This is a genomic window from Thalassotalea sp. G20_0 (assembly GCF_017744175.1).
Taxonomy (GTDB): domain Bacteria; phylum Pseudomonadota; class Gammaproteobacteria; order Pseudomonadales; family Endozoicomonadaceae; genus Endozoicomonas.
The window spans coordinates 57,672-105,366 of the sequence record NZ_JAGHQV010000020.1 but is presented as its reverse complement, the minus strand read 5'-3'; the positions used below and the strand labels follow the sequence as shown (position 1 = coordinate 105,366).

The 47,695-nt window shown below is 49.9% G+C and carries 46 protein-coding genes and 3 pseudogenes; 32 read left to right on the top strand and 17 right to left on the bottom strand.

The window, feature by feature from the left end; translation table 11 throughout:
• Window positions 1-17 precede the first annotated feature (17 nt).
• Complete coding sequence (locus J7438_RS13595) at window positions 18-1,376, bottom strand: hypothetical protein (protein ID WP_209276971.1); 1,359 nt, start codon at window positions 1,374-1,376, stop codon at window positions 18-20.
• A gap of 458 nt (window positions 1,377-1,834) precedes the next feature.
• On the opposite strand from J7438_RS13595, the gene waaF reads away from it, so the two are divergent.
• The 3 genes from waaF to J7438_RS13580 all read left to right on the top strand — a co-directional run bounded on the left by waaF (window position 1,835) and on the right by J7438_RS13580 (window position 4,281).
• On the top strand, window positions 1,835-2,920 hold the full coding sequence (waaF, locus tag J7438_RS13590; RefSeq protein WP_209276970.1) for a lipopolysaccharide heptosyltransferase II: 1,086 nt from the start codon (window positions 1,835-1,837) through the stop codon (window positions 2,918-2,920).
• Entirely contained in the window at window positions 2,917-3,927 is a 1,011-nt protein-coding gene (gene waaC, locus J7438_RS13585) for a lipopolysaccharide heptosyltransferase I (RefSeq protein ID WP_209276969.1), read from the top strand. Before waaF ends, waaC begins: the two co-directional genes overlap by 4 nt.
• 105 nt (window positions 3,928-4,032) lie before the next feature.
• Complete coding sequence (locus tag J7438_RS13580; protein WP_209201698.1) at window positions 4,033-4,281, top strand: acyl carrier protein; 249 nt, start codon at window positions 4,033-4,035, stop codon at window positions 4,279-4,281.
• Between the two features lie 40 nt (window positions 4,282-4,321).
• Here the strand turns inward: J7438_RS13580 and J7438_RS13575 are convergent, their stop codons facing one another.
• From J7438_RS13575 to argH, 3 genes are all read right to left on the bottom strand, one after another.
• A complete protein-coding gene (locus J7438_RS13575) occupies window positions 4,322-5,584 on the bottom strand; it encodes a pyridoxal-dependent decarboxylase, exosortase A system-associated (protein WP_209201699.1) in 1,263 nt (420 codons plus the stop codon).
• Window positions 5,581-7,212 carry an acyl-CoA ligase (AMP-forming), exosortase A system-associated gene (locus tag J7438_RS13570; protein ID WP_209276968.1) on the bottom strand — a complete coding sequence of 544 codons (1,632 nt, stop codon included), beginning with the start codon at window positions 7,210-7,212 and terminating at the stop codon, window positions 5,581-5,583. The genes J7438_RS13575 and J7438_RS13570 overlap by 4 nt, the downstream gene beginning before the upstream one ends.
• 89 nt (window positions 7,213-7,301) lie before the next feature.
• Window positions 7,302-8,723, bottom strand: a complete 1,422-nt coding sequence (argH, locus tag J7438_RS13565; RefSeq protein ID WP_209276967.1) for an argininosuccinate lyase — start codon at window positions 8,721-8,723, stop codon at window positions 7,302-7,304.
• Between the two features lie 330 nt (window positions 8,724-9,053).
• Here argH and J7438_RS13560 point away from each other — a divergent pair, with 330 nt between their 5' ends.
• From J7438_RS13560 to hemC, 3 genes are all read left to right on the top strand, one after another.
• Window positions 9,054-10,058: a sensor histidine kinase gene (locus tag J7438_RS13560; protein WP_209276966.1), complete on the top strand. Its 1,005-nt coding sequence runs from the start codon at window positions 9,054-9,056 to the stop codon at window positions 10,056-10,058.
• A complete protein-coding gene (locus J7438_RS13555; protein WP_286196574.1) occupies window positions 10,042-10,839 on the top strand; it encodes a LytR/AlgR family response regulator transcription factor in 798 nt (265 codons plus the stop codon). Before J7438_RS13560 ends, J7438_RS13555 begins: the two co-directional genes overlap by 17 nt.
• Before the next feature lie 153 nt (window positions 10,840-10,992).
• A complete protein-coding gene (hemC, locus tag J7438_RS13550; RefSeq protein WP_353620135.1) occupies window positions 10,993-11,925 on the top strand; it encodes a hydroxymethylbilane synthase in 933 nt (310 codons plus the stop codon).
• 61 nt (window positions 11,926-11,986) lie between these two features.
• Here the strand turns inward: hemC and J7438_RS13545 are convergent, their stop codons facing one another.
• Window positions 11,987-14,233 carry a hypothetical protein gene (locus J7438_RS13545; RefSeq protein ID WP_209276965.1) on the bottom strand — a complete coding sequence of 749 codons (2,247 nt, stop codon included), beginning with the start codon at window positions 14,231-14,233 and terminating at the stop codon, window positions 11,987-11,989.
• 410 nt (window positions 14,234-14,643) lie between these two features.
• Here J7438_RS13545 and J7438_RS13540 point away from each other — a divergent pair, with 410 nt between their 5' ends.
• The 9 genes and pseudogenes from J7438_RS13540 to J7438_RS13505 all read left to right on the top strand — a co-directional run bounded on the left by J7438_RS13540 (window position 14,644) and on the right by J7438_RS13505 (window position 26,009).
• Window positions 14,644-15,399 carry a uroporphyrinogen-III synthase gene (locus J7438_RS13540; protein ID WP_209276964.1) on the top strand — a complete coding sequence of 252 codons (756 nt, stop codon included), beginning with the start codon at window positions 14,644-14,646 and terminating at the stop codon, window positions 15,397-15,399.
• Window positions 15,400-15,488: 89 nt separating this feature from the next.
• On the top strand, window positions 15,489-16,805 hold the full coding sequence (locus J7438_RS13535) for a uroporphyrinogen-III C-methyltransferase (protein ID WP_209276963.1): 1,317 nt from the start codon (window positions 15,489-15,491) through the stop codon (window positions 16,803-16,805).
• Entirely contained in the window at window positions 16,802-18,040 is a 1,239-nt protein-coding gene (locus J7438_RS13530; protein WP_209276962.1) for a heme biosynthesis HemY N-terminal domain-containing protein, read from the top strand. The genes J7438_RS13535 and J7438_RS13530 overlap by 4 nt, the downstream gene beginning before the upstream one ends.
• On the top strand, window positions 18,037-18,414 hold the full coding sequence (locus tag J7438_RS13525) for a DUF423 domain-containing protein (RefSeq protein WP_209276961.1): 378 nt from the start codon (window positions 18,037-18,039) through the stop codon (window positions 18,412-18,414). Before J7438_RS13530 ends, J7438_RS13525 begins: the two co-directional genes overlap by 4 nt.
• Before the next feature lie 313 nt (window positions 18,415-18,727).
• A pseudogene (locus J7438_RS28315) lies at window positions 18,728-18,880 on the top strand (RING finger domain-containing protein); the annotation flags it as partial.
• 117 nt (window positions 18,881-18,997) lie between these two features.
• Window positions 18,998-19,402 carry a hypothetical protein gene (locus J7438_RS27730; RefSeq protein WP_286196573.1) on the top strand — a complete coding sequence of 135 codons (405 nt, stop codon included), beginning with the start codon at window positions 18,998-19,000 and terminating at the stop codon, window positions 19,400-19,402.
• Window positions 19,403-19,685: 283 nt separating this feature from the next.
• Window positions 19,686-23,498 carry a DUF4116 domain-containing protein gene (locus J7438_RS13515; protein WP_209276959.1) on the top strand — a complete coding sequence of 1,271 codons (3,813 nt, stop codon included), beginning with the start codon at window positions 19,686-19,688 and terminating at the stop codon, window positions 23,496-23,498.
• 350 nt (window positions 23,499-23,848) lie between these two features.
• On the top strand, window positions 23,849-24,580 hold the full coding sequence (trmB, locus tag J7438_RS13510; protein WP_209276958.1) for a tRNA (guanosine(46)-N7)-methyltransferase TrmB: 732 nt from the start codon (window positions 23,849-23,851) through the stop codon (window positions 24,578-24,580).
• Window positions 24,581-25,373: 793 nt separating this feature from the next.
• Window positions 25,374-26,009, top strand: a complete 636-nt coding sequence (locus J7438_RS13505; protein ID WP_209276957.1) for a hypothetical protein — start codon at window positions 25,374-25,376, stop codon at window positions 26,007-26,009.
• Window positions 26,010-26,036: 27 nt separating this feature from the next.
• Here J7438_RS13505 and hemW read toward each other — a convergent pair whose 3' ends face one another.
• The 3 genes from hemW to J7438_RS13490 form a co-directional block, all read right to left on the bottom strand.
• Window positions 26,037-27,188, bottom strand: a complete 1,152-nt coding sequence (gene hemW, locus J7438_RS13500) for a radical SAM family heme chaperone HemW (protein ID WP_209276956.1) — start codon at window positions 27,186-27,188, stop codon at window positions 26,037-26,039.
• A gap of 22 nt (window positions 27,189-27,210) precedes the next feature.
• Complete coding sequence (gene rdgB / locus J7438_RS13495) at window positions 27,211-27,834, bottom strand: RdgB/HAM1 family non-canonical purine NTP pyrophosphatase (RefSeq protein ID WP_209276974.1); 624 nt, start codon at window positions 27,832-27,834, stop codon at window positions 27,211-27,213.
• Window positions 27,835-27,913: 79 nt separating this feature from the next.
• Window positions 27,914-28,396, bottom strand: a complete 483-nt coding sequence (locus J7438_RS13490) for a DUF4426 domain-containing protein (protein ID WP_209276955.1) — start codon at window positions 28,394-28,396, stop codon at window positions 27,914-27,916.
• A gap of 418 nt (window positions 28,397-28,814) precedes the next feature.
• On the opposite strand from J7438_RS13490, the gene J7438_RS13485 reads away from it, so the two are divergent.
• The 15 genes and pseudogenes from J7438_RS13485 to J7438_RS13425 all read left to right on the top strand — a co-directional run bounded on the left by J7438_RS13485 (window position 28,815) and on the right by J7438_RS13425 (window position 35,714).
• Window positions 28,815-30,200, top strand: coding sequence for a tyrosine-type recombinase/integrase (locus tag J7438_RS13485; RefSeq protein ID WP_209276954.1), 1,386 nt, complete (start codon window positions 28,815-28,817; stop codon window positions 30,198-30,200).
• Window positions 30,201-30,314: 114 nt separating this feature from the next.
• A complete protein-coding gene (locus J7438_RS13480) occupies window positions 30,315-31,031 on the top strand; it encodes a hypothetical protein (RefSeq protein ID WP_209276953.1) in 717 nt (238 codons plus the stop codon).
• 85 nt (window positions 31,032-31,116) lie between these two features.
• Window positions 31,117-31,323, top strand: coding sequence for a helix-turn-helix transcriptional regulator (locus J7438_RS13475; RefSeq protein ID WP_209276952.1), 207 nt, complete (start codon window positions 31,117-31,119; stop codon window positions 31,321-31,323).
• An 81-nt stretch (window positions 31,324-31,404) separates the two neighbouring features.
• Entirely contained in the window at window positions 31,405-31,800 is a 396-nt protein-coding gene (locus tag J7438_RS13470; RefSeq protein WP_209276951.1) for a hypothetical protein, read from the top strand.
• A 191-nt stretch (window positions 31,801-31,991) separates the two neighbouring features.
• Window positions 31,992-32,294 (top strand): hypothetical protein, encoded by a 303-nt coding sequence (locus tag J7438_RS13465; RefSeq protein WP_209276950.1) that lies wholly within the window; start codon window positions 31,992-31,994, stop codon window positions 32,292-32,294.
• A 57-nt stretch (window positions 32,295-32,351) separates the two neighbouring features.
• Window positions 32,352-32,618, top strand: a pseudogene (locus tag J7438_RS28310) (ash family protein); the annotation flags it as partial.
• Window positions 32,619-32,646: 28 nt separating this feature from the next.
• Window positions 32,647-32,820 (top strand): hypothetical protein, encoded by a 174-nt coding sequence (locus J7438_RS27725; RefSeq protein WP_286196571.1) that lies wholly within the window; start codon window positions 32,647-32,649, stop codon window positions 32,818-32,820.
• Window positions 32,820-33,116: a hypothetical protein gene (locus J7438_RS27720; RefSeq protein ID WP_286196570.1), complete on the top strand. Its 297-nt coding sequence runs from the start codon at window positions 32,820-32,822 to the stop codon at window positions 33,114-33,116. The genes J7438_RS27725 and J7438_RS27720 overlap by 1 nt, the downstream gene beginning before the upstream one ends.
• Window positions 33,117-33,125: 9 nt before the next feature.
• Window positions 33,126-33,356: a hypothetical protein gene (locus tag J7438_RS13455; protein ID WP_209276948.1), complete on the top strand. Its 231-nt coding sequence runs from the start codon at window positions 33,126-33,128 to the stop codon at window positions 33,354-33,356.
• Window positions 33,347-33,577 (top strand): hypothetical protein, encoded by a 231-nt coding sequence (locus tag J7438_RS13450; RefSeq protein WP_209276947.1) that lies wholly within the window; start codon window positions 33,347-33,349, stop codon window positions 33,575-33,577. The genes J7438_RS13455 and J7438_RS13450 overlap by 10 nt, the downstream gene beginning before the upstream one ends.
• The gene (locus J7438_RS13445) at window positions 33,574-34,401 is read left to right on the top strand and encodes a hypothetical protein (protein ID WP_209276946.1); all 828 of its coding nucleotides are present in this window, start codon (window positions 33,574-33,576) and stop codon (window positions 34,399-34,401) included. The genes J7438_RS13450 and J7438_RS13445 overlap by 4 nt, the downstream gene beginning before the upstream one ends.
• The gene (locus J7438_RS13440) at window positions 34,398-34,649 is read left to right on the top strand and encodes a hypothetical protein (RefSeq protein WP_209276945.1); all 252 of its coding nucleotides are present in this window, start codon (window positions 34,398-34,400) and stop codon (window positions 34,647-34,649) included. Before J7438_RS13445 ends, J7438_RS13440 begins: the two co-directional genes overlap by 4 nt.
• Before the next feature lie 38 nt (window positions 34,650-34,687).
• Window positions 34,688-34,900: a hypothetical protein gene (locus J7438_RS13435; RefSeq protein ID WP_209276944.1), complete on the top strand. Its 213-nt coding sequence runs from the start codon at window positions 34,688-34,690 to the stop codon at window positions 34,898-34,900.
• Window positions 34,893-35,117, top strand: a complete 225-nt coding sequence (locus J7438_RS13430) for a hypothetical protein (protein ID WP_209276943.1) — start codon at window positions 34,893-34,895, stop codon at window positions 35,115-35,117. The genes J7438_RS13435 and J7438_RS13430 overlap by 8 nt, the downstream gene beginning before the upstream one ends.
• A gap of 48 nt (window positions 35,118-35,165) precedes the next feature.
• Window positions 35,166-35,714 carry a hypothetical protein gene (locus J7438_RS13425; RefSeq protein WP_209276942.1) on the top strand — a complete coding sequence of 183 codons (549 nt, stop codon included), beginning with the start codon at window positions 35,166-35,168 and terminating at the stop codon, window positions 35,712-35,714.
• A gap of 1,286 nt (window positions 35,715-37,000) precedes the next feature.
• Here J7438_RS13425 and metW read toward each other — a convergent pair.
• The 3 genes from metW to J7438_RS13410 all read right to left on the bottom strand — a co-directional run bounded on the left by metW (window position 37,001) and on the right by J7438_RS13410 (window position 39,195).
• Complete coding sequence (gene metW / locus J7438_RS13420; RefSeq protein ID WP_209276941.1) at window positions 37,001-37,609, bottom strand: methionine biosynthesis protein MetW; 609 nt, start codon at window positions 37,607-37,609, stop codon at window positions 37,001-37,003.
• Window positions 37,606-38,751, bottom strand: coding sequence for a homoserine O-succinyltransferase MetX (gene metX / locus J7438_RS13415; protein ID WP_209276940.1), 1,146 nt, complete (start codon window positions 38,749-38,751; stop codon window positions 37,606-37,608). Before metX ends, metW begins: the two co-directional genes overlap by 4 nt.
• A 219-nt stretch (window positions 38,752-38,970) precedes the next feature.
• On the bottom strand, window positions 38,971-39,195 hold the full coding sequence (locus J7438_RS13410) for a hypothetical protein (protein ID WP_101745280.1): 225 nt from the start codon (window positions 39,193-39,195) through the stop codon (window positions 38,971-38,973).
• Between the two features lie 321 nt (window positions 39,196-39,516).
• Between J7438_RS13410 and J7438_RS13405 the strand changes: the two genes are divergently transcribed.
• Window positions 39,517-39,750, top strand: a complete 234-nt coding sequence (locus tag J7438_RS13405; protein ID WP_101745279.1) for a cell division protein ZapB — start codon at window positions 39,517-39,519, stop codon at window positions 39,748-39,750.
• A gap of 28 nt (window positions 39,751-39,778) precedes the next feature.
• On the opposite strand, the gene J7438_RS13400 is transcribed toward J7438_RS13405, so the two are convergent.
• From J7438_RS13400 to J7438_RS13390, 4 genes and pseudogenes are all read right to left on the bottom strand, one after another.
• Complete coding sequence (locus J7438_RS13400; protein WP_209201716.1) at window positions 39,779-41,710, bottom strand: ATP-binding cassette domain-containing protein; 1,932 nt, start codon at window positions 41,708-41,710, stop codon at window positions 39,779-39,781.
• A gap of 240 nt (window positions 41,711-41,950) precedes the next feature.
• Window positions 41,951-42,556, bottom strand: coding sequence for a hypothetical protein (locus tag J7438_RS13395; RefSeq protein ID WP_286196569.1), 606 nt, complete (start codon window positions 42,554-42,556; stop codon window positions 41,951-41,953).
• A gap of 27 nt (window positions 42,557-42,583) precedes the next feature.
• A pseudogene (locus J7438_RS28305) lies at window positions 42,584-42,775 on the bottom strand (RING finger domain-containing protein); the annotation flags it as partial.
• Window positions 42,776-43,160: 385 nt separating this feature from the next.
• Window positions 43,161-43,709: a hypothetical protein gene (locus J7438_RS13390; RefSeq protein ID WP_209276938.1), complete on the bottom strand. Its 549-nt coding sequence runs from the start codon at window positions 43,707-43,709 to the stop codon at window positions 43,161-43,163.
• A 372-nt stretch (window positions 43,710-44,081) separates the two neighbouring features.
• Between J7438_RS13390 and bamJ the strand changes: the two genes are divergently transcribed.
• Window positions 44,082-44,765: a BamJ family beta-barrel-assembly machinery protein gene (gene bamJ / locus J7438_RS13385; RefSeq protein ID WP_209276937.1), complete on the top strand. Its 684-nt coding sequence runs from the start codon at window positions 44,082-44,084 to the stop codon at window positions 44,763-44,765.
• Between the two features lie 64 nt (window positions 44,766-44,829).
• Here bamJ and rsd read toward each other — a convergent pair whose 3' ends face one another.
• Window positions 44,830-45,300 (bottom strand): sigma D regulator, encoded by a 471-nt coding sequence (gene rsd, locus J7438_RS13380; RefSeq protein WP_101745275.1) that lies wholly within the window; start codon window positions 45,298-45,300, stop codon window positions 44,830-44,832.
• Window positions 45,301-45,764: 464 nt separating this feature from the next.
• A complete protein-coding gene (gene gshA, locus J7438_RS13375) occupies window positions 45,765-47,342 on the bottom strand; it encodes a glutamate--cysteine ligase (RefSeq protein ID WP_209201720.1) in 1,578 nt (525 codons plus the stop codon).
• Between the last annotated feature and the right edge of the window lie 353 nt (window positions 47,343-47,695).

The window sequence follows — 47,695 nt, the reverse complement described above, 5'->3', positions numbered from 1 at the left end:
TGTTGGCAACATTTCCATCAATCACCCCCCCCCCCGATGCCGGCGCGTGCATAAAGACCCGAGGTTTCGACCGTGCTGTTCACCGCCGTGGTGTTGGCAACCGCTCCTCCATCGTCAACCCACCCCCCTCCAATGCCGACGTGTGCAGATTGACCGTGGGTTTTGACCGTGCTGTCCACCGCCGTGGTGTTGGCAACCATTCCTCCATCGTGAACCAGCCCCCCTCCAATGCCGGCGTGTACAAATTTACCCGAGGTTTCAACCGTGCTGTTCACCGCCGTGGTGTTGGCAACCGTTCCTTTGATAATCGCTCCCCCCCCGATGCCGGCGCATGCATAAAGACCCGAGGTTTCGACCCTGCTGTCCACCGCCATGGTGTTGGCAACCATTCCTCCATCGTGAACCAGCCCCCCCCCGATGCCGGCGTATGCAAAATTACCCGAGGTTTCAACCGTGCTGTTCACCGCCGTGGTGTTGGCAACCGTTCCTCTAACCTCCCCTCCCCCAATGCCCGCGTAAGCTCTGTAACCCCAAGTGGAAATACGAGCATTTTCGACCCGGACACCAATGACTGTGCCATTAACATCAACAACACAGGCTGCTAACCCAGTCACCTCCGTGGAATTTATTATATTGGCACCAGTCAAGTGAAGGTCACTGATGCGGCCTTTCAGAGTGCCAACAAGACAGTTAGACAGGTCTCTGATGGTACGGCACTGCCCATCGTACTTCCCGGTGAATGGGTGGGTATCATTGCCAATGGATTGATAGTCTTGAGTGACAACAATATCCGCCGTCTGTTGGTATGTACCGTTCAGTGGATAGCCGAGATCCCGACCAATCTTGCCCAGGGTTTGGGTATCGTTAATCTTTATGGCTTGTGAACTATTGGCAATGGCATCCGAATTGGCATAGTGAAAAGAGCTGGCCAGCGTACCAAGTGCAAGCAGTCCTCTGGTTCCCTGACTCCCTTGATAGCGGGCTGGGGATGGCTGTTGAAGGGGTGCGTCTTTCGAGCCGGGTTCTTTTTCCTGCGCCTCTTCCCCGGTTGCTTTTGATGTCTGCGGTAATTCCGGTTTGACATCTGGCCCGGGCACACAGCTAGCGAACCACGCATCGGCAATATCTTTCGCTATGAAAAGGATGGGACTCAACGGAACGATAGTTGCCGTGGCCAGTCGCCCAATACCTTCCAGTGCTTTATCGGGATCAATACTGAAGTGAGGATCTTCCATCGGAATCAATGATTTCGCAAATGCTTTAGCAACAGCAACGCCATGGCCGAGCCAGGAATGTTCGACGGCATTTACTGAATATTCGGAAGCGCTGTCATACATTGGTTGCTGAATGGACTGCTGAATAGGTTGCTGAATCATAAACAGGCCTCGATGATGTTGCATAAAAGTACATTGGAAATGTGTACAAAAAATACTTGGCGTCATTGATCCATCCAGTGATCTAAAAGTTCCCGGATTATGTTTTTTTCTTAATGCAAAAAACTGGCTTCACTGATGATGTTCTGCGCGAGTACTTTCAGGAACTTTGGTTAAATATTGGTGCAGTCCATCAATGTAAAGATCAGCCTGCTTTTGTCCCCTGTGCTCGTACGTAAGTAGTTAACCAAATGGAATCAATACTCGTTGTTAATTTTCTCAGCTTTTCGCTTGGCCTGTTTGGTTTTCAGTTCAAGTAGCTCATTTTTCATGCATTACAGCATGGCAGATTTCTTTAAGTGCGTAACATGGGTTAAATTTACTCATTAACCGGTCACTTTTTACCTGCGCAAACAGCGCTTATAATTCCCTCCCATTCACTATAAGGAATTCCAGACGGGATGAAATATCTGATCGTCGGTCCCTCCTGGGTAGGGGACATGGTAATGGCACAAACGCTGTTCATTGCCCTGAAACAACAACGCCCTGATGCCATCATCGATGTACTCGCTCCCGCCTGGAGCCTGCCAATCATTGAGCGCATGCCTGAAGTTCGCAAGGGTATTGATATGCCCCTGGGTCATGGCAAACTGGGGCTTAAAGCCCGCTACCAGCTGGGCAAAAGCCTGAGGGCGGAAGGCTACACACACGCCATCGCCTTACCCAACTCGTTCAAATCAGCACTGGTGCCCCTCTGGGCCAACATCAGGCACCGCATTGGCTGGCGTGGCGAAATGCGCTACGGGCTACTGAACGACATTCGCCGGCTGGATAAAAGTCAATACCCACTTATGGTGGAACGGTTTGTCGCCCTGGCCTATCCAGAGGGTGCTGCACTACCTAAGCCTCTGCCGATTCCGGCACTTCAGGTAAACAGTAATACCACCAGCAAAGTCCTTGGCCGCTACCACCTGCACACCGACAGGCCTATTCTGGCACTGTGCCCGGGTGCTGAGTTTGGCCCCTCCAAGCAGTGGCCAACCGATTACTACGCCGAAGTGGCACGCTCCCTTTCTGAACAGGGATGGCAGGTTTGGCTGTTTGGCTCAGCCAAAGATCAAGCGGTCACCGCTGAAATAAAAAGCTGCCTGCCTGATGCATTGCAGCAGCACTGCCATAACATGGCCGGTGAAACATCGCTGGCGGATGCCATCGACCTGCTCTCCTTTGCCAGCGCAGTGGTCAGTAATGACTCTGGTCTGATGCATATAGCAGCGGCCCTGAATCGCCCCCTGGTGGCGGTTTACGGGTCAACGTCGCCCGATCATACACCGCCAATGAACAAAAACAGTGCAACACTGTCTATGAAGCTGGATTGCAGCCCCTGCTTCAAAAGGGAGTGCCCGCTCGGGCATATGAACTGCATGAAACAGCTATCTCCAGATAGGGTTCTGGCCGCCATCGCTCATCTGACGACCGACCGGGACGGTAACCGTGAAAAGCATCCTGAAATAACGCTGGTCGAAGAAGGAGGTAACGCCCGTTGACTCAACCAAGGCATGTTCTGGTGGTTAAAACTTCCTCTATGGGGGATATCATCCACACCCTTCCGGCACTGACCGATGCGGCATCAGCCATACCCGGTCTTCGTTTTGACTGGGTGGTGGAAGAGAGTTTTGCCGAGATTCCAACCTGGCATCCCGCGGTTGACCGGGTGATTCCTGTGGCTGTGCGCCGCTGGCGCAAGTCGTTGCTGCAAACCTGGAAATCCGGGGAGTGGCAGCAGTTCAAAAAAGCCCTGGGTGCCAGTAACTACGATGCCGTGATTGACGCCCAGGGGCTGTTAAAAAGCGCTTTCATTGCCAGAAAAGCCAAAGGTCCTCGCTTTGGGCTGGATAAACAGTCTGCCCGTGAGCCGATTGCCAGCCGTTTTTACCAGTTCCCACAATCGGTCCCATTGGAACAGCATGCCGTTGAGCGTGTTCGCCAGCTCTTTGCCAAATCGCTGGCCTATGTATTACCGAAAACACCGGGTCAGTTTCTGCTGAATAAAGACAAATTCCCCAAAGGGCTGATTAAGGATAAGCATTATGTGGTGTTTGTTCACGGAACCACCTGGCCAACCAAACACTGGCCTGAAAACTACTGGTGTGAGTTGGCGCAGAAAGTGAATCAGGCCGGTCTTCAGGTCGTATTGCCCTGGGGTAATGACCATGAAAAGGCCAGGGCAGAGCGCATTGCCAATACCAGCAGCCGGGCCACCGTGCTGCCGAAGCTGTCTCTGGCTGATGTTGCTGGCGTGATTTGCGAAGCTCAGGCAGCCGTTGCCGTTGATACCGGCCTGGGACATTTAACAGCAGCACTGGAAACACCGGCGGTCTCCCTCTATGGACCCACCAGCCCGGTAAAAGTCGGTGCTTATGGCACGGGACAGAAGCACCTGACCCTTGAACACTGTCCAACCGGCGAGTTCCCTGCCACCAATCCTGGAATTTTTGCACCGATGACACCGGATGTTGTCTGGCGGGCACTTGAGTCACAGATCGAACGTTAATCCATCACAACATAGAAGTTTCCGTTTATTCCATGCTGACGACCACAGTTGCGCCATAGACGGAAAATGCCTAAAGTGGCCGATTTTTACCCCTCGGGATGATAGATGACCAAGCTGGAACAAATGAACGCCATTTTGGCAGATCTTCTCAAGCTGGATACCAGTGAGTTCAATGAACAGACTGAACTGCTGGGGGCCCTTCCGGAGTTCGACTCCATGGCCGTGGTTGGGTTGATTACGGCAATGGAAGAAACCTTTGGCATTGCCGTCAATGATGATGATCTGGACGCGGAACTGTTCGAAACCGTTGGCTCTGTTCTTTCCTATGTGGACGCAGTTGGGGCGAGTGCCTGATGGTTATTTCCAGGCCAGAATAATTCCGGCCTGGTTCTTCTCACAATAACAACTCCACCACTTCGGGATGTCCGAGAAACTTCTGGGGGCTGGCTGTTGCGCCATAAGCGCCAGACTGCAAAACCACGATAAAGTCTCCTACCTCCGCTTTTGGCAATGCCAGTTTTGCCCCGACAACATCCAGAGGCGTACAGAGCGGTCCGACAATCTCGACCACTTCCTGTTCTCCACTGTCAAGGCAATGGGCCAGAACTACCGGGTAATTTTTCCGGATGACCTGGCCAAAGTTACCTGAGTTGGACAGGTGATGGTGCAGTCCGCCATTGGTCATCAGGAAAACCTGTCCACGGGATTCTTTTTTATCCGTCACCTGACAAATATAATACCCCGCCTCCCCCACCAGCCAGCGCCCAAGCTCCATAACAACCTCTGATGACTTGAGCGACTCCGGACGATGATCCAGAAGGTACTGCAGGTTGTCGGCAATACCTTCCATGGCCAGCGTCTGTTCTCCGGGGAAGTAGGGAATGCCCAGGCCGCCACCGATATTGATATGCCTGACCGGGGCTTCAACCAGACCGGCCAGCCTGGCGGCCAGCTCAAAGGTTTGCTGATGGCACTCAATCAGAGATTCTGCTTTGAGATTCTGCGAGCCAGAAAAAATATGGAAACCCTGAAAGTCCAGTTTATCCAAATCCAGCTCCGCCAGAATAGACGGCATTTGTTCAGCATCTATACCAAACTGTTTGGGGCCGCCGGCCATTTTCATGCCGGAGGTTTTTAACTCAAAGTCCGGATTCACCCGAAATGCGATACGGGGGCGAATACCCAGCTGCTGATGACAAAGGTACAGCCTTTGCAACTCCAGGGGGGACTCGATATTGATGGTAATACCCGCCGCAACGGCGGCTCTCAGTTCATGTTCTCCCTTGGCCGGCCCGGCAAAACTGATATTGGCCGCCGCCATACCGGTACCCAGGGCAACCAGCATTTCCCGGTGGGAAGCAACATCCAGCCCATCCACACACTGTGCCATATGGCCTACGACGGCGGGCATCGGATTGGCTTTTATGGCGTAGTGAAGCTTCAGTTCTGCTGGCATCTGCTGACGAAACTGGGCGACTCTTTGGGTCAGGGCCTGCCGGTCATAGATGTAGCAGGGTGAAGAGCCGGCAATAGTCACCAGATCAGCAGCGGTATACCCGGCAATCAGTAATTGATTATCCCTGGACTGAAGACTGGCCAGTCGGTGATGTCCTTTAGTCATTTTCTCTTGCATTTTCTCTTGCACAAGATCATTCACAAAACAGATGCCTCCTCGTCCTGAAACAGCCTCCGGTAGGCCTCCAGTAATGGCTTGCGATCAATTTTACCATTGGGATTTCTGGCAAGTGTCGTTTGCTGGATAACACGGATGGGGACCATATAAGCGGGCAGGCATTGCTGGCAGTGGCGGATCAATGAGGGTTCATCGATTTCACTGCTGCTCACTACGACCAGAACGATGGCCTGCCCCAAACGGAAGTGCGGGACACCAATAGCCGCCACTTCTGCCACCAGCCCGGATGAATAAACCACCTCTTCCACTTCCGTTGGGCTGACCCGATAACCGGATGTTTTGATCATATCGTCGCGACGACCGACAAAATAAATATATCCATCGTCGTCTTTACGAACAATATCACCGGACCAGACGGCCAGCTCTTTGCCCGGAATTCCCGGTATGGCACAGGGTGCAGGCCTGAAGCGTTCAGCGGTTCGCTCAGGATCATTCCAGTATCCCATGCTGACCAGGGCACCACGGTGCACCAGCTCGCCGGGTTCATGGGATCCACAGATCTCACCCAGCTCATTGATCACCATCACATCCGCATTGGGAATGGCTTTACCCATAGACCCGGGTCGTAAATCAATCTGTTCGGGAGGAAGAAAGCAGGAGCGGAATGCCTCGGTCAAACCATACATCAAGTAAGGTTTGGCATAGCGAAAACGCTGTCGCAGTAATGCCAGGGTGGCCGTCGGCATGGCACCACCGGTATTGGTAAAGTAGCGCAGACTGTCACCAGCCCCTTGTGGCCAGGGCAGATCGGCTATCTGAACCCAGAGTGGCGGAACCAGGCCAAGCCCGGTAATCTGCTGTTTCTCCACCGTTTTAATGACATCCCCTGGGAGAAGGTATTCCAGTAGATAACAACTGGCACCCACCAGAAATGCCGTTGTCAGCTGGCTGAAACCGTAATCAAAACTGAAGGGCAAAACACAGAGCAGGCGATCTTCCGGTGTATTGCCCAGATACTGGGCAACACTGCTGGCCCCCGTCACCATATTACGGTGTGACAGCACAACGCCTTTGGGCTTTCCTGTGCTGCCGGAGGTGTAAAGAATCGCCGCCATATCCGCATCAATGGACGACACCGGCTCCCACCAGGCACAGGGCTTGAGGAAATTTGCCCAGTTCATTGGGCTGGCGGATTGTCGATTAACGAAAGCGCTATCAGGCAAGAGATGATTGACCGGGTCCTCATCAGCAAGGCCACCATCAACCAGAATCACTTGCATAAGGTCATGGCACTGGTGAATTTCAGCTTCCAGCTGCTGATAGCGGGCTTTGTTAGTCATCAGCACACGAACATTGCAGTCTTTGAGAATATGAAAGACCTGGGGCGCTTTCAGCACTGGATTGACGGGCACCATAACGCCACCGGCGGCCGTTGCACCAAAGTAGCTGAAGACCGCTTCCGGCGTTTTAGGCAGGTAGATTGCCACCCGTTCATGTTGCATCAGACCCAGCTTTTGCAACCCGGCGGCCACCGAACGAATCTGTCGGGAAACGGTCTGGTAATCAAACCACTGGTCTTTGCAGCCCAGGGCTTTCGAGGAAGGCGAACGTTCTGCCTGGCGCAGAACAATCTGGTGTAGCAACAAGCTCATGGGTTTAACAACGGCTCAAAAGTATATCAACCATGGCGGTTGATCTATTCCCATGGGTTTTCATGGGAATAGAAGGCCACCGCCACACTTTAAAGTGTTTTACGGGCATTCAGCACAGCCTGCCGGACCTGCTCTGGCGCTGTACCACCGAGATGATTACGGGCGCTTACCGAGCCTTCCAGCGTCAGGACATCAAATACATCCTGCTCGATCGTGTCAGAGAAAACCTGAAGCTCCGCCAGCGTCATCTCAGACAGATCCCGGCCTTCCTGAATACCAAAGGCCACGGCCTTACCCACCACTTCATGGGCATTCCTGAAGGGCATGCCACGGCGCACCAGGTAATCCGCCAGATCGGTAGCGGTACTGAAACCCCGGCGAGCGGCTTCCAGCATGTTCTCTTTGCGGGCCTGAATATGCGGCACCATATCGGCAAACGCCCGCAGGCAATCCCTGAGGGTATCCACCGTATCAAACAGTGGTTCCTTATCTTCCTGATTGTCTTTGTTGTAAGCCAGCGGTTGGGATTTCATCAAAGTCAGCAATGACACAAGGTGGCCATTGACCCGGCCGGTTTTGCCTCTGACCAGTTCCGGCACATCCGGGTTTTTCTTCTGCGGCATAATGGAAGAGCCGGTACAGAAGCGATCTGGCAGGTCAATAAAGTTAAACTGCGCTGAAGTCCACAGCACCAGCTCTTCAGACATGCGTGACAAATGGGTCATGATCAGGGCACCGGCGGCACAGAACTCAATGGCAAAGTCCCGGTCACTGACGGAGTCCAGAGAGTTGCGGGAAGGGCGATCAAAACCAAGGGCAGAAGCCGTATACTCCCGATCAACAGGGTAAGTGGTGCCTGCCAGTGCAGCAGCGCCCAGGGGGCTGATATTAACACGCTTGCGGCAGTCCTGCAGGCGCTCATCATCACGCACCAGCATCTCATACCAGGCCATAAGATGATGACCGAAGGTCACAGGCTGTGCTGTTTGCAGGTGGGTGAAACCTGGCATGATGGTGTCGGCTTCACGCTTGGCAACCGCCAATAGACCGTGCTGCAAGCGCTTGAGTTCTGCTGATATGGCGTCAATCTCATCACGCAGCCATAAACGAATGTCGGTAGCGACCTGGTCATTTCTGGAGCGCCCGGTGTGCAGTTTTTTACCGGCAGCACCGATACGGTCCGTCAGGCGAGCCTCGATATTCATGTGGATGTCTTCAAGCTCAATGGACCAGTCAATACGATCCTGCTCAATATCCTCAAGAATACCTTCAAGGCCAGAGATAATGGCATTGAGTTCGTCTTCACTCAGAATACCCGCCCGGTGCAGCATCCGGGCATGGGCCATTGATCCCTGAATATCGTGCCGATAAAGGCGTCGGTCAAAATCAATGGAAGCGGTAAAACGGGCAACAAAGGCATCGACGCCTTCGCTGAAACGCCCACCCCATTGTTGATTAGAACTGTGGTTACTGCTCTTTTCACCCTGATCTGCTGAATGGCTTGCCGACATTAATCTCTTCCCCACCCGGTTCTCATTTTTTAAAGACGGACGTACAATCAATACCGATCCGGCATTGACGCGTTGTGAGCGGAGGCATTATATCGGTGTCACGGCTTGATTGCATCGCTCACAGCCTCCTTCCGGGCAAGAGAACAGACAAACTTCCGATAACAATAATGAATTACCTCTTAACTGAGAGGCAGTCTGGGATAAACAGCCCCTGATAAAAACGGGTTCTCAAATAGCGTTGAGAACAAGAGCCGCCCCATGATGATCCAGACCCGGCACAGCAAAGATGACTTTTTTCTCCCCGACCTAGGGTCAGGTCAGTCGGTGTTTATGCTGGTGCTGATTTCTGAGTTGTTTGTCCTGGTTCAGGTGCTTGCCCTGCCTGGCGAGGTCGACTTCAGCTGGACACGACTGGCCATGCTGTCACTGTTTGTTCAGTGGATTGTGCTCTCCAGCAGCGCCTTTCTCTATCTGGCCAGGCCTTTCCTGAAGAGGCTTCGCACCTGGCAGTCGGTCATGATTTCTCTGTTGGGCGTACAGATCATTACGCTACTGCTTACGTTGCTCTCTCAGGCCTTACTGTCCCCTGTTCACTTTGCACCTGACTGGCAACAGGTCAACCGCAATCTGCTGGCGGCACTGATTATCTCGGCCATGCTGCTGCGCTATTTTTACATTCAGTATGAAGTCAATTTGCAGCAACAGGTCATCCACAATGCCCGCCTCGACTCATTGCAGGCGACGATGCGTCCGCATTTCCTGTTTAATTCCATGAACATTATTGCCAGCCTGATTCAGGTCAACCCTGAAAAAGCAGAGCAGGCGGTGGAAGACCTGTCAGACCTGTTCAGGGCCAGCCTGCAAAACTCCGGTCAGAATAAGAGTGCTGTGGTCCCCATCCAGAAAGAGATACAGATCAGCGAGAGTTACCTGAGAATCGAGCAGCAAAGGCTGGGTGACCGCCTTGAGGTCAAGTGGCTGGTTGGTGAACTTCCGCACAGGCTGTCTATTCCTCCCTTTACCTTGCAGCCTTTGGTGGAGAACGCCGTTTACCATGGCATTCAGCCGCTGGAGGCCGGTGGCTGCATTACCATCAGCATCAACATTGATCAGCAAATGGTTCAGATTTCTGTAGAAAATCCGATGCCATATACTGAGACCATTTCCAAGGGCAATCAGATTGCCCTGAACAATATCCGTTCCCGCCTGGCGATGCTCTATGGCAGCAAAGCCACCCTGACCACGGATATCCGGGAGCATTCCGGTGTCAAATGGTACACGGCGCAGGTGCACTATCCCTGCCAATGGGACAACGCTGTTGATTTACAAATTTGATAAGAACATTGATAAATTACTGACGGGAACCGATCACCGAACAATGAATGTCCTGATTGTTGATGATGAGCCACTGGCCCGGGAACGGCTGAGACACCTGATTGGCCGGATTGATAACTTTATGGTGCTTGAACATGAGGCCAGCAATGGACGGGATGCCATCGATCTGTGCAGCCAGTACCACCCCGATATCGTGTTGATGGACATTCGTATGCCCGTAATGGGTGGTCTGGAGGCTGCCAGGTATATCAGCGCCATGGACAAGCCACCGGCCGTGGTTTTCTGCACCGCCTATGACAATCATGCCCTGGAAGCGTTTGATGCCCAGGCGGTGGGTTATCTGCTGAAACCGATTCGCCAGGACCATTTGAACCAGGCATTACAACGTGCCAGCAAAGTGAATCGTCTGCAACTGGCCTGGCTGAACGACCATCTGCCAGAGCATCAGGAGCAGGGCCATATCGCCGCCAAAACCCTGCGCGGTATCGAGTTGGTTCCCCTCAATGATGTGCTCTACTTTATGGCGGATAATAAATATGTGACGGTCTATCATCGTCATGGTGAAGTGCTGATTGATGATTCGCTCAAAACCCTGGAAGAAGACCATAGCCACCACTTTGTCAGAATTCACCGAAATGCGCTGGTGCGCCGTGATGCCATTGAAAGTCTGTCCCGGGATGATAAGGGGCACTGTTTTATCCATCTCAGGGAAGTGCCACAACCACTGTCCATCAGCCGACGTCATGTGCCGTTGATCAAAAAAATCATGCAGTCCCTATAAAGTCTGACCTCCCTTCCGGGCTCTGCTGATGCCAACAGAGCCTGACGCTGTCTCTTAAAGCCGGTCTGTCGTATTATCCCTCACAACTGTTTTGCCAGCAGTGTGTTTGCCTGTAGCTGGCACTTAATTTGAACAATAGAAGCCATCAATCCTGTGAAAACCGTTCGTATCGCTACCCGTAAAAGCGCCCTTGCCCTGTGGCAGGCGGAATATGTCAAACAGCAGCTGGAACACCATCATCCGGATATCCGGGTCGAACTGGTCAAAATGACCAGCCAGGGCGACCGCATTCTGGACGCTCCACTGGCGAAAATTGGTGGCAAGGGGCTGTTTGTCAAAGAGCTGGAAAATGCGCTGTTGGAAGGTCGCGCCGATATTGCGGTGCATTCCATGAAGGATGTCCCCATGGAGTTTCCCGAAGGGCTTGGACTTGGGGTTATCTGCCCGCGGGAAGACCCTCGGGATGCCTTTGTCTCCAATCACTACTCCGCGCTGGATGAACTCCCACAGGGTGCTGTTGTTGGCACATCAAGCCTGCGCCGCCAGTGTCAGATACTGGCCGCCCGTCCTGATCTGACCATTCAGTTTCTGCGGGGTAATGTGAATACCCGTCTGGCCAAACTGGATGACGGCCAATATGACGCTATCATCCTGGCAGCCGCAGGATTGATTCGACTGGAGATGGCTGACCGCATTCGCAGTTACCTGGATACCACTGTGAGCCTGCCAGCGGCCGGACAGGGTGCCGTCGGTATTGAGTTGCGCCAGGATGACGAGCAAACCAGACAGCTGATTGCCCCTTTGCACGACGAGCACACGGCAATCCGGGTGGGTGCTGAACGGGCCATGAACAGACGACTGAATGGTGGTTGTCAGGTCCCGATTGGCGGATTTGCAGAACTGGACGGAGACCGGCTATTTCTCAGAGGCCTGGTCGGAAGCCCTGATGGCCAGACCATTTATCGCAGTGAAGTGACCTGTACCGCTGAAGAGTATGAATCTGCGGGTATTCAGGTGGCTGAATCACTGCTGAAACAGGGGGCGGATAAAATTCTTGCTGGATTGAGCTCTGAGGGTGGCAGGTAAAGCCGCCTTCCGATGGCGTTGGTGTTGATCTGGTGTGGTGTAAACCACTCTTGATTAAAACCTAAAGAATATCGTTAAAATCAATAAATTCTTCTTCCTGAGAAGAAAGAAATGTCAATGCTGTTGCGGGATCCGAGCCAGTAAATCCGGGTTCACCACCAACGGGTATTTGTACAGAACCGGGACTGGATGGCACTTGTGGTGCCTCCATCAATCCAAAATTTCCCACCCCACTTAGTGCACCAAATAAGCCCGCGGATCCTGACGGGGGCATTGATTGTTGTGCCGCAGATACAACATTTCCCAACTCACTGAGTGCACCAAATAAGCCCATGGATCCTGACGGGGGCACTGATTGTTGTGACGCAGATCCAACATTTTCCGACCTGCCGAGTGAACCAAATAAGCCCGTGAATCCTGACGGGGGCTCTGATTGTTGTGCCGCAGATCCAACATTTTTCGACCCACCGGGTGTACCAAACAAGCTCGTGGATCCTGACGAGGGCACTGATCCAAACCCAACATTTTTCGACCCGCCGGATGGACCAAACAAGCTCGTGGATCCTGACGAGGGCTCTGATCCAAACCCAACCTTTTTCGACCCGCCGGGTGGACCAAACAAGCTCGTGGATCCTGACGAAGGCTCTGATCCAAACCCAACCTTTTTCGACCCGCCGGGTGGACCAAACAAGCTCGTGGATCCTGACGAGGGCACTGATCCAAACCCAACATTTTTTGCCCCGCCGGGTGGACCAAACAAGCTCGTGGATCCTGACGAGAGCTCTGATCCAAACCCAACCTTTTTCGACCCGCCGGGTGAACCAAACGTCAACCCACTGTGTGTACCAAATAAACCCATTGGTCTTGACGGGGGTGTTGATTGTTGTGCCGCAGATCCAAAACTCCCAAACCCACTGGGTGCATCAAAGAAACACCTGGATACGGACGGGCTTTCTGCAGGTGCCAAACCTCCAGAATCGCGACCAAAAAGTCCGCTCTGACGGTTTGAACGTTCCATACCGAACCGACCCATTGGCCTGTGGCTTGCCGGAAGCTTTGGACCATTCCTGAGATCATGGCGATTAATACCATAACTCTTGAATTTATCCACGGCATCCAAGAATACTGTGAAGTTAAATACCTTTTTTTCAAAATCAAATATTTCACTCAACTTGATGGCATGAGCCTGTTCTTTACTATGCCTGTAAACAATCTCAATTTTATCACCCCAGTAATCAAATGGCGTTTTTAAATAAACTTTGGTTTTATCATCAAAATAGGCCGGATAGTTCTTCATGAGTTTACTCATCACAAGCTCACACCGAACACAGTTAATAACATTTGAAACAGCCTCATTCACTGATTTGGATTCATTCAGGATCTTTGAATCCAATCGAACTTCGAATGGATGATTCACCCCATCTATAAAAAAGTTTCTGACCATGGAGAAATCCATATCGGTTGACTCTGCCAAACCGGGAATCAGCTCATGAGGATTTGGATTTGACAGTGAAATCATTGATGTGACTTCAGGCACCCCCCACCCCCCGGACTGCTCTCTGTCATTCTCAAGCGCAGCGCGCAAATCAATAAGGGATTGACTGATGTCCCTATTTGATAAGGCTTGTTTGGCGTCCTGAATTCTATCTCTAATATTTTCACTTTCATCCATCATATTTTCTGAGTTTATTTTACGTCTTACAGACTTTGTGTTAGCCGGGGTATGCTCAAAATCCTGATTAAATGTTCGTTCCAGGGTGGTTATACACTCTTCTGCTCTCCAGTGGTTTTCATCAAATTGCTCAACCAGGTTCTTCAAATCATTTTCTTTGCCATACTTTCTTTCCATTTCATTCTTTTGTTCCTCAGTTATATTCTCCACACGTAATCCAGACGCTTTAATACCGGAGTAGCCCAGTTGCGTTACAATAAGTTCGTCTACTAATTTGCCGTATTGATGGAGGAAGCCACTCGCACTTCCATGGTCCGGAAACATTGAATATGGATATGGACAATCAGGCACCACTGCTTTGTCATTTCCTTTGTGGACATATAAGCAATCTTTTCTCTCGCATTTTTGCTCAGCTTTCTTCAACCATTCAGCACCGCTGTTATAAAAGATATTTTCTTTATCGTGCGGTTTTTGACTTCTGCAGGTAGCACATATTGTTATAGCTGTAGCTTGATTGTCGGCGGTTATTTTCCTGATAATACATTCCTGGTGTTCAAAATGATGGCAAGGTCTTTCTATAATGCCTTTTTCTTCCGAGAATAGTGCTTCTTGACAGATTGGACAATTATCAGACATTCGACTTTTAACTGTATCCGTGTGTCTCAGTCTATGCCCGTTTAATAAAACTATTTCAGTGTTGGATGTTGGTGTAAAATTCGACTCGACTCGAGTGTTTGCATTCGTTACTTGCACATTTGTTTCCATGAATAATATTCTCTGTCTGGTTGATTGCACTTGACGTCTGAGTAGCTCGAATAAGTAGCTGGCCATATGGAATCGAATATTTCTGGCTACTTGGGCTGGTACTATGCGAGGCACAACGGAGGGAGCATAGCCGTAGCTATGTGACCGGAGTTGTAACGAAGCAGAGTGCCGGCACAAGGAGTCAGAAATATATGATTTCATATGGTTAGCTACTTATCATCCCCTGACGGAACACAGCACCAACTCTGACTTATTGGATAAAGAATTAGTTCAACTGCATAATGAAACTGTCTCATATTCGCGCATTGGTAACCCGCCCTGAGCCTCAGGCACAGGCTTTGGCAGATGCCATCAAGAAAACTGGTGGCCAGGCCTGGCCCGTGCCGATGCTTGCTATTGATGCGCTGGCAGAAACACAGGCAATGACAGACTGCCTGCTGATGCTCGACCAGTTTGACCATATTATTGTCACCAGTCGTCCGGCCGCCCGCCTGGGCGTAGAGCTGGTCGAACGGTACTGGCCACAGCTACCAATTCACTGCCAGTGGTTTGCCATTGGCAGCAGCACAGCGGCTGAACTTGAGCAGTTTGCGATCAGGGCTGACTATTCAGACACCGGCGTAGACAGTGAGGCCCTTCTTACCCTGGATGCATTTAACCATATGCAGAATAAGAAGGTCCTGATTATCAAAGGAGTGGGGGGACGGGAGGTGCTGAAAGAGCAGCTCACTAATGCCGGTGCCACGGTCCACACACTGGACGTTTACCAGCGTTCCTGCCCCACCTATGAACGCAATGCAGTGGTAAAAAAGTTGGAAAGCCATTCAATCAATGTCATTCTCTGTGGTAGTGGCGAAACCCTGACAAACCTTGGGTACTACTTACCCATGCCCTATCGAGCTGACTACCGGCTGCTTGTTCCCAGTGAACGGGTTGCCAGAGAGGCCCATAGCCTGGGTTTCCAACAGGTAACCAATACCGGTGGCGCCAGCAACGAGATGATGTTGCAAGCATTGGCCCAAATCTGCCTCTTGTGAAAAATGAGCGGGAACCTTGAAAGAAGTGCCCTGACAAGAGATAGAAAAACAAGGGAGACTATCCTCTCGAACAATCGGAAGGCCCAAGCGTGAGCGATACAGACCAGAACACAGACCGTTTACCAGACAACACCCCTGAAGGTGTTCAGCAGGAAACCGACATCCATTCAGCGAAAGAGTCCCATTCAGAACAGCAAGCCACCAAAAAACACCAAAGCAAAGGGTCAGGTAAAGGTCTGGCAGGCTTTGCCCTGTTACTGTCCGCCTGTGCCCTTGGCCTCAGTGGCTACATCGGCTGGCGGGCCATGCCACTGGAACAGAACCAGCCGGTTCTGCTTGAGGGCATGGACCAGCTGCAGACACAGATTGCACGACAACAGGCCAGGCTGACCACAGTGGCACAAAACACCGCCACCGATATAGAAAGACACGAAGAACAGTTGCAAGCCCTGCAACAGAGGGAAGACAGACTGTTATCCCGGGTTGATACCCTGTCCAGCAAAGTCCGGGAACTTGAAGGTTCCACACGCAACCAATGGCGTATTGCCGAAGTCGAATACCTTCTGCGCCTTGCCAATCAGCGACTGCTGACGGTCAATGATGTTACCGGTGCCCTTGAACTGATGGCCAGTGCCGGGCAGATACTGGGGCAACTGGATGACTACACTCTCTTTCCGGTCAGAGAGGCCCTGGCAGAAGATATAGCGGTTCTGAAAGCCACCTCCCTGCCGGATCAGGAAGGTATCTGGCTGCGACTGCAAGCCATTGCGGATTTGATCCCCGGTCTTGTGATCCTGGATGATGGCCATATTGCCGATGTGGCCAGTGCCCCGGACCCCGGATCAATGGTCACTGATGAAACTAACCCACCAGCGGACAGAACCTGGCAGGAAACCATCAAGGCCATAGTGCTGGACACCTGGTACCGTTTCACCAGACTGTTCCGTATTAATACCCAGCGAGAGCAACCCATTGAAGTATTGCTGACACCGGAACAGGAGCAGTTAATCCGTCAGAAGATGCTGATGCTGATCGAACAGAGTAAACTCGCGCTGATTACCGGACAGCAGACGATTTATCAGAGCAGTCTCAAACAAACCAGTGACTGGCTGAGTCGCTATTTTATGCTCGGTGGTGATGTCAGTAATCAGCTGGCTACCGAGCTTACTGAACTGGAAGGGCTCTCCATAATCCCCGACATGCCCACTATTCATCGTTCTCTGGAGGCTCTGAAAGAGCACCAGTCCAGCTCGATTCTCGCTCCTGCACCAGCAGAGAGCGACTCAACCATTGAGCCGGAAGAAAACCAGACAACACCCGCATCACCCGATGGCGATGATGGGAAAAGCAGTCCGCCATTGATAGAGCCGGATCAGCCTGCGGAACAGGGAGTGCAACTTTCATGAAAGGGTTTGCACTGTTCCTGACCATTATTTCTGCCTGTTTCTTACTGGCCAATATCATGGTCAACGACCATGGTTATGTGCTGATTGCTTACGATGAGATGACCTTTGAAAGCAGTCTCTGGGGTTTGCTGCTGCTGGTTGTCATTTCCCTTGGCCTGGTCTGGCTCGCGGTGATTATGGGGCGGTTATTGCTGGGCACATTCAGTGTTATCTACCCACTGTCAACGGGTGCCCGCAAAGCCAGGGCCAGAAAACTGTTTGACCGGGGTCTGGCTGAGTTTACCAAAGGGCACTGGCGAAAGGCGGAGCGGCTCCTTGGCCAGGCGGCGAAAAACAGTGAATCACCGTTAATCAATTATCTGGCCGCCGCCAGGGCAGCCCATGAAGCAGGAAATCATGAAGCCAGTGCTAACTGGCTAAGACAGGCGGACAGCAAGGCACCGGGCGCAGAAATGGCGATTGGTATCACCCAGGCACAACTGCAACTGGCCAGTAACCACCTGGAACAGGCGCTGGCGACATTGACCCATCTGCACAAGAAGTATCCACGTCATGGCTATATTCTGAAAATGCTCAAGCAGGTCTATACCCGTCTGAATGACTGGCAATCACTGGAAAAACTGCTGCCCAGGCTGCGCAAGCAAAAAGTGATTAAGGACGACGAATATCACCAGCTGGAACAACAGGCATTCAAAGCGCTGTTCGAACAGGCTTATAACTACGGCCGAAACCGTGTCTCCAGCGAAGAGAAAACCAAACCGGCGGATGATATCTGGTCCGGCCTGAGCCACAGTCAGAGGAAGGATCCGGCTATCCTCTATCGCTACTGTGACTGTCTGGTACGACTGGGTGCCGGGGAAAAAACCGAGCTGCTACTGCGAGAAAATCTTCATCACTGCTTCAGCGAGCCATTGATTCGCCTTTATGGCAAAACGCCGGGCAGAGACCTGAAAAAGCAATTGCTGTTTGCGGAATCGCTGCTTAACCAGCGGACCAATGACCCTGAACTGTTACTGGCGCTTGGTCGCCTGGCACTGCGCAATGAACTCTGGGGTAAAGCCCGGGAGTATCTTGAAGCCAGCCTCAGGCTCCGGAAAAGTGTTGATGTGTATAACGAACTGGGTCATCTGCTGGCACATCTTGATGAGTTTGAAACCAGCTCCCGCTATTTCCAGGAAGGCCTGTTGTTAGCGGCTGACAGTGCCACCAATCTGCCGGGGCTGCACAAGTCATGAATACCCTGTTGGTTGGTGCTATCAGCGGTATGACTGCCGTGGCACTGAGCGCCTTTGGCGCTCATGCGCTGGAGGGCGTTCTCTCTGAGCGGGCGATGGAGACTTTCCAGACCGCCGCAGACTATCAGTTCTACCATAGCCTGGCACTGGTGTTTGTGGCCTTACTGGGAGCAAATTACCCGAACGCAACAAAGCTGAAGTGGAGCGCTGGCCTCTTTACTCTGGGCATTGTCCTGTTTTCAGGCAGCCTCTATCTATTAAGCTTAAGCGGTATCCGCTGGCTGGGAATGGTTACACCGTTCGGGGGTGTTTCCTTCATTCTTGGCTGGTTGATATTGGCCTTTTTTGCCGCCAGAGACTATTCCCGTACCTGAAATTTGCATTTTACGCCCTGAGCAGTATCTTACGCCGATCATTTTCTACCAACTCAGAAATAGATCGATTGTAGATAAAAATTCGGTGTTGTGAGGTGCTCAGTTTTACTGCTGGCCGACCACCTGTGAGGCCGCGAATTTAAACGGTCTTTGGCAACGCTGGCCGGAATATGCAGTTCCATAGCCATTCTCTGGGAATGAACTGACCATTTTCCCTTGAAGTCTAAATATTCATAGGGAACCAAAACCAAATATTATCTATCCTCCATCCGATGTTCTATTGAAAAAAATCATTTCATGGTTCGGTTTTGATGTGAATAGTGCTAACGGTCTTAAATGTGCAATATGTTATGACTCTATATGTTATGACTCAACAAAAGACAAAAGCATCAAGCTAACATGCGGACATATTTTCGGTAAATCATGCATGCGGAAATGGGTGGAAAGTACTAACCAAAGAAAATGCCTTTTCTGTAATAATCAATTAACTGATAACGAGATAAAGGAGATAAAAAATATCCCATTGCAGGAGCGTGTGATCATTATTTTGGAAAAACCGATTATACTTATTGGCCGAGCTATTTTGGACTACGTCCCCGCGTTTGCTGCCGGGGCTGCTTTTTTCGGGGCTATTGTCGGGGCTAGTGCCGGGGCTGTTGCCGGGGCTAGTGCCGGGGCTGTTGCCGGGGTTGTCGTGATTACTGCCCCGACAGCCTTGATTACTGCCGGGGCTGCTGCTGGGGCTGTCGCAGCTATTGCCGAGGTTGACAGGGGTGTCGGGGCTGCTGTCGGCGCTGCTGCCGGCGCTGCTGCCGGCGCTGCTGTCGGGATTGGCGGGTTTGATGTCGCGGCGGCTGCCGGGGTTGTCGCACCTGCTGCCGTGGGTTTTCTCGGGGCTACTATCGGGGGGGGACTCGGGGTTATGGGCGGGACTTTAGGGGCTCTTTTCGTATATGACGAACAGGAAATGAATCCAGTAGTTTTGTGAAAAAATTCCTTTAGACCCACTAATTAAGGAACTTTCCTGAAATAACTTCCACATTTCTACAGCTGCTACCCGCCTCCCGCTATCCGAAAAGCCGGAACCGCTTGTGCTTTTGCGGGAAATAGTTATAGATGACTTTAGATTTTTATCCTGATGTTCATTTGTTGAAACTTTTTTTCATAAGTACTTGTCCAAAATTTTTCTCAAAATCAGGATAATAAAAATCATGGTAATCCGGGAAATCAAAGCTAAAGATAGTATTCAACCAACAAGATCAGGTCCGGCTGTGGCCCAAACTGCACTTGGCCTGATTGAGGACAAAGTTGGCCAGCTACCGGGTCGTCCCGCATCGTCCGCATTCACCCGTTCTGTCACTCCTGAGAATTCGTGTAAGCGGTTGCGGATAGACGGGGATAACTCAACCGACCGCTCTTTTCCTACACTATCCGCCCATGGTATCGAACTGTCGGATACGAAAAATAGTCGGCCTGCCAGCCATGACTTGCCACCTGCCATCTCTACTCTCATCACAGACAGCAAAAACCGGTCCTCTATAGGCGGCAAGGGACTGTTTTTGCACCTTATGCAACAGGCCAACATCCCGGTTCCACCCTTCACTGTGGTTGACACAGAACTCATCGCCAGGCTCGAGCAAGAGCCTTTTCCCGCAAAATGCCTTTTGTCTTTTCTGCCGGGTATTAACAAGCGGGGCCTTGAATCATGCAGCCTGGAACAATTGCGCACGATCATTACCGAACTCCCCGCTCAGCAACAATCAGAATGGCTAAAGGGGTTATCCGGATTTATTGCCAGTGAGGATTTTTATCAACAAGTCAAAGATAGCAGTGTTGCCAGGGAGATTCGTGATCGCTACCTCACACTCCGGCAACCCTCCAACGGGGCCTGTATCGTTCGAAGTTCCGGCGTGGATGAAGACCGCTTCGGCAATGCCCAGGCCGGTCGATTCGATTCCCTGGTTCATGGCGGCGGCGATATCCTGACAACCTGCCTGCAAGTCCTGTCGTCCGCTTACCGGCCTGAAGTCTGCCCCGGCGGGGAGGTAAAACCCATGGCGCTGGTCCTGCAGCAGTGCATCCGTTGCCATCTGGGGGGCGTCGTGTTCAGCCACTCAACGTTGCAGGACAACGATGATACCATCCAGGTGGAATTTGCACCGGGGCAACCGCGGGGGGCCGTCTCCGGAAATACAGGCATCCGCCCCCATCGCTATAGGATCAGGCGCGGCGATGACGAAAACAGTAAACCGGATCGTGAATTTACCCCGGGAGACGTTACCACACAGTTTGTCCTGAAAAAAATCAACGGCGAAGAGGGGTATGCTGAACAGAGCATTACGACAACCACCGATGCAAAAGACATCAGGCTTACTGACGAGATATTGCAAAAACTGCAGGAATACACAGTACAGCTGGAAAATATTTTCTATTGCCCGGTGGATATAGAGTTCGGTGTGGATGTCTGGGGGAATTTCTTCGTGTTCCAGTGCCGACCAGTAACCCAGCTGCCGGGCAGTACCCGTTTCTGTGCAGCCGCTCCTTCCCTGCCACTGGCTGAAGGCATCATGGTCAGTGAAGGTTACCGCAGTGGCGTGGCTTTGGAGGTCACCGAACCGGTCAGCGCGGAACAGATTCCGTTCGGTGCTATTCTGTTTGCCGTTCACGCCAGTGACTGGATGCTGGCACCGGAGATTTTACAACGTTTGGGCGGCTGTGTGTTCAGCCAAGGGGGAACCACCGATCATGTTGCCATCACCCTGTGTCAGGCGGGTATACCCTGTCTGGTGGCGGGTTCTCAATATTCTGAGGCATTAACACAAGCCAGCGGACAACAGGTAACACTGGTAGCCGGCAGTTTTTCCGGCAGCCCCGGAGCCTATTTGCAGACCGGCGACCAGTCTGCCTACTGGGAGGCCAACAGCACCAGTTCCGGACAGGATACCATCAGCTCACCCGCAACCAGTGCTGCAGAACCACCGAACTTTACCCGGGTCGACGAAGGTTTTGCCTGGCTGAATCGCCAGAATAACCGGTTACTGGACTATTTTCACCCTGACCGGATACTGAGCCGCTGCCTTGGCCCGGGGCGGAGTAAGGCAGTCAGCATGTCAGCAAAGCGATCGGATCTGTTACAACAGCTTGGCATGGAGATTCAGCTGCTACAGGAGGATTTGCAACTGTTTGCATCCGGTTATAAGCACTTTTTGGGTCTGGCCAAAACGTCTGAATCGGATGCAACACCATTTGAAGTCCAATCCTTTATCAATGATCTGCCACCGCTTAAAAAACAACGGACAGGCCTGAAAAATGCCATTGATAACCTGTATTCAAAAGTGGTCACGCCGCTGACCACCGACCGGGAATTAACCACTGAGTCCGGGGATTTCAGACAATGGCTGAAGGATTGCCAGACCTTGCGGGATAAATTGCAAAAACTGACCCAGCCCAAAAAAATGAAAGCTATCCATTCTGTTCACGACCTGATTTACTGGCTTCATCAACGATTCGTTAGGGCACTCGCCCCGGTGGCTGAAGCATCCGGAATGGGAAAAATTAACAAAATTGCCTTTATTGACGAAGATATTTTCGATGAAACTGACCAAAATATGGTGCTGATTGAAATTCTTCCTCAGGGCGTTTCCGGACTATTAAACCACCATTGCATCTCGGTACTGAGAAAATTTGGCGTAAAAACGCTACGCATACTTAATATGGTGGATGCCGCTTTTGTTAATGCAAAAATTGGAGTGCACGTCTGCACCATAACAATGCTGGAACAGGCTGAGGGAGGCAAGGGCCGTACACTCCGCCTGGACATCTCTGATAATTTTTCCCAGCACCCGGAAAACATACACCTTCAGGGTAAATTGAAACGTTTCTGGTTTTTGGTCCAGACACTGCGTTGCGCATCGATTGATAGAAAATCACGGCCAATGGCGATCAGCTTCAATCAAAACGCAGGAAAAATGACCATAGAGTGCACTCAGGTTGATTCTCCATCAGAATTACAGGGGACCTTTGTGAAATTGGTGTCCGTTCTGTCAGGACTGAACTCCATGGATATAACAATCAACAAATTTAATCGCGGTAAAAATACAAATAAGTGGTATTTTGAAACACTGGCTAAAAAGTGCCAAAAAGGGTTGAGTGACTCCATAGATAACTGGGTATTCAAACATTGCCTGATATTGGATGCAATCGAAGGCCGCCATTTGATGTTGAAAAGTCGCTATTATGATTGTGCGTTCCTTGATTATCTGGATGACCAATACAGGCACTTATTTGAAGTGGCCAAAACAGTTCATCGTCCTCTTAAGTCTCTTGAGTCAACTAAAAGTAAGAATAAAAAGGCAATACTTCGCCAAATCTTTAGCGCTGCTACCAAACATCTTGAGCCGAATGATGCTGCAAGAATAATAAAGGAACTGCTAGCTCACATGGCCATTGAAAAAAACTTTCCAGAAATTGTTATTCGACTTTTGCGTGAGGACTTTGATTTAGATCACGACAGGGAGCTGGTGCTTTTCCTCGTGCAACAAAACGTGGACATATTCAAGTATATCTCCAACGATTTTAAGGATGATATTGACATAGCCAAGTCTGCAATAAAACAGTATGCAAGGTTTTTACAATATGCCAGCGACCGTCTCAGAAATCATAAATCACTGGTAATGTTTGCCATTAAAATTGATGGTTATTCACTCAGTTATGCCAGTACAGATCTCAAAAATGACCCTGTCGTGGTTATGGAGGCTACCAGAAAGAACTATTTTGCTTATTGTCACGCTGGGAAGACAGTAAAAAACAATGAAACCCTCTTGCGAAAAATCATTGAGGTAAATCCTGAGGTCATGCAATTTGCTACTAAGTCCCTGAAAAATGACAAGGACTTTGTCCTGCCACTGCTCTCACGAGAGCCCTCCATCTATGAATATCTCAGCGACAGACTGAGATCTGATCCGGATATTCAAGTTGCAGCCGGGCGCAAAGACGTTGGAGCTGAAACCGCGAGTTCACAACGCAGCAATCAGCCTGAAAATGAAAAGCCAACAAATCAAGGCTGTTCGTGTGTAATCCTCTGACCCCGCTATTCTCGGACAGCCTCCCAGCTTGATGGCCATAACAGGCAGCAGGATCACGAAGAAGGTGAGTAAGATTCGTGTGTTAACACCCGGTCTATCTGAACCGTCCTTTGAGCTTATGCTTATTGTTTTCAGCTATGACGACCCGGTTGTTGATAGGGGGGAATTGCATCGGTCAGAAACCATTATCAGCCTGTTGAGGAAGTGTGAGTGGTGTTCGCTGGCTGGGGTTGCGCCGCTGGTTGCTATTGACCTTTTTTGCCGCCAAAAATTATTCCCGCATCTGAAATTTGCATTTTACGCCCTGAGCAGTATCTTACGCCGATCATTTTCTACCAACTCAGATGTCCATGAACGATAATGTGAAACCGGCCGATGAGGCTGATGGCCCACAACAGGAAACGCTCCACAAGCGTCAAATCAAGAGCTTTGTGCTCCGTGCGGGCCGGATGACCACGGGCCAGCAAAGAGGCTGGGATGAGTGCTGGCCAGACTGGGGACTGACTCTGGAGCAAGGCACAGAGGGTTTCCTGAATGCCTTTACGGATGCAGCACCCCGGGTTCTGGAAATTGGCTATGGCATGGGACATTCCCTGGTCACCATGGCGACACAGGAGAGCGATAAGCAGTTCATTGGTATTGAAGTACACCGCCCGGGTGTCGGTAGCCTGCTTAACGAAGCCCGTCTGGCAGGCATCCACAACCTGAGAACCTATTGCGACGATGCGGTTGAAGTACTGAAGCAGTGCGTACCCGATGGGAGCCTGTCACGGGTACAGATTTACTTCCCGGACCCTTGGCACAAGAAACGCCACCATAAACGCCGCCTGATTCAACCCGCTTTTATTGAGTCTATTCGTCCCAAGCTGGACATTGGTGGCATTATTCACCTGGCCACTGACTGGGAAAATTATGCCGAACAGATGCTGGCAGTGATGAACTCAGCAGAAGGCTTCGAGAACATGGCCGCAGAAAACGGTTATTCGCCAAGACCGGATTTTCGTCCGCTCACCAAGTTTGAAAAGCGTGGCCATCGATTAGGACACGGGGTTTGGGACTTGCTGTTCAAGCGCATCCGGTAGATGGCCCTGTGGAACCTGCCCCATAGTGCCCTGTAACGTTAACAGGTAAACGTCGATGACAATATATAACCCTGCGAACAAATTATAGCGGTTCTCAATTTCAGGTTGAGGAGAAGGTTCCACTCGATCTAAAACTATCTTATGGAATAAACATCTATACACCCATTAACTCACTTAATGGGTGTATAAAATGGCAGATCCGCTTCGTCCAAACCCGTTTCGACCCATGCAGAATTTTTCTGCCACGGAAATGCCAAGGCAGCGACGCCCAAATCAACCGCCAAAATGCAGTAAGGTTCAGGCAGATAAACAACTACCAGCAAGTCCCCGGCACCACGAGTCCGCAACGAAAAATCCGAGAGATTTTACGGCATATAGTATAACGACGGAAAAAACCAAGACTCACTCCGACCATTACAAAAGCCATGGCAAGACAATGCATGATCAACAGTCGGCCAGACCGTCATCGCAACCGGCACGGATCCGGCCAAATCTTTTGAATAATGGCAGCAAGGCAACGTCTGTAGCCACAGTAAACAATCTATTTCCCCCCCCGTCAGTTTCAATCTTTGCACATTCCGGTTATGAGCCCCGACAACCATCGGTAAACTCACAACGGGACAGTCATTCCTTATCAGGCAGGGCAGAATCCAATACCAGTAACCGTGCGGCCGCATCAGGCCAAACAAACCCCGCCAGAACCATTTTCCAAAAAGCAAGGATAAGCAGCCGCGAGCTACCAAACCGATCCAGGCCTTCGGAGCCCGGTGGTTTTGAGAATAAGTTGCAGGAGATGGAGCAAAGGATTTGCCCAAGAAAAACTGAATTTAAGATAAAAGAAGGAGCTGGCCATACAGAATTTGTTTTAGCCATTGGCCAGCCATTTAAAAAAAATCTCGAGCCTTTTTGGCAGAGATCCTCTGCTACAACTTTGACTCAACCTCCTGTGCTCAGCTGTGAAAGGCAACTCCCTGCGAACTGCCCGAACGCTCCGGTAATAACTATTCAATCAACCCATAAGGTGCTGCACACACCTGAAAATATTGCACCAACCATAGAATTAGCAGTGGAGGAACATATTAAGTGCGCGACAATCAACGTTGGCAAAAGTCTTCAATCTCTTCGCAAGGCTTTACTGGATGTGTATAAACAACTCTCCTGGAGAGCAACATCAACATGGAACGCTGCTATGGCCTTTAATAGCAGTCAAGGCAGCCTGGATATGTTGGCCGGTCAATACCAAACAAAAAATATTGGCAGCCTGCCCCCTGCGGATATTGGTAAATTCAGAGATGATGTACAAAAGTGTGTTAAGAAGTTTATAGAGGCGACAAAAGAGATAAAATCGGATCGCGGAAAGCTCGTCACCTTAACCATAAATATCTCCATGTCTTCGGCAGACGAGCCCGACAGAACCGGCAATACCTGACCATGCCTGAATACTAGCCCGGATATTTCAGGCAAACAATTCCAGCAAATCATTCAGAAAAAGCCGACCGGTCGGAGTAGGCTTGAGCCTCGACTCTAAAGGTTCCAGCAACGCTTTTTGCCGGGCAAGTTTCAGTTGCTGGTGGATACTGCTTAATGTCTGTCCCGTTCGCTCACCATAAAGCTGTACATCGACGCCTTCATGCAGTCGCAGTACATTCATCATAAATTCGATGGGCAGCTCATCGGCTTCCAGCTCCCGTCGCCCAGCCTCAAAGGCATGGGAAATATAGCTGTCGGCAGCCAGGTAATCTGCCGGCATGCGGGTTTTCCAGTTACGGTAAATCAGCCCGGTAGATGCATGGGTTAACTTTCCATGGGCACCAGCGCCGATACCGATATAGTCACCAAACTGCCAGTAGTTCAGGTTATGTTTTGAGCGACGCCCGGGCTGACTGTAGGCAGAAATCTCATACTGTTGGAACCCCGCTGGTGCCAACATGGCCTGCCCGGCTTCCTGAATATCCCAGAGCGTATCATCCGGCGGCAATACCGGTGTTTTGGCATAGAAAACCGTATTGGGCTCAATGGTCAGCTGATACCAGGAGATATGCGCTGGCTTAAGGTCAATGGCCTGCTTCAGATCGTAAAGGGCATCCTCCGGAGATTGCCCCGGTAAACCATGCATCAGATCGATATTGATATTGCTGAAGCCATGGCTGGTGATTGCGGCAATGGCCTGTCGCGCTTCATCGGCACAATGAATACGCCCGAGGGCGGCCAGCTTCTCATCCTGAAAGCTTTGCACACCTAATGAAAGACGGTTCACACCCGCCTCCAGATAAGCCTGAAAGCGATCGTGCTCATAGGTACCGGGGTTGGCTTCCATGGTGATCTCAATATCATCCGAGAACCTTACCCGCGACTGAAGGCCGTTAAACAGCTGCTGATAAGCGTTTGCCGTCAGCAGGCTGGGAGTGCCACCGCCAATAAAAATGGAATGGATCGGGCGCCCCTGGACGCTGTCCAATTCGTTGTCGATATCATGCAGCAACGCTTTGATGTAGGCATCTTCAGGAATATCGCCGGTGATCCTGTGCGAGTTGAAATCACAATAAGGGCACTTTTTCACGCACCATGGCACATGAATATAAAGACTAAGGGGAGGAAGCTTAAGCATGTTAACAGCACTGAAGCAGACTTCAGTGTTTTCTCTCCTTGAGGCGGGCAACCAACAGCTGCAATGCCTGGGCCCGGTGGCTCAGTTGATTCTTTAACTCTGAAGGCAGTTCCGCCGCCGTACAGTGCTCTGCGGGCACCAGAAACAGGGGATCATAGCCAAACCCGTGTTCTCCCAGAGCTTCTTCAATGATATACCCTTCCCACTGGCCATGGGCAATGACCGGGGTAGGGTCATGTTCATGGCGCAGGTAAACCAGCACACAGTGAAATCGTGCGGTACGCTCGGCCGACTTAACCCCCTGTAATCGATGCAATAGCTTCTGGTTATTATCAGCAGCGGAAGCATCGGGTCCTGCATAACGGGCAGAATAGATGCCCGGCTCGCCATTGAGGTAATCAACCTCAAGGCCCGAATCATCGGCAATAACCGGAAAGCCTGATATTCCGGCAGCATAGCGGGCCTTGATAATGGCATTTTCAATAAAGGTCAGGCCCGTCTCTTCCGCTTCCGGCCAGGTTGAACCGATACCAAACTCACTCTGGGGCTGCATCACAATCCCCAGAGGCTCGAACATCTTTTGAAACTCCGCCAGCTTGCCCTGATTACCACTGGCAAGCACCACCTTGCGAATCCCCTCATTCATACTGTTTCTCACAATTCAACACATGACCCCTGATTAAAATGTCTGACCAGCAACACAAACAGAACTAACAGACGACATTTTAATGGTAAAAAATCTGTTCAAAGCGAAGTGTCTCGCTTCGCGAGCTGCCCTGAGGCTTAACATCTATGGCAAATTTTAGCAGCTCTTCATCTGAAAACTTAAAATCGGCCAGATAGTAAATCGCACTGCCTTCTTTGACCTCAGAAAACTTCAGACTGCTTTTCTGAGTCAGCAGGTTCATGGTATGGCCACTGACCCTGCCGGTGACTGCGGTTCCCAGTTCATCGGATGAAACATCACGAATGGCAATGTTGACAATACCGTACCGGCTACCTCGACGGAGACTATATTGCTCTGCAATACCGGGCGGCACAAATGTACTGTTGAAGGCACTGAAATAAATCCGGTAGTTGCCCATCTCAATGGGTTCCTGATTCATCACCCGGGCTTCTGGAATCTGGCTTTCAGCCATCACCGGATTAACCATTCCGACAGCGGCCAACACCACCAGGGCCTGGCATGCCATCCAACGCTGAGTCATTGACGTAATACTGTGCAGCATCGCCATTATGCAATTCTCCGGTTTTTTGATTTGTTCCAGAATAACTTCATCATTTTACACAGTCTTGGAAAAGGTCGCCGCCCGCTTCCCGCCACCCGCTGCCCGCAAAAGCACAAGCAATTTCGGCTTTTCGGGTAGCGGCAGGCGGGCAGCGCCTATAGAAATGTGAAGTTATTTCAGGATCGTTCCCAAGTGATAAATAGTCACCAATAGTCTAATTCGCCACCATTCCGAATAATCCCCTTATCAACCATAAATCAGTAAGTTACACTGTTTCTTATTCCTTTATAATTCCGTACTATTCTTTAATATATTGCTTTATACCGATAGAAAGAGGGCGCAAAAGTGGGCGCAAATTTGCCGAAAGAGGGCGCAGGCAAAACAAAGGAGGGCGCAAATGGCAAAGCTAACACCAGCACAGCTAAACAATATTAAGTACAAGCTCAGTGAGAACGTGGGTGGCCGTGGTGATGGAGCGTTGTTATTTGAAAAGCGCAGCAGCGGAATGATTGAAGCTTATTATCGATACAAGCACGCAGGCAAAGACAGCAAGATCAAGATAGGGCAGTACAAGAAGACCAGAGACGGACACGGCTACAAGCTGGCTGAATGCCGGGATAAAGCGCAGGATATGGCGAGATTGCGCCGGGAGTGTGGGGGCGATCTTAAAGCCTACCTGGAAACTCGCAACCGTGAGCAGGAAAGGAAGCAAGCAGAAGAAAAGCAACGGCAGGAGATTGAAGCTTTACAGGGAACACTGACAGACTTGTGTAACGGCTATGTTGCCAGCTTACACCGGAAAGAGAGAAAGACCGCCGATCAGGTTGAGCGATCCCTTGAAAGGTATGTACTCAAGCCATTTCCAGAGCTTGCCAACGAGAAAGCGAGAAATATTACCGTTGATGACATTATAAGCATTATCCGACGACTGATTGAAAAAGGGATTACCACCGCCTGTAACCGGGTGAGAAGTCATCTTCACACGGCCTTTGAGTTTGGCATCAAGGCAGACAACGACCCAAGAGAGCAAGTCCTACACGGCAAACGGTTCTGTATTGAGTACAACCCTGTATCAGCAGTACCAAGACAGGCAGACTTTGAGCGAGTCAGAGAACGCTACCTTTCGCATGAAGAAGTGCGCAGATTGTGGCATGAGTTTCCAACACTGCTACCCAATACCGGGCCTGTGTTTATCTTGCTCATACGGTTTATGTTGGCTGTTGGCGGTAACAGGCCAGAGCAGCTTTTACGCTGTAAGTGGTCAGACTTTGACTTCAATCAGCGCACGTTTACTTTCATTGAGTGGAAAGGCAAAAACCCAACCCCGAAAAAGCGAGTGATGCCGCTAACAGCCAGGGCAATAGAAATACTTGAGGAAGTGCGGGAAGTATCAGGCAGCTTTGAATGGCCTTTTTCTGCTACCGGGAAAGCACCTGTAAGGGTTTCCACTCTTGCCAACCGGATACAAGACTATTGCCGGGCACTTGAAGCAGAAGCCACGGCTAACGGCCAGACAGCACCGGAATACTTTGTACCTAAAGACATACGCACGACTGCTACCAACTTGCTGATTGAATGCCGAGTACCAAAGGAACAGCGATACCTGATACAGAGCCGGGAAGATGGAAGCATCGAGAGCAAGCATTACGACCATTCAGACCGATTGCCAGAGAAGCGCGAAGCCATAAAGCAATACGACGCTTTTCTTGGAAGGATTCTGGATGGTAAGGAATCAAAGCTGGTGGATCTGGAAGAGTACCGGCAGCGACACAGCAACCAGTAATACAGGGCGATAAGCCGCAAAGGTTAAGCCGGTCTAGGGTAGCTCCCGAAAAAGCAGGTTCCCGCCTGCCTTGGCTGGCTGATTAATTCCGGGGATTGTGTGGGGCGGTCAAGAATGAATGAAGATCAAGCCAGGAGAGTGCTTCGTAGTATTTTTGGTGACAAAGATAAGGCTATCGAGCTTTGCCCAATGTCAGCAGAAGAACAGCAAAGACTTGAGAGAAGTTATTTAAAGCTTCACAAGGGTGATACTGAAAGCGAATACGAGGTCAATTTTAAAGAAGCTGTCCATGCTGAGCAGCGACTCAATAGCTACTACACGCTTTTGGGTGCGGAATCTGGCAGTGCTGAATGTAGTTATCAAATACTCCAATCCGCGCTAGATAATATCGTTAGCGATTTGGTGTGTGAGGATAATGGAAATGACTACTCACACCATAGTGAATCTCTTAAGTATTTAGCCAGATGCTTAAAGAGATTGCTTAACGGGGCCAGTCCTGACGAAGCATTCAACTTAAAGCTTCCAAGATCGGGCGGGGGAAGGCCGACACCCCAAAAGATGAAAGAGCGAGCAGGCAGGGAGCAAAGAGATAGAATTATTGCCGTCATCATCGCTTGGTCAGTTAGGCAAAAAGGCTCAACTATTGAAGATGCATGCTGGCGACTGTCCGAATACTTAGGGCAGCAGGATAAAGAGCAAACGTATAAAGCCACTTACATCAAACTACGCAAAGAAATAACCGACGATGTGATTGAATTTTATACTAAATGCGATTCAAACTTAGATCGGCTAACCGAGTACCTTAAAGAAATAATAACAGCAGATATTTAAATCCCCATATCGACATCTGACACATAGTACCAATAAAGAAATACTGATACCTGACCACCTCAACAGGACTATATAGGTATCAGTTATGCCCCACAGCACCACCCCCGCCAAATACCTTTCACGCGCCCAGGTAATGAGCCGCTACGCAATCGGCAATACAACTCTGTATAGCTGGATCAACGACGAAGAACTTAAGTTTCCAAAAGGCCGACAGCTTGGAAAACGCTGTGTACGCTGGCTTGAGTCAGAGCTTGAGCAGTGGGAAGCAAAGCGAGAAATGGCAGCAGCTTAATAAAACGATCAAGGAGGAAAGCAAAGGGCAATCAGTCGCCACTGAAAGCCCGGACAATCACCAAAAGGGAACCCCGTCATTATGAACGACCAACAGAGCATAGCCAACTTTGTTTACGCATTGCTGGAAGCAGGCGCAAAAGGCTTAAGGCAGATTGAGATAGCCAGCCCCTTTCAAGGTTATAAGTTTCAACACATGCCCGGCATGTTTTGGACAAGCTGCCTGAACACCTATGTATCCAACCTCAATAAACACGGAATTACGTTAGCGCGATGCCCGGACCCGTACATTAACGAGTCAGGCAAGAAGTCCAACTACAAGCGCTATTGGCTGAGGGATCGGCAGTCAGCAAAAGCCGCACTGATCTTGTTGAACCACTGGCGACACAGAAAACACCTGGAGCCAATCGCCCCGGACCTTGCTCAAATGCTGGTGGATCAGTTTCCAGAGGCAGAGCCAGCACCAAAGGCCGGTTAGCAGCCTCAACACTGAGGGGAGCTATCCCCAGTCTATCCAAAACGGATTTATTACCAGCAACCGGGACTACCTGCAATAAATTCAAAACGTGACTTGTCACACTAAGGAGATTGCCAGCGAACCGGGGCTATCCACCAAAACACACAAACCAGCACACGCAAAACACAACAGTACCCAGGATATTTAAGACCATGAAAACAGTATCAATGGTTGTCCAAGTGACACCGGAAAAAAAAGCCCTTCACCTTTGTCAGGAGTACGCAGAAATTCAGACCGAGTTATCAGAACTGAAAGCCGAGTTTCCACCGCGTAGCGAATGCGAGCAGATCACAGTAGACAACCGGCAGACTTGCCGGGATCTGAAGATAGAGCATTGCCCAAGATGTGAGGCCACAGAACCACTGGCGCAAGAATGGCACAAACTCAAAGCCAGAAAGAGCAATGTACTGAAGAAGATACACGCTCTTGGTTGTAAGGCGTTAGACGGTATCTGACCACCAGCACCGGCAAGGAAGCCACCATAAACAACACCTGTCACCGGGCAATCAACAATGACACTCTTATCAAAACACTTGCCAAGCGGGGGAAGTTGGAACTATGCTTCAACCGTTACAGCAAAATCTGTAGCCCGGATTGGTCTCCGGAAAACATACAAGGCGCACAACCGCCAACAGCGGTTTTTTTGTGTGCGTTCACAGCAACACCCCCGCTTTATGGCTGGGTTGTTGGGAGCATTTTCGAATGCGCCGGTTTCCTTGTATGCCGGTAAGACCAATCCTGACAACTCAGCCACCAATCCCGAAATTGGTCTTTCGCTTGGTGGCTCCAATACAAGGAGCTTACCCTATGGCTATCACCTGTCGCATTGCCATTTTAAAAAGCAATACCGCCCGTCTAAGCGATTGTCGAGTACAGCAGTACAAGGCCATTACCGCCCCCACATTCAAAGCCGTAAGCGCCATTGCTGCCAGCCTGAACGCTGTTGTCTGCACCTGGACACCAGCAAGGAGGGCTCAGTAATGAACGCATTACAGACCGCTAAGCCCGCACCAGCAAGCACACAGCCTGTTTACTCTGAAGAACTAAAAAGCCTGGCTGTATCCGATCCACTGGCAGCAATCGCGCAGATCAGGAAGGCACACCGGCAAGTAACCCAACGCATTGAAGCCACCAGCAAACCATTAAGCCAGCAGGAGCAGCAAACATTAGCGGCCTGTCGTGCGATTGATAAAGCATTGTGGCAGGTCAGCAAAACGCTTGAGCCATTGATTCCCGATGCTGGTGGACTGGACTACCTGAACGACTGGACGGAGTGAGGGCAAGCAATGGACAGCAAGCAACGAAAGAAGCGGCTAGAAGCGCTGACAGAGGCTCTTGTTCTGGTAGGCATTGCCAGAGCAGAGGCCGAGTCCTACACGAACGACCCAAGACTACAGGGTATTGCCGAGTTTCAAAATCAAAAGCTGTGGGACATTAGCCGGTACAACAAGACCGAGCGAGCCTTAAGAAAGATGTGTCTTGAGCTGGTGGATCCGGAGGGCGAGCAATGCGACTGAATTGGAAATTCAACACCAACCCCCATGGATTGGCCAGCTTTGAATCAGCAGGTTGTTTCCACTGGATAGAGATTGATACCAGACCGGCGGGCTTTATTGCTGTCATCGACTCAGACGGTATGAAGCTTGCCATGAAACCGGCAGCCAGCCCCAGTGCAGCTAGGGCAAAAGCCGAGGCTGTCTTAGATTGCTTTGAGGTTCGGGAGGAGGCCGCGCAATGAGCAGAAGCAGAGCCAAAACAAAGGGGCGCAGAGAGAAAGGTTCGTTCATTGCTATCCCTACTGATGTATTACAACACCCCAACTTTAAACGTCTGAGCAACACAGGACACAAGCTGTTTAACGCGCTACTTGGTCAGCTACGTTGGGGAAAAACAGGCTTGAACAATGGTGATCTATGCGCCACTCATTCAATGGTCAAGGAGTACATTCCAAGCAAGGAAACCCTACAGAGCGCAGTTGATGAACTCCTCTATTTTGAGTTCATCATTCTTACAAGGCAGGGAGCCAGGTTAAGAAAGGACTTACCCAACCTGTATGGCTTTACCTTTTTTGCCATTGATGAATGTGGGGGCAAGCTGGACATACCTTCAACAGTCGCGCCACCGGGCAACTGGCGAACCGAAAAAGCCAAGTATGTAAAAGCCACCAGTACCAAGCGCAGAAAAAGGGATTCCGAAAATTCACAAGTACGGCAAACGGGGCACGACTGGTACGGCAAACGGGGCGATAAATCGAAATCCGATGCTGAAAACTCAATTTGTGGTACGGCAAACGGGGCGAAAACGGCAATTTTAGACGGTTCACTGGTACGGCAAACGGGGAACTTCTTAGAATCTGCCATAGGCATATCTTTAAGCAGTCTTGAAAAGACTGATTCAGAGGCTTTAAGTATGCGCGCGGTCGAAAGTGGTCAAGCTGAAAACATCAACAAGCTTGAGCAGTCGATAAAGGCGAAGGCAGGCACAGCCAAGCAGGAAATATCAAAGGAAGAACTCAAGCGCATAACCGAGCAACACAGGAAAGCACAGGGGATAAGCCAATGATTCCAGATCAGAAAGAAGGACGGGGGAACTTTGATCTGATTACTTGCCAAGGGCGAACGCCGGAACGTGGCCGCTTCAACATTGAAGAGCTGACAGAGGACGAGATTCTTTACTACTGGGCCTTGCTCCAACAGGAAGCAGACACCAGAGCCAAGGAAGCCCGGAAGCAATGGAGAGTAATACCGGGAGGCAAAGCCACCAGCAACACACAATTAGAAGCCGATGGGCAGATAGGCTGGATGTTTTAGCAGGCACCAGCCCTTTATCAACTTGGAGTGAATCACCAATGACCAGCAAAGACGACAAAGACAAAGAAATCTCCCGCTACAAGATAACGCTACTGTACGCAGCCACCAGAATGAACAACATCATTATAAACCTTGTTGATGGTGATACCCGGTTAGCCAGGGCAAACGCGATCAGGGGAATTGAAGAAGTCTATGAAGTGTTGGGCATAAACCAAGACGACCATCATCAGAGCGTAGAACATAATGGATAACCAGGTACTCGACGTAGCAGTGATTGAGATTGAGGGACTGAGAAAGCGGCTTGAGTTTGCCGCAGGGTACTACCTCAGAGCGCATAGAATAACAGGCACAAGAGAAGACCTTGTAAGGGCAATCGAGTTAGACGAGCTTATGGAGAACCTGAGAAGGCTTACCATTGAGTGTACCGAAGACAGTGAGCACTTGAGCCGTTTAACTGAACGGGCTTGAACAGGATACAATAGGCTTGAGGCTAACCACGCCGGGAGAATGGCAGCAATGAGCAACAGAGCAAAACCAGACTGGGAGGCCATCGAGGAAGATTACAGGGCAGGCGTTCTGTCTATCCGCATGATTGCCACCAGGCACAACACCAAAGAGTCATCGGTCAGAAGCCGGGCAAGGCGCAACGACTGGCAGCGAGACCTGACCAGTAAAGTTAAGCAGGCCACCAGCAACAAGCTTCTGACCGCAGATGCACGCACCACAGGCACGCATTCAGAAGCGCGCACAACAGAGCAGGAAATTATCGAGAGAGCCAGTGACGAGGCAACACAGCTTGTTATGTCACACCGGGCGAATGTTGCTGAATACCGGGAGCTTTCGACACGGATCAGTGGCTACCTGATGACGGTAACGCTAACTGATGATAACCACGTCGCATTTACGCGCAGCCTGAACGCAGGCATTGACGTACTGGCGAAAGCGATCAAGCTGGAAAGGCAGGCTTTCGGGCTGGATGACCAGCAAGGCGGCACTTATGAGGACGACCTTGAAGCCCTGTTAAACAGCCTTGAGGACGATTCTGATTCGCTGGCAGTACCTTAACCCACCGAGCAAGCAGGATGCTTAACCGGGCGATAAGTCCGGTTTTTTGTATCTGCCCACCAGCAAAGGCGTAACAGTCCCTCCAAAATCAGAGGCACCTCAACAAACCGGATCGACGAGAAAACCGCACATCTTTCAGCAAGGCCAATCTACCCGGATTGAGGCAGATTGAAGCCAGGGCAATCAATCCATAACGGATAGATAGCTTCCGTTTTGTAGGTATCTCAATTCACACCACTCCAGAAAACTCCAGATCGGACACAGTGTTTCTCTACCTGCAAGCTACGCAGGATACGCAGGAACCAAAAGACTTGAAGGGGTGATCATTTCGTTCACCCCTTTCGACAAGCTTCACACGAAACAATAAGCAAGGTGCGCAGTTCGCACTATTGCGCACCGGCAAGCCACCAGCAGAAGCACCCTGAAACCATACGGCCGGTTTAGAAAAGTTCAGTCTGTAGAATAGAAGCCAAAAGCAGTCAGCCAAGGGAAAAGGTTAAGTAATGCTAAGGCTTCATGCTAGTGGATGGAGAGCCTACCTGTTGACATATGTTGACATTGAACTGGCTGGAGCTTCACGGCTATCTCTACAGGGAGGAAGTGAAGAAAGGGCAAGGCCGACCAGTCGTGACCTATCACATCAACCCGGCATGTATTTCTGACGAGGAAGAGTAAGCAGAAAACACGCAGGGTAGTACACCCCCAAAACCCCCTAAAAGTACGAATTTGATTTAAGGAGGGTTTTAGGGGGTAGCTACCCTGCCTGTTTTTTAATTCCCACACTGATGTGGGATCACAGGAATTTCTGTGCTTTACCTATAGGCGATGAAAGGCAACACAGGAAAATCTGTGGGGAATCTTGATAGGGCCCCTTGCCACCAGAGCAACAAGGGAGCAAGGGTGCATTCATCGTGCAGCCTGTTAGAGCCCGCACCCTGGGAAAAGCATAGACCATGATTATGGATCGGTCAGGATTCTGGCCCATGGCTAAAGCGAAAGGAGGAATAGACACAACCTGAAAGCAGGTGAAGATTTTACGGTCAACATCGTTGTTGACGGTCAGGATTCTGGCCCACCTCCAAGGCACCGGGCGAATGATGGAAACCGGAGCCACGAGCAAGACGCGAGAATTTTAAGTGGTTGGTTGAAAGGTAACAGCCGGATAGATGCCCGTTTAATTCGCTACCAGCCCGACAGAAAGAGGGCGCAAAAGTGGGCGCAAATAAGAATTTACAGCGAGGCGGTGAGTGAGTGCTTATCTTGAAAGCACTGCTATATCTGGCAAATCAAGAAGCACTTAAATCTTTTTCCAAGTGATAAATAGCCACTTCACCCATCAGATTTGGCCAGACACGCCCCGCCAGGCCGCTTTTATACGATTGATCCACCACCATTCGGTTCAACACCCGGTAATTTTTCTCCCGGCACAGTGCCTCAAAGTCCCTGAAGGTACAAAAGTGAATATTGGGGGTGTCATACCAGGTATAAGGCATAAACTTCAAGACCGGCATGCGACCATAGGCGGCAAGATAGAGGCGGCAGCGCCAGTGGCCGAAGTTAGGAAAAGTGACAATGCATTCCCGTCCAACCCTGAGCATCTCCTCCAGCACAAGGTGTGGGAAGTGCATCACCTGAAGTGCCTGGGTCATAATCACGGTATCGAAGCTACCATCCCTGAAGTTACCCAGCCCGCGATCCAGGTTCTGTTCAATAACGTTTACCCCCCGCTCAATGCAGGCTTCAATATCCTGGGCATTAATTTCCAGACCATAGCCACTGACCTGCTTCTCTCGTTGAAGCTCGTGCAACAGCTGTCCATCACCACAGGCCAGGTCGAGAATCCGGCTGCCCGGGGCAACCCAGTTCCTGATAATCTCAAAATCCCCCCGGCTCATGAGCACTCCTCCGCTACCCGATGCAAATAGGCCGACAAACCTCGCACGTAGCGGGGAATATCCATCAGAAAAGCATCGTGCCCCTGGGGAGCATCCACTTCAAGATACGTCACATCCTTATCCACCTTCATCAGTGCATCGACCATCTCTCTTGAACGCTCGGGCGAGAAACGCCAGTCGGTTGAGAATGAAGCAAGGAAAAATCTGGCGGTTGCCCTGCTGAGCGCATCTGGCAGGCTGTTGTCATAGTCACTGGCCGGATCAAAGTAATCCAGTGCCCGGGTCATTAACAGATAGGTGTTGGCATCAAAGCTGCCGGAAAAACTCTCACCCTGATAACGAAGATAACTTTCTATCTGGAACTCAACATTGTAATCGTAACTGAAGCCGTCATTTTTCAGCTCACGACCAAACTTGGCCCCCATGGCATCATCAGACAGATAAGTGATATGCCCCACCATGCGGGCAAGCCCCAACCCCTTGCGGGGAATGTTGTTCGCTTCCAGGTAACGACCACCGGCAAACTGATCATCGGACATGATGGCCTGCCGGGCTACTTCATTAAAGGCAATATTCTGGGCCGACAGTCTGGCCGCAGAAGCAATGATAACGGCATGGCGAAGTCTTTCGGGATAGGCAATGCTCCATTGCAGTGCCTGCATCCCGCCCAGGCTCCCACCGATCACCGCAGCCCATTGGGAAATACCCAGATAGTCAGCCAGCATGACCTGGCTGTTAACCCAGTCTGCGACAGTGACCACCGGAAAGTCTGGCCCATAAGGTTTGCCGGTTTTGGGGTTAATACTGGTTGGGCCCGTACTGCCGTGGCACCCCCCAAGGTTATTGAGAGCGACAACAAAGAACCGGCGGGTATCGATTGGCTTTCCCGGGCCTATAAAGTTATCCCACCAGCCGGGCTTGCGATCTGCCATGCTGTGATAGCCTGCCGCATGATGGTGACCACTGAGGGCGTGACAGATCAGTACCCCATTGGAGCGGGACTGATTCAGCTCACCATAGGTTTCAACCATTAGCTGAAACTTTTCCAGCTGTTCGCCACAGTTCAACGACAGGGGCTGATCAAACGGTATCGCAATGGGCACTACGAGACCAACCGAATCGGCAGGAATCAACTCAGGCATAAACTTCCTGTATCCCTTTCCTGGCCATAGCAAATTCCCAATCCGCTTAACTTTACTTAAGGTTGTTCACTATGGCGCTTCAGGCTTATTATTCATTCATTAAAGAGCGCTCTCACACGACGAGAGCAGCAGAAATTGCAGGCAGTTTATCGTCTTCATTTTTTTTTGTCAGCTTATCCGGGCTTGATGTCTGACCATTGCCTGGCAAACTCCGGGCCATCAGGTCCTGACGACAGGCAATTCCAAAGCCAGTTCGGTCAACGCCAGGACATGGCTCAAAAAGTAACCTTCAACCTGTCGTGAGCAAAAGTGCAGGTGTCGTTCATTGATGTATTCATCAACACTTTGGTTGTTGATCAGGGAAATATAGAAAGCCCGAATCGCCTCATCTTCAACATTCAAGGCTGAAATAATTCTGGCACAGGGCTGAGAAGTCTTGCTCATTTGGAACTCCCGAAGCGACAGGCTTCTGGGTACTTGTCTTCCTATGAAGGACTATCCTGCAATGAAGCTTCATTCGGAATGGGCCCACAAGGCAACAGATTGCTCTGCTTTAAAATGCATGGTACGGATACCGATAAATTCAACTACCGATAAATTCAACGATTATCTTGAATTAAACCTAGTATAGTCAGGCTTTACTGAAGTATTCTTAATAGCGGTAAACTCTTGTGATCAAAACCGATAAAAACGTGCTATCGTAACTTTCCGCAATAGTGCAAACTATTAAATACTTTTCACAGACCTCTCGGTGCAAATGTCGTTATGTCTATTGAATCCCTAGGCCAGCTTGAATCAAGACTCCAGAACCTGATTGACAAACTGGAACTGTCAAGAATGGAAGTAGAAGACCTCAGGTCTGCTAATACCCGCCTTGAAGAAGAAAATATCCAGCTAAAGCAGGAACTCAGCGCATGGGGTGACCGTGTGAGCGCTCTTTTGGGTAAGCTGGATATCGTAACAGAGGAAGAAGCCAGCGAGCAGGAAGCTGTCGCGTAAAATTATGGGGCATCCATGCCCCACAATTTTATCCGTTGGTTTCGGCGTTTTCGATGGCTTCCAGGGCTTCCATCCATGCTTCTTCTGTTTCCAGGGCCTGCTGTTTAAGTGCGGTTTGTCGGCTTAGTAGCTCTTTCAGTTTTTCTTTGGCGGTTTCTTCGTATATCAAAGGGTCAGAGAGCCGTTCTTCAACCTGTTCAAGGGACGATTGCAGGTCCTCCAGCTGACTTTCCAGTTGCTCCGCTTTTTGCTTCAACGGCCTTAGTGCTTTTCGCCTTTCAGCCTCATGGCGTCGTATGTCTTTCTTCTGTTGTGCGTTTTGTTGTGAAGAGCCGACCAGTTCCCCGCCACTCTCTTCGCTTCTGGCGCTGCGGGATTCATTACGTTCCTTAGAGCGAAGATGAACCAGCCATTGGCTGTAGTCATCAAGATCACCTGAATACTCTTCCATCCGGCCATCATGAACCAGATAAAGCTCATCGGTGGTGCTGCGAATCAGGTTACGGTCGTGGGAAACCAGAATCACTGCCCCCTCAAATGACTGTAAGGCCATGGTCAGGGCCAGACGCATATCGAGATCAAGATGGTTGGTTGGCTCATCAAGCAGCAACAGGTTTGGCTTCTGCCAGCCAATGATTGCCAGGGCCAGCCTCGCTTTCTCACCACCGGAAAACCCCTGAATCGACTCCAGGGCCTTATCCCCATGAAAACCAAACCCGCCAAGAAAGTTTCTCAACGTCTGCTCTTTGGCCTCCGGCGAGAGCCTTTGCAGATGAAGCAAAGGGCTGGCATTGAAATCCAGACTCTCCAGCTGGTGCTGTGCGAAGTAGCCAATGCTTAAGTGCTCTCCCAGATGAACCTTGCCCGAAATCAGTGGCAATTCCCCGGCAAGTGTTCTGATCAGGGTTGACTTGCCAGCGCCATTCGCACCAAGCAGCCCGATACGGCTGCCTGGTTGAATATTGATGCTGAGTTTTAATAACGGCTTATCACCATAACCGAGTTCAGCTGTATCCAGTACCAGTAACGGTGCAGACATCTTATCGGCTTCCGGAAAGGCAAAAGAGAACGGTGAATCCACATGGGCCGCTGAAATATCTTCCAGCCTTGCCAGCGCCTTCAGGCGACTTTGAGCCTGCTTGGCTTTGGTCGCCTTGGCCCTGAAACGTTCAACAAATTTTTCCATATGAGCCCGCAGTTTCTGCTGCTTCTCAAAGGCCGCCTGCTGCTGTTGCAGTCGCTGTGCGCGCAGGTGCTCAAAAGCTGAATAGTTGCCACGGTACTGGAACAGTGTCTGATGTTCTATATGGAGTGTGTGATCCGTAATGGCATCGAGGAAATCCCGGTCATGGGAAATAACCAGCAATGTTCCCGGGTATCGTTTGAGAAAGTTTTCCAGCCAGACAATGGCATCAAGATCCAAATGGTTGGTGGGTTCATCCAGTAACATAATGTCTGACGGGCACATCAAGGTCTTGGCCAGATTCAGGCGCATACGCCATCCACCGGAAAAGTCGCGGACATTTTTTTTCAGTACCTGATGATTAAAGCCCAGTCCATGCAACAACTGTTCTGCCCGGGAACGGGCTGTATAACCATCGGCACTCAGCAGTTGCTCATGGAGATCGGCCAGTTTTTCGTGCTTTCCTGCGGCTTCTGCCTCAGCAATCGCCTGCTCTATCCGGCGCAGCTCAATATCACCATCCAATACATAGCCCACGGCATTACGGTCCAGGACATCAATTTCCTGAGCCATATGTGCCAGTCCACGGCCCTTATCAAACGCGAGTTCACCTTTATCAGGTTGCAAATCTCCGGTAAGCAACGCAAGCAGGCTTGATTTGCCGCACCCATTAGCACCCACAAGGCCAACGTGCTGACCGGAATGGATGATTGTTGATGCATTCTCCAGAAGGAGCTTGCCAGACCTTAAAAGGCTGATGGAATTCAATGTGATCATTGACATGGTCTAATTGTGGACGACCGATCAGACCAATAATAAAGGAGAGGCCTATCGTGACGCCGGAAAAAACATACTGCTACCTGCAAGAGGATATCATCGAAGCAGCAAAGACTGGGTGACGGTATAAACCGCCAGCTCAGAGAAGGCAAAAAATTCTTTGAACAAAAGCCGAATCTTAAACACCTTGTTCAATTTATCTATAGTAACTCCCAAGAGTCGATGACCGGTAGGAAAGGATTAATTAGTGCTTTCGTTCGTTTGATTCGTGTTCAGCACCCTTGTTGCTATAGGATTTACCGTTTCAACCGATTGCAATTGATTGACTCTCTGGTTTGTCTCCCTGCGCGCCCTTTGACGTTCCCTTTGATACTCCCTCATGTGCTCTGCGTAAGCAGGATCATTATGGTAACGCTCCCTTTGGCGCTGCCTGTACTCCCTTTGACGTTCCCTTTGGCGCTCTGCGTAAACAGGGTCATTCTGGTAACGCTCCCTTTGGCGCTGCCTATATTCCCGTTGACGTTCCCTTTGGCGCTCTGCGTAAGCGGGATCATTCCGATAACGTGCCCTTTGCCGCTCCCTTTTGCGCGCCCTTTGACGCTCGGCGTAAACAGAATCTCTTTGGTAATGCGCCGCTTGGTATGTACTTTGTCGACTCCTCTGGTACTGTGCATAAGCAGGGTCATGTTGGTAGCGCTCCCTTGCGCGTTCCCTTTCATGCTCCCTTTGGCGATCTGCATAAACAAGAGCATTCTGGTTGATATCCCGCTGGGGTAAGGAGTCAGGCCTGCCTTGCCCATGCCCCCCTTGGCCCGGGGTAGCTGAACTGACTAATACTTTTGCCAAACTCGACAAATCAGTTCTACACAGTGGACAGGTAGTCCTATTTGCGAATTGTTTTTGTGCAATGAGGGAATTTTTAAGGCAATCAGAGTGAAAGGTGTGTCTACATACACTAGTGATAAGAGTAGCCACATCTCTGCCGAAGGCCATCAGGCAGACAGAACATTTTTCTGCTTCCGGGCTGTTTGTTTGGACCTTGAAAGGGTTGATCCCATCAATCATGTTCAGACCCTTTTGTTTTATTCTGTTCAGACTGTATTTGCAGCTTTTAGTTCCCGATACTTATTTCAATAAAATAGCGTTTATGAATGCTGTTACCGTAATAGCTATCGTTCAGACTCATTTCAAATCAGAGCAAAGATCCAAAACCTATCAATCCGGGTACTTTTATCATGCAGCCCTTGTCCCAGCCGCAGTTTTTTGCGTTCTTTTCTGATCACTGCTTTCACTGAGGTATCGGGCTTGAGGAGATTAAAAGACAACTGACTTTCAATATGGACAGTAAACTCAGAGTAATCGAATATCTAGAGAGGAGAAAAGAGTGAAGATACAAAAATAATAAGGGGGAATATAATTCCCCCTTTAAGGCTTAGAGTTATCAGTTATATTACTTCTTCTTAGCAGGGGACTTTTTTGCAGCTGCTTTTCTGGCTGGAGCCTTCCGCTTGGCAGCTACTTTTTTGGCTGCTGGCTTTTTCTTGGCTACCACTTTCTTTTTAGCTACAGGCTTCTTCTTAGCCACAACTGCCTTTTTGGCTGCTGGCTTTTTCTTGGCAGCTACTTTCTTTTTAGTGGCAGGTTTCTTCTTAACAGCCACTTTTTTCTTGGTTACTGTCTTTTTCTTGGCTGCCGCCTTTTTGACGGTGGCTTTCTTCTCAGTAGTTTTCTTCTTTACCTCTACCTTTTTCTTGGCAGTGGCTTTTTTAGCAGTGCTTTTTTTAGCAGTGGCTTTCTTGGCACTGGCCTTGGCCTTTTTCAAGGCTTCTTTGGCTTTTTCCAGCTTTTTCTTCAGTGCGTCGATTTCTTTTTCCCACTTTTTCACCATGTCGACCTTTTTAACAGTCTTGCTGGCAGTGGTTTTTTTAGCAGGAGCTTTTTTAGCAGCAGCCTTCCTGACAGTGCTTTTTTTAGCTGCAGTCTTCCTTGTTGCAGGCATTGGGTCGTCCCTCGTTTTAATTTAACCAATCTACTAGTAGTTAGTACATCGTAATAAAAACTGAATAATTTATATCCAGTTTTAATTCCAACATAGAGTGCTTATTCGTCATCTGCAAATTTTTTTTTAGCTTTCTCTCTGTTTTTTTGCTAATTAAATCACATTCTCCTACAACAGATAGATAGAAGAGGACGTTTATTTTTCATATTCATTACCTCGAAAAACACTTCAAATAAGGCACTTTTTCATTACACAACCTTCGTCCGGGGTTGCCAAAAAAACCAATTTACTAAATGATAGGGCTCAGAGTTACCTGTACTGAAAAGACTGTGCCAAAACGCAGGATACAAATCTATCAGAAAGAGTGTAAATATGATCTTCAAAACGCTTGCCAGCATTACCCTGCTCTCTTACTCACTGTGTTCATTTGCCGCTCTGGAAACAGACAATGACAAATTAAGCTATAGCCTCGGAGTATCCATGGCAGAGCAACTGAAACAATTTGATGGGATCAATGTTAACGCCGTTATCCAGGGGGTAGAGGATAATCTTGGCAACCAGGTTTTACAGCTGTCACAGGATGAAGTCACCTATTTTATAGATTTAGCGCAGGTGCAAAAGAGAAACCTTGAACAGCTTCAGTACCAGGCAGCAGCGCAGGAGAGCCTGGAAAAAAGCCAGCTTTTTATGACAGAAAACAGCAAAAAACCAGGCATTGTTGTGCTGGAGAGCGGTTTGCAGTACCGGGTACTGACAAAAGGTACTGGCATCAAGCCATCCCTTACTGATCATGTAACCGTTCACTATGAAGGCCGCCGGATAGACGGAACCCTTTTCGAAAGCTCATACACTCGAAACCAACCCGCCACTTTCCAGTTAAACCGGGTTATCGCGGGCTGGACAGAAGGAATACAGAAAATGCCTGAAGGTTCCACCTGGGAGTTTTTTATTCCCTCGACTCTGGCCTACGGCTCCAGTGGTATTCCCGGAATCATCGGACCTAATGAAGCAATTATTTTCAAGGTAGAACTCAGGGATGTGAACAAAAGCAGTTAAAAATGAAATGAGGACAAAACGACTGTATGGTCTGAATACAGTTTGTCCTCACCTGACCTGAACATCATGATCCCGTGAGCCTTTCCCGGTGAGATTCATGCAGAGTTTCTATCATTTTATCTTCAAGACTGAACCGCTCTGCCAGCGTTTCACCTAATTCCGATACAGCGCCCTGAAGTTTCTGCAAAGAGCTGATTGATTCACAACTGTCATTAAATTTCAAACATCTTGAGGTATTCTCTTCAAGCTTTGGCAGCACCGTATGAGCCAGTTCAACGCCCCCATCATTAAATTCCCGGGCTTCCTGAATCAACTGTTCGTAAACCTCAAAGTGACCAGCTGACGCATAATCCACCAGAATCTGGCACAGTTCCTTTAATTTACTGACTACCGGACGCTTGTCATCATCAAATTGATCCATTCCATTGATGGAGCAGTAAAGGACGATCAGCTCCTGACGCTCGTTGAGCCAGCGATCAATAATTTCTGATACACCTCCCCAACGTTCTTTAGCCGTTTGGCAACCCTCCAGCATGATAGACAGTTCCTCTTTAACAATTAGATCTCTTCTGCGTGAATGGGGACCTCGTAAGCGCCTTTGTCAGGCAGCTCAGATGCTAGGTTATGACAGTGAATTTTTTGCGGCAAGCGTTTATTTTTCAAAACACAACACAATTTAAATTGCAAGTTTTGCAGGAACGTTATGAATCCAATGGTTTCAGGGAGTTTTCATGATAGTCCAACAACTTTTTCAACTAAAAAAAAATCATTTAATTAAAAAAAATTATTTTAATTACCCGATTCTGATACTAGTTCAGATACTGCTGGCAGCATCCTGATTTCATCCCGATAAAAGCAACTTTACCAAAGTCTGATTTAATGATGGAATCAGGTACTGTCTATTAATTTCTGCCACCCTCACTGCCGCGCTCTATTCTCAGACATTCTCGCCAGAGAGTCCTTTCTACCGGCGACTGACTAAAGGCAATGGTTCAGGAACTATTCTGCCGCCTTATATTCCTGCAGGAATGTATCAAAGTCACGGCTATCATTGTTTTCTGTTGCCAGCTGATCAGCAATAGAGCGCTGGGCAAGCTGTTCAAAGTAGGCTATACGTTCATCGCTCAGATCATGCTCAGAGAAGCGTTTGGAGTGCTTTTCCGATAAAGACATCATCAACTCAAGATAACCGGAATCTCCGGTTTCAAGGGTATTAAGCACCTGCGCAGAAGGGGTTAAAGCGGCATCTTTCAGCTTTTCTCTTTGCGCACACAGGCTCTCAACAAACGTTGATGATTCATTGGCCTGGTCAAGAATCTCAGCAATGGGAGACATTTCATCCAGCAGCTGAAACCCCCAGCTCTGGAGCAGGACAGGTTGCCCTTGCTGTCTCAACTCGACACCCGGGCGGCGGCCTTCCGTCACCGCTGTTTTGAAATTACTGCTGACCTCATCACACTCATCGGCATGAATAGGATTGCTGTTCTGCAACGAACAGTAGACCAGGAAAACATCCAGAAAATGGGCATCCTGCTCACTCAGTCCCATTGGTTCAAAGGGGTTGATATCAAGGCAACGTACCTCAACATATTCAACGCCTTCGTTGCGCAGGGCGGTCACTGGTTTTTCACCGGAACGGGCAATACGCTTTGGGCGAATGGTGCTGTAATATTCATTCTCTATCTGCAACAGGTTGGTATTCAGTTGCAGGTATTTACCGTCTTGTTTCAGACCGATGGCTTCATAGGGAGGGTATGGCGTACGAATGGCACTGGAGAGGCTATCTACGTATTCTTCCAGTGTGTTGTAGCAAATATTCAGGGAAGACTGGGCGTGATTGCTGTACCCCATATCGCTCATACGTAACGACGTCGCATAAGGAAGAAAAAGAGAGTCCTTATCCAGCACCTGAAGGCCTGACTGAACGCCGCCATCTGCAAAAAAACTTCGGCTAACGGCCGGAGAGGCCCCAAACAGGTACATCAGCAGCCACGAGTAACGCAGAAAATTCCGGATCAGGGAAAAATAACCCGCTGACCTGAAGTCCTGAGCGCTGATTTCCTCTTGTCCGGAGGACTGCTGTAACAGCGCCCAGAACTCTTCTGGCATAGAGAAGTTATAGTGAATACCGGCAATGGTTTGCATTGGCTTGCCATAGCGATGCCAGAGCCCTTCACGATAAACACTTTTCATTACCCCGATATTGGAACTCCCATACTGCGCGATAGGAATACTGTCATCCCCTTCCAGCAGCGGCGGCATACTGCCGGCCCAAAGGAACTCTGTTGCCATATTCTGGCAGGTATACTGGTGCAGCTGCTCAAGAAAGGAGAGCGTATCGCTAATACGGCTGTGCACCGGCGTTATGAATTCAAGCAGTGCTTCAGAATAGTCAGTGGTGATATAAGGGTGGGTTAATGCGCGCCCCAGTTTCTCAGGATGACTTTTCCGGGAAAGACGGGCATCTGAGGTAACCCTGAGACTTTCACGCTCAATACCATGGCAGATGCCATGAAGAACTGAATGGTTAGCACGGGACTGGAAAAGCTCCAGACGATCCTGATACTCAGTAGCCAAGGTACAGATCCAATAATAATTATCTATAACATTCGTTCAGAGAGATGATTCTTATTGGCAACACGGATACCCGCGACCACGACACCATGAACGAACTCTCATTAGTACTCAGCTTCAAACCGGGCAAGACAACCTGAATGAGCCTGATAAAATAGCAATCAGCTTAGCAGCTGACCACCTCCTGAGGTTGCCGCAAAAGACAGATCGACAGCATTTTCCTAAACTGCGAAGGGTAATCATTCTTGGAATATTACGTTTTGGTCCAGGAGCCTGTGCTTGTGCGACAGCCTCGTCCTGTCGTCCATATAATACCAGCCTGAATTGTCTAAATCCCCTAAAAAAAGCCAGACAAA

Bases quoted from the DNA above. Each gene is read 5' to 3' on its own strand.
- J7438_RS13595 (WP_209276971.1), bottom strand. From the start codon at position 1,376: ATGATTCAGCAACCTATTCAGCAGTCCATTCAGCAACCAATGTATGAC.
- waaF (WP_209276970.1), top strand. From the start codon at position 1,835: ATGAAATATCTGATCGTCGGTCCCTCCTGGGTAGGGGACATGGTAATG.
- J7438_RS13580 (WP_209201698.1), top strand. From the start codon at position 4,033: ATGACCAAGCTGGAACAAATGAACGCCATTTTGGCAGATCTTCTCAAG.
- J7438_RS13570 (WP_209276968.1), bottom strand. From the start codon at position 7,212: ATGAGCTTGTTGCTACACCAGATTGTTCTGCGCCAGGCAGAACGTTCG.
- argH (WP_209276967.1), bottom strand. From the start codon at position 8,723: ATGTCGGCAAGCCATTCAGCAGATCAGGGTGAAAAGAGCAGTAACCAC.
- J7438_RS13560 (WP_209276966.1), top strand. From the start codon at position 9,054: ATGCTGGTGCTGATTTCTGAGTTGTTTGTCCTGGTTCAGGTGCTTGCC.
- J7438_RS13545 (WP_209276965.1), bottom strand. From the start codon at position 14,233: ATGTCTGATAATTGTCCAATCTGTCAAGAAGCACTATTCTCGGAAGAA.
- J7438_RS13540 (WP_209276964.1), top strand. From the start codon at position 14,644: ATGAAACTGTCTCATATTCGCGCATTGGTAACCCGCCCTGAGCCTCAG.
- J7438_RS13530 (WP_209276962.1), top strand. From the start codon at position 16,802: ATGAAAGGGTTTGCACTGTTCCTGACCATTATTTCTGCCTGTTTCTTA.
- J7438_RS13525 (WP_209276961.1), top strand. From the start codon at position 18,037: ATGAATACCCTGTTGGTTGGTGCTATCAGCGGTATGACTGCCGTGGCA.
- trmB (WP_209276958.1), top strand. From the start codon at position 23,849: ATGAACGATAATGTGAAACCGGCCGATGAGGCTGATGGCCCACAACAG.
- J7438_RS13505 (WP_209276957.1), top strand. From the start codon at position 25,374: ATGGAGCAAAGGATTTGCCCAAGAAAAACTGAATTTAAGATAAAAGAA.
- hemW (WP_209276956.1), bottom strand. From the start codon at position 27,188: ATGCTTAAGCTTCCTCCCCTTAGTCTTTATATTCATGTGCCATGGTGC.
- rdgB (WP_209276974.1), bottom strand. From the start codon at position 27,834: ATGAATGAGGGGATTCGCAAGGTGGTGCTTGCCAGTGGTAATCAGGGC.
- J7438_RS13490 (WP_209276955.1), bottom strand. From the start codon at position 28,396: ATGACTCAGCGTTGGATGGCATGCCAGGCCCTGGTGGTGTTGGCCGCT.
- J7438_RS13485 (WP_209276954.1), top strand. From the start codon at position 28,815: ATGGCAAAGCTAACACCAGCACAGCTAAACAATATTAAGTACAAGCTC.
- J7438_RS13480 (WP_209276953.1), top strand. From the start codon at position 30,315: ATGAATGAAGATCAAGCCAGGAGAGTGCTTCGTAGTATTTTTGGTGAC.
- J7438_RS13475 (WP_209276952.1), top strand. From the start codon at position 31,117: ATGCCCCACAGCACCACCCCCGCCAAATACCTTTCACGCGCCCAGGTA.
- J7438_RS13470 (WP_209276951.1), top strand. From the start codon at position 31,405: ATGAACGACCAACAGAGCATAGCCAACTTTGTTTACGCATTGCTGGAA.
- J7438_RS13465 (WP_209276950.1), top strand. From the start codon at position 31,992: ATGAAAACAGTATCAATGGTTGTCCAAGTGACACCGGAAAAAAAAGCC.
- J7438_RS27725 (WP_286196571.1), top strand. From the start codon at position 32,647: ATGGCTATCACCTGTCGCATTGCCATTTTAAAAAGCAATACCGCCCGT.
- J7438_RS27720 (WP_286196570.1), top strand. From the start codon at position 32,820: ATGAACGCATTACAGACCGCTAAGCCCGCACCAGCAAGCACACAGCCT.
- J7438_RS13455 (WP_209276948.1), top strand. From the start codon at position 33,126: ATGGACAGCAAGCAACGAAAGAAGCGGCTAGAAGCGCTGACAGAGGCT.
- J7438_RS13450 (WP_209276947.1), top strand. From the start codon at position 33,347: ATGCGACTGAATTGGAAATTCAACACCAACCCCCATGGATTGGCCAGC.
- J7438_RS13445 (WP_209276946.1), top strand. From the start codon at position 33,574: ATGAGCAGAAGCAGAGCCAAAACAAAGGGGCGCAGAGAGAAAGGTTCG.
- J7438_RS13440 (WP_209276945.1), top strand. From the start codon at position 34,398: ATGATTCCAGATCAGAAAGAAGGACGGGGGAACTTTGATCTGATTACT.
- J7438_RS13435 (WP_209276944.1), top strand. From the start codon at position 34,688: ATGACCAGCAAAGACGACAAAGACAAAGAAATCTCCCGCTACAAGATA.
- J7438_RS13430 (WP_209276943.1), top strand. From the start codon at position 34,893: ATGGATAACCAGGTACTCGACGTAGCAGTGATTGAGATTGAGGGACTG.
- J7438_RS13425 (WP_209276942.1), top strand. From the start codon at position 35,166: ATGAGCAACAGAGCAAAACCAGACTGGGAGGCCATCGAGGAAGATTAC.
- metW (WP_209276941.1), bottom strand. From the start codon at position 37,609: ATGAGCCGGGGGGATTTTGAGATTATCAGGAACTGGGTTGCCCCGGGC.
- metX (WP_209276940.1), bottom strand. From the start codon at position 38,751: ATGCCTGAGTTGATTCCTGCCGATTCGGTTGGTCTCGTAGTGCCCATT.
- J7438_RS13410 (WP_101745280.1), bottom strand. From the start codon at position 39,195: ATGAGCAAGACTTCTCAGCCCTGTGCCAGAATTATTTCAGCCTTGAAT.
- J7438_RS13405 (WP_101745279.1), top strand. From the start codon at position 39,517: ATGTCTATTGAATCCCTAGGCCAGCTTGAATCAAGACTCCAGAACCTG.
- J7438_RS13400 (WP_209201716.1), bottom strand. From the start codon at position 41,710: ATGATCACATTGAATTCCATCAGCCTTTTAAGGTCTGGCAAGCTCCTT.
- J7438_RS13390 (WP_209276938.1), bottom strand. From the start codon at position 43,709: ATGCCTGCAACAAGGAAGACTGCAGCTAAAAAAAGCACTGTCAGGAAG.
- bamJ (WP_209276937.1), top strand. From the start codon at position 44,082: ATGATCTTCAAAACGCTTGCCAGCATTACCCTGCTCTCTTACTCACTG.
- rsd (WP_101745275.1), bottom strand. From the start codon at position 45,300: ATGCTGGAGGGTTGCCAAACGGCTAAAGAACGTTGGGGAGGTGTATCA.